Below are 57,671 nucleotides of genomic sequence, written 5' to 3' on the forward strand. Positions count from 1 at the left end.
GCCGTGGTCTACGGCTACTTCCCCTGCGTCTCCAAGGACGACGACCTGATCATCCTGGACGAGCACGGCAACGAGCGCACCCGCTTCACCTTCCCGCGCCAGCGCCGTGGCCGCCGCCTCTGTCTCGCGGACTTCTTCCGTCCGCAGGAGTCCGGCGAGACCGATGTCGTAGGCCTGCAGGTCGTCACCGTCGGGTCCAGGATCGGCGAGGAGACCGCGAAGCTCTTCGAGGCCAACTCCTACCGCGACTACCTGGAACTGCACGGTCTGTCCGTGCAGTTGGCCGAGGCGCTCGCGGAGTACTGGCACGCGCGGGTGCGTTCGGAGCTGGGCTTCTCCGGTGAGGACCCGAGCGACATCGAGGACATGTTCGCCCTGAAGTACCGTGGCGCCCGGTTCTCGCTCGGCTACGGAGCGTGCCCGAACCTGGAGGACCGCGCCAAGATCGCCGACCTGCTCGAACCGGAACGCATCGGCGTCCGCCTGTCCGAGGAGTTCCAGCTGCACCCGGAGCAGTCCACGGACGCCATCGTGATCCACCACCCCGAGGCGAAGTACTTCAACGCCCGCTGAGGGGCCACGCGGGAAAAGCACCCCGAAAGGGGCCGCCTGAGGGCGCATCGGCGCACCTCAGGACGGCCCCCGGCGGTAGTGACGGTGTGCCCCGGGCCACGACGGTTAAACGAGGCGCTTCCGCCGCGAGAGACGTACACTGGTCGGTCCACTGCAGGCCGGTTCCCCGCGCGGGAACCGGCCTGATCGTCCCTCAAGGAGGTGCGCCCGGATGACCAGTACGGTCCCCGCGCTCGGAACCCGTACGGCCGAAGGCTCAGCCCTGCAGGCCGTGCTCCTCGACATGGACGGCACCCTGGTGGACACCGAGGGTTTCTGGTGGGACGTGGAGGTGGAGATCTTCGCGCGCCTCGGCCACGCCCTCGACGACTCCTGGCGCCATGTCGTGGTCGGCGGTCCCATGACCCGCAGCGCGGGGTTCCTGATCGAGGCCACCGGTGCGGACATCGAGCTCGCCGAGCTCACAGTCCTGCTCAACCAGGGCTTCGAGGACCGCATCGACCGCGTCCTGCCGCTGATGCCGGGCGCCGCGAGACTCCTCGCCGAACTCTCCGAGTACGAGATCCCTACCGCCCTGGTCTCCGCCTCCCACCGGCGCATCATCGACCGGGTGCTCACCTCGCTCGGGCCGCAGCACTTCGCGCTGTCGGTGGCCGGCGACGAGGTGCCGCGGACCAAGCCGCACCCCGACCCGTACCTGACCGCAGCGGCCGGGCTCGGCGTGGATCCGGCCAGATGCGCGGTCGTCGAGGACACCGCGACCGGCGTCGCGGCGGCCGAGGCCGCCGGCTGCCATGTCGTGGTGGTGCCCTCCGTGGCACCGATCGCCCCCGCCGTCCGCAGAACCGTCGTGGGCTCCCTGGAAGAGGTCGACTTGGCATTTCTCCGGGGTCTGATCACCGACTCATGACGGAAAAGGAATTCGCCTTCCGACGGATGACCGAATTCCAGTACTGTTGCCGCCCGTTGGGTATGTGAGGTTCCCCACTTGCACGGGGGTCGACAGTCACGGTCGGTTGTGCAGGTTGCCCCTGTTCTCCATGATCAGGCGTGCCTTTGTGTCCCGATTGATGGAAGGCTGCACTAATCCTTCCCCCGAAGGGTTTTCGGTCTGTCCACGCCCGGTTTCACTGCGTGATGGCGTCTCAACTCCGGTGACTGCGGGTCCCCGTCCAGGTGCGGACTAATCTCGTCGCGAGAACCTCGCCCCTACCCCCCGTGTTCCGCCGCGACACCCCTGCATGCCGGGTACACGGACCTGAACAGCTCTGGAGAATCACGAGCATGAACCGCAAGACAATGGTGCTGCCTGCCGTCGTCGGCCTGCTGGCGCCCGTGCTCGCCGCCTGCGGAGGGTCCGGCAGCGGCAGTGGCGGCGGTGACGCCATCGTCGTCGGCACCACGGACCGGTTCACCGTGACCAAGGCCGCGCCTGCGCCGCTGGATCCGGCGTACGCGTACGACGTCGGCACCTGGAACATCCTGCGCCAGACCGTGCAGACGCTGATGATCCAGCCCAAGGGCGAGGGTGACCCGGTGCCCGAGGCGGCCCAGAAGTGCGGCTTCACCGACAGCGGCAACGAGCGCTACGCGTGCACCCTGCGCGACGGCCTCAAGTTCGCCAACGGCGACAAGATCACCGCGGCCGACGTGAAGTACTCCATCGACCGCGCCCGCGCCATCAAGGCCGACTCCGGCGTCTCCGCCCTGCTGAACACCGTCCAGACCGTCGAGACGCAGGGCGACAACGAGGTCATCTTCCACCTCAGGACCGCCGACGCCACCTTCCCGTACAAGCTGTCGACCCCGGTCGCCGGCATCGTCAACCCGGACGACTACGAGAAGAACAAGCTGCGCGACGGCTTCGACGTCGACGGCTCCGGCCCGTACACCCTGTCGGCCGACGTCAAGGACAACGCGATCGTCAAGGCCACGTTCACCAAGAACCCCAACTACAAGGGGACGCTCAAGGTGAACAACTCCAAGGTCGAGATGGTCTCCTACGACGACGCCTCCGCCATGGGCACCGCCCTGGACAAGGGTGACATCGACGTCATGACCCGCACGATGTCCCCCGACCTGATCCAGAAGCTGTCGGCCGGCACCAACAGCAGCGAGGACCTGGTCGAGATGTCCGGCCTGGAGATCCGCTACCTCGCCTTCAACACGAACGCGCCCTCGGTGAAGGACAAGGCCGTCCGCCAGGCGATGGCCCAGCTGATCAACCGCGGCGAGCTGGTCTCCAAGGTCTACGGCACCCAGGCCGACCCCCTGTACTCGCTGGTCGCGGCCGGCGTCACCGGCCACTCCAACTCGTTCTTCAACAAGTACGGCGAGCCGAGCGTCCCCAAGGCCAAGTCCCTGCTGATCAAGGCCGGCATCAACACACCGGTCAAGCTGACGCTGCACTACACGACCGACCACTACGGCTCGGCCACCGCGAAGGAATTCCAGATCCTGCAGAAGCAGCTCAACGACAGCGGTCTGTTCGACGTCAGCATCCAGGGCGCCAAGTGGGACGACTTCGTTCCGGCCGAGCGCAAGGGCAAGTACGACGTCTGGGGCATGGGCTGGTTCCCGGACTTCCCGGACCCCGACAACTACCTGGCGCCGTTCCTCGACACGGACAACTTCCTGAAGCTGCCGTACAAGAACAGCAGGATCATCAACACCCTGATCCCGGACTCCCGCCGCGAGGCCGACCGCATCGCCGCCGGCGATGACCTCGCGACGATCCAGGACATCGTCGCCGACGACGTTCCGATCCTTCCGCTGTGGCAGGGCAAGCAGTACGTCGCCGCCCGCGACGACGTCACGGGAACCGCCTACGCGCTCAACTCCTCCTCCACCCTTCAGCTCTGGGAGCTCGGCCGGGGCACCAGCAACTGACCTCCTGTGCCCGGGGCTCGGGGACGGCGGCCCCGGGCTTCCGACAACCGACGACAAGGCACCCGCTGTGAAGATGCGTAACCAGTGGCCGGTCCTGCCCATAGTGGCGGGGCTGGCCTCCGGCCTTTTGACCGGCTGCGGCACCGAGGACGGTGGCTCCGGGGGAACCGGCTCCTCGGTGGTGATGGGGATGTCCGACGACGTCCTCGCCACCGACCCCGCCTCCGGCTACGATCCCGGCTCCTGGCTGCTGTTCAACAACGTCTTCCAGTCGCTGCTCAGCTTCCCCAACGGCGGCACCGAACCCGAGCCGGAGGCCGCCAAGTCCTGCTCGTTCACCGACACGTCGACCAAGGTCTACCAGTGCACGCTCAGGGACGGCCTGAAGTTCAGCAACGGTGACGAACTCACCTCGCAGGACGTCAAGTTCTCCTTCGACCGCACGCTGAAGATCAACGACGCGGCCGGTCCCGCGATCATGTTCCCCATGCTGGACAAGGTCGAGGCACCGGACGCCAGGACCGTCGTCTTCCGGCTGAAGGTCCCCGACGCCACCTTCCCGAGCAAGATCGCATCCGGCGCGGGCTCCATCGTCGACCACCGGCAGTACGACGGCGACAAGCTGCGCAAGGACGACAAGGCGGTCGGCTCCGGCCCCTACAAGCTGGACTCCTTCGGCGACGACAAGGCCGTCTTCTCGGTCAACGAGAACTACAAGGGCACCGCGAAGGCCAAGAACTCCGGAGTGACCCTGAAGTTCTTCCACGGCGACCAGTCCGCCCTGAAGAAGGCCCTCCAGGACGACGGGATCGACATCGCCTACCGGGGGCTGACCGCGAACGACATCGCCGACCTCCAGAACGCCGGCAACGGCTCCAAGACCGAGGTCGTCGAGGGCAGCAGCGCCGAGGTCCAGCACCTGGTCTTCAACATGAACGACCCGGTCGCCGGGAAGCTCGGCGTCCGCAAGGCCATCGCCTACCTGCTCGACCGCGACGCCCTCATGAAGGACGTCTACCAGGGCACCGCCACCCCGCTGTACTCGATCATCCCGGCGGGCATCGCGGGCCACAACACGGCCTTCTTCGACACCTACGGCGCCAGCCCCTCACGCGCCAAGGCCGCCGCCGCGCTCGCGGCCGACAACATCAGCGGCAAGGTCGAACTGACCCTCTGGTCCACCCCGTCGCGCTACGGCCCGGCCACCGACCAGGAGCTCAAGGAGATAGCCCGGCAGCTCAACGCCAGCGGGCTGTTCGCCGCCACCGTGAAATCCGTCGCCTTCGACCAGTACGAGAAGGACATCGCGGCCGGCAAGTACGGCGTGTACGTGAAGGGCTGGGTCCCCGACTACCCCGACGCCGACAACTTCACCGCGCCCTTCTTCGGCAAGGGCAACGTGCTGGGCAACAACTACAGCAACACCACCATCACCAGCACCCTCATCCCACGCACCGCCGCCGAGAGCGACCGCGCCGCGACCGACGCCGACTACGGCAAGCTGCAGGACATCGTCGCCGACCAGCTCCCGGTCCTCCCGGTCTGGCAGGCCAAGCAGTACGCCGTCACCCGGGAGAACGTCTACGGCCTGGAGTACTGCCTCGACGCGTCCACGGTGTTCCGCTTCTGGGAACTCAGCAAGGGCTGACAGCCGGACACACGAAGGGGGCCCCTCGCGACGGCGAGCGGCCCCCTTCGTCGTACGGCCTTCTACTGCGCGCTTCTACTGCGCGCCGGGGCGCACCAGCCCGCTCTCGTACGCGTACACCGCGGCCTGCACCCGGTCGCGCAGCCCCAGCTTCGTCAGGACGTGGCCGACGTGCGTCTTCACGGTCGTCTCGCTGACGAACAGGTCCGCCGCGATCTCCGCGTTGGACAGCCCGCGCGCCACCAGCTTCAGCACCTCCACCTCGCGCTCGGTGAGCGTGTGCAGCGTGTCCGGAACGGGCTCGTCGCCGGAGGGCAGGTGCGTCGCGTACTTGTCGAGCAGCCGCCGGGTGATGCTCGGCGCCAGCATGGCCTCGCCCGCGGCCACCACCCGGATCGCCTGGACGAGCTCGTTGGCCGGCGCGTCCTTCAGCAGGAAGCCGCTGGCCCCCGCGCGCAGGGCCTCCACCACGTACTCGTCGAGATCGAAGGTGGTCAGCACCAGTACCTTCGCCGGGCCGTCCCGCCCGGGGCCGGTGATCTGCCGGGTCGCCTCCACTCCGTCCATCCGGGGCATCCGGATGTCCATCAGGACCACGTCGGGCTGCAGTGCCCGCACCTGGTCCAGGGCCTGGAGGCCGTCTCCGGCCTCGCCGACGACCGCGAGGTCCTGCTCCGCCTCCAGGATCATCCGGAAGCCGGTACGCAGCAGCGGCTGGTCGTCGACCAGTAGGACGCGGATGGCCACGTAACTCTCCTTCGCTAGTCCGGCCCCATTCTGCCCTGCGCGATGTCGACGGGCCCGACCGCCCTCACCGGCAGCGGATACGGCGGGGGAGTGCCGCCGAACTCCGGACAGTGGGTCTGGTGGTCGCACCAGCCGCACAGCTTGGTGGGACGCGGCCGCCAGTCGCCGGACTCCGTCGCCTGCCGGATCGCCTCCCACAGCGCGAGCAGCTTGCGCTCGACGCGCTCCAGGTCGGCGAGGACGGGGTCGTACGTCAGGACGTCGCCGCTGCCCAGGTACACGAGTTGCAGCCGACGCGGGACGACGCGCTTCAGGCGCCACACCACCAGGGCGTAGAACTTCATCTGGAACAGGGCGCCTTCGGCGTACTCGGGGCGGGGTGCCTTGCCCGTCTTGTAGTCGACGATCCGCACCTCGCCGGTGGGGGCCACGTCCACGCGGTCGATGATCCCGCGCAGCCGCAGCCCCGAGTCCAGCTCCGCCTCGACGAACAACTCCCGCTCGGCGGGCTCCAGCCGGGTCGGGTCCTCCAGCGTGAACCAGCGCTCCACCAGCTGCTCGGCCTCGCCCAGCCAGCGAGCGAGGCGCTCCCCGCCGGGATCGTCCTCGAACAGCTCCACCACCTCGGGCCGGTTCTCCCTCAGCCGGTCCCACTGGCCGGGGATCAGCGCCTTGGCCCGAGGCGCGGTCCGATCCCCGGCGGGCGCGTCGAACAGCCGCTCCAGCACCGCGTGCACGAGCGTTCCGCGCGTCGCCGCCTCACTCGGCTTCTCGGGCAGCCGGTCGATCACCCGGAACCGGTAGAGCAGGGGGCACTGCATGAAGTCACTGGCACGGGACGGGGAGAGGCCGGCGGGGGGTACGGCGACGGGGGCACCGGTCACCGCCGCCTCATCCGGGTCTATCGCCGTCGCTTCCGGTTCGCTTGCGGCTGTCGCATCCGTTCTCGTCGCTTCGGCCTCCTGGGCTGGTGCCGCTGTCGCGCCGACGCCCGAGGAAGCGGTCGGCTCCAGCAGCGTCTCCGCCCCCGCCTCGGCTTCCGGCGCGACGGCTTGCGCCTCGGCCTCCGGCGCGACGGACGCCGTCTCCCCGGCCGCCACCTGCGGATCCGGTTGTGCGGCGGCTTCGCCCCTGGCCTCCGCCGCGCCCTCCGTACTCGTCTCCATGACCCCAGACCATACGGCCCGCCACTGACAGTGACCCAGCCGCCGCCGGGACAGCGGCGACCGGCGGGGAAACACGGGGGGTGCCGGGGCGGAACGTGCCGCGACGGCCGCATACCATCGACCCGAGACCCTTCCGCCGCGCAGGCGCGGAAGACGCTTCTAACGAGGGGACATCGTGGACCAGAGCGGCGGGAGCGGGCCGCGGCCCGGCACCGACGAGCCGGCCGAGCACCACGCAGGGCCTCCGGCCCCGGCCACCCCCTCATCCACCCCGACCGACCGCCCCCCCACGGACCCGCCCCGGTCCACCACGACGAGGAAACCGGCCGAGGGGGACCCGCGGATGGGCAACAGCACGGAGACACCGCCGACCGAGGAACAGGACGGGACCCACGCGGAGAGCCACGCCGCCGACGGCAGCGACGGCAGCGACGGCGGTGAGGATCCGCGTGCGCTTACCGCGGAAGAGGGCAGCGGGTCCTCGGAGAGCGAGCCCGAGGCCGGCGACGCGAAGTCCCCGGCGGGGGACGACGCCGCCGCGAAGCCTCACGCGCGGGACGGCGACGGCGTCCACGGCACCGGCGACCAGCGCGACCCCGAGGCGCCCGGCGACCAGGACCACGCACCCGATCACCGCACCGACAACCCCGAGCACGGCCCCCACGCCGCTCACGACGCGCACCCGGAGCGGCCGGCCGCGCGGACCGACCACACAGACCACGGTCTCGGCACGCGACCCGGCCACGGCCCGGACACCCACCCCGACCGCGCCGTCGCCCACGGCGGTGTCAAGAACCCTCCGCCCCAGCGGCCCGAGTCCCCCCGGGGCGGGCTCCTCATGGGCCGTCCGTTCGGTGTGCCCGTCTACGTCGCCCCCAGCTGGTTCCTCGTGGCCGCGCTGATCACCTGGGTGTTCGGTGGACAGCTCGACCGGGTGCTGCCCGAACTCGGCGCCGCCCGCTACCTCGTCTCCCTCTTCTTCGCCGTCGCCTTCTACGCCTCCGTCCTCGTCCACGAGCTCGCCCACACGGTCGCCGCGCTCCGCTTCAAGCTCCCCGTCCGCCGCATCCAGCTCCAGTTCTTCGGCGGCGTCTCCGAGATCGAGAAGGAGGCGGAGACCCCCGGCAGGGAGTTCGTGCTGGCCTTCGTGGGGCCCCTGCTCTCCCTGGTCCTCGCCGGGATCTTCTACGTCGCCCTGCAACCCGTCGAGCCCGGCACCGTCCCCGGCGTCCTGCTGGCCGGCCTGATGATCTCCAACCTCATCGTGGCCGTCTTCAACCTCCTGCCCGGCCTCCCCCTGGACGGCGGCCGTATGCTCCGCGCCGTCGTCTGGAAGATCACCGGCAAACCCATGAGCGGCACCATCGCCGCCGCCTGGGTCGGCCGCGCGCTCGCCGTCTCCGTACTGATCGGCCTCCCGCTGCTCACCCAGTCCGGCGCGCTCGGCTCCACCGCCGAGGACAGCGTCGGCATGGACACCGTCACCGACGCCCTGCTCGCCGCGATCCTCGCCGCGATCATCTGGACCGGCGCCGGCAACAGCCTCCGTATGGCCCGCCTGCGGGAACACCTCCCGGAGCTGCGCGCCCGCAACCTCACCCGGCGCGCCGTCCCGGTCGAGACCGACACCCCCCTCTCCGAGGCCCTGCGCCGCGCCAACGCCGCCGGCGCCCGCGCCCTGGTCGTCGTCGACTCCGACGGTGCCCCGCTCTCCCTGGTCCGCGAGGCCGCCATCGTGGGCGTGCCGGAACACCGGCGCCCCTGGGTCGCGGTCAGCGGCCTCGCCCAGGAACTCACCGACGGCATGCGCGTTTCGGCGGAACTGGCGGGCGAGGACCTGCTCGACGCCCTGCGCGCGACCCCCGCCACCGAGTACCTGGTCGTGGAGGAGACCGGCGAGATCTACGGAGTGCTCTCGGCGGCGGACGTGGAGCGCGCCTTCGTGAAGGCGATGGCCAGGCCGTCCTAGTGGTCGGCGGCCTCCCCAAACCCCGGTAGGCTGTTCACATGTCCGAACCGACCGGTGCCGCCCGCAGGCGCGGGCCCTTCAAGGTCGGGGACCAGGTACAGCTGACCGACCCCAAGGGCCGCCACTACACGTTCACGCTCGAGGACGGGAAGAACTTCCACACCCACAAGGGTTCCTTCCCGCACGACGAACTGATCGGCGCTCCCGAGGGCAGCGTTGTCCGCACCACCGGTAACGTCGCCTACCTCGCGCTGCGCCCCCTGCTCCCCGACTACGTCCTGTCCATGCCCCGCGGGGCCGCCGTCGTCTACCCCAAGGACGCCGGGCAGATCCTCGCCTTCGCGGACATCTTCCCCGGCGCCCGCGTCGTGGAGGCCGGCGTCGGCTCCGGCTCGCTCAGCAGCTTCCTGCTGCGCGCCATCGGCGACCAGGGCATGCTGCACAGCTACGAGCGCCGCGAGGACTTCGCCGAGATCGCCCAGCAGAACGTCGAGCGCTACTTCGGCGGCCCGCACCCCGCCTGGCAGCTCACCGTCGGCGACCTCCAGGACAACCTCTCCGACACCGACGTCGACCGCGTCATCCTCGACATGCTCGCCCCCTGGGAGTGCCTGGAGGCCGTCTCCAAGGCACTGGTCCCCGGCGGCATCCTGTGCTGCTACGTCGCCACCACCACCCAGCTCGCCCGGACCGTCGAGTCCATCCGCGAGATCGGCTGCTTCAACGAGCCGACCGCCTGGGAGACGATGATCCGCAACTGGCACATCGAGGGCCTGGCCGTCCGCCCCGACCACCGGATGATCGGCCACACCGGCTTCCTGCTCACCGCCCGCCGCCTCGCCGACGGCGTCGAGCCCCCCATGCGCCGCCGCCGGCCCGCCAAGGGCGCCTACGGCGAGGACTACGCCGGACCCAACGCCGAAGGCGGCGGCCGCTGAGGCGACCGCGCACCGCAGTCAACGTGTCGGCGCTGCGGCGGAGTTCCCGTAAACCGTACGGAACTCCGCCGCAGCGCCTTTTGCTTGACACCCCGCCACAAACCGTACGATCCGGGCATCCCCGGTGTTCGTCACCCCGGACCCCGGCGTTCCACCCCACTGTGACGTGTGGCACGATGCAGGCCACTCCCACCGGCACAGCCCTCCCAGGAGACGCTCCTAGTGCAGCAATCCGCCGTTCCGGAACTCGCGCACACCCAGACCCGCCCGATCCACTGGGTCGCCACCGCAGCGGCCGTCGCCGGAGTGATGGCGCTCTCCTCGCTCCTGCAGTCCAACCCGGCCACGGCGGCCCAGCCGGCCGGCCCACGGACCAAGGCCGCGCACACGGCCACCGCGCCCGGCACGGCGGGACTGGCCTTCCCGATCACCTGCGGTCCGGTGAAGGCGGTCGTACGGAAGAAGGCCAGCGGGGACCTGGACGGCGACGGCAACCCCGAGACCGTCGCGGTCGTGCACTGCGACGCCCCCATGGGCACCCCGCCCGACGGGGTCTACGTCATCACACGCGCGTCCGACGGCAAGCCCCGTGTGGTCGCCACCCTCCTCGCCCCCAAGACCGGCGACACGGTGAGTGACTTCGCCGTACGCGACGGAGCCGTCACCGCGACCGTCTTCGGCTACTCCTCCGACGACGTGCCCCGCTGCTGCCCCGACATCACCGACCACGTGAAGTGGCAGTGGAAGAGCGGCGCGTTCGTGCGCTCGACACCCGCCGGTACCCACAGCGTCTGAGACCCGCTATGCGCGTGTGTGAGAAATCAGACAGTCGTAACGGCTCGTGCCCGTTACATCACTCAGCGTCCGGACCGTAGACCTCGACCCTGTCCGAAACGCGGCGGACATGAATGCACTCACCCGGACATTCCTTCGCCGAATCCACGACATCCGTCAGAAGCGGCAACGGCACGGGCGTTGTGGCCCCGGGCACCTGCAACAACTCGTCCCCAGCGCCCTTCACATAGGCCAGACCGTCGATGTCCAGCTCGAACACCTCCGGCGCGTACTGCGCACAGATGCCGTCGCCGGTACACAGGTCCTGGTCGATCCAGACCTCCAGTTCCTCGCCGTCGGCCACGGCCTCCTGCTGCACGCTCATCTCTCCTGCCGTTTACAAGTCGAGCCGACGGGAATCCGGCCAGCTCTGACGGGTGTTGAACACTGTGACCCTACCTCCGGCAGCTTTCCAATCATGTTCGGTGGGTATTCCCCTGGCGTGAGGGAGAGCGCAAGGGTGAAGATCGGACACACCCCTACCGTCTTTGTGATCTAGGGGTTTCAATCGACACCCACCCAGGTAGGGTCTGGAAGCGTCCAGCTCCCCTTGGAGGAGGTGAGGACCGTGGCAGCCCACGACGACGACATGAACCGCGGCATCCGCCCGGGACGCGGGTCCGACGACCCGGCCGGGCAGATTGCCTACCTTGAGCAGGAGATCGCCGTCCTGCGACGCAAGCTCGCCGACTCTCCGCGACACACGAGGATTCTCGAAGAGCGGATCGTCGAGCTGCAGACCAACCTGGCCGGCGTGTCCGCGCAGAACGAGCGACTCGCCAACACGCTCCGTGAGGCCCGCGACCAGATCGTGGCCCTCAAGGAGGAGGTCGACCGGCTCGCACAGCCGCCGGCCGGCTTCGGTGTCTTCCTCGCAGCGAACGAGGACGGCACGGCCGACATCTTCACCGGCGGCCGCAAGCTCCGCGTGAACGTCAGCCCCAGCGTCGACCTCGAAGAGCTCCGACGCGGCCAGGAAGTAATGCTCAACGAAGCGCTCAACGTGGTCGAAGCCATGGAGTTCGAGCGCGTCGGGGACATCGTCACCCTCAAGGAGATCCTCGAGGACGGCGAGCGCGCCCTGGTGCTCGGGCACACCGACGAGGAACGGGTGGTACGGCTCGCCGAGCCGCTGCTGGACGTCACCATCCGCCCCGGCGACGCCCTGCTGCTCGAACCCCGTTCCGGCTATGTCTACGAGATCGTTCCGAAGAGCGAGGTCGAGGAACTCGTCCTCGAAGAAGTACCCGACATCGGCTACGAGCAGATCGGCGGCCTCGGCGGCCAGATCGAGGCCATCCGCGACGCGGTCGAGCTGCCGTACCTCTACCCCGACCTGTTCAAGGAGCACGAACTGCGGCCGCCCAAGGGCGTGCTGCTGTACGGACCGCCCGGATGCGGCAAGACGCTCATCGCCAAGGCCGTCGCCAACTCGCTGGCCAAGAAGGTCGCCGAGGTCACCGGCCAGGCCCAGGGCAAGAGCTTCTTCCTCAACATCAAGGGCCCCGAGCTGCTGAACAAGTACGTCGGCGAGACCGAGCGGCAAATCCGCCTCGTCTTCCAGCGCGCCCGGGAGAAGGCCAGCGAGGGCACCCCCGTCATCGTCTTCTTCGACGAGATGGAATCCCTCTTCCGCACCCGCGGCTCCGGCGTCAGCTCGGACGTGGAGAACACCATCGTCCCCCAGCTGCTCGCCGAGATCGACGGTGTCGAAGGCCTGCAGAACGTGGTCGTCATCGGCGCCTCCAACCGCGAGGACATGATCGACCCCGCCATCCTGCGCCCCGGCCGCCTCGACGTGAAGATCAAGATCGAACGCCCCGACGCCGAAGCCGCCAAGGACATCTTCGGCAAGTACCTCACAGAACGCCTCCCGCTGCACGCCGACGACCTCGGCGAACACGGCGGCAGCAAGACGACCACCGTCGAAAGCATGATCCAGACGGCCGTCGAGCACATGTACGCGGAATCCGAGGAAAACCGCTTCCTGGAGGTCACCTACGCCAACGGTGACAAGGAAGTCCTCTACTTCAAGGACTTCAACTCCGGCGCCATGATCGAGAACATCGTCGGCCGCGCCAAGAAGATGGCGATCAAGGACTTCCTCGACCACAACCAGAAGGGCCTCCGCGTCTCCCACCTCCTCCAGGCATGCGTGGACGAGTTCAAGGAGAACGAGGACCTGCCCAACACCACCAACCCCGACGACTGGGCCAGGATCTCCGGAAAGAAGGGCGAACGGATCGTCTACATCCGTACCCTCATCACCGGAAAGCAGGGCGCAGACACCGGACGCTCCATCGACACGGTGGCGAACACCGGTCAGTACCTGTAAACACAGGGCGGCTGCGGGTGCCCTCCACGGGGTACCCGCAGCCGACTGTTTTTCAGGCAACTAACCGGAACAAAGGCGAGCAAGGCAATGACGCAAATGATCTCCCCACCAGCGCAAAGCCGTTCTAGGCTCTTCGGTACCGCCGAGTCGCGCAGTGCGGGGACGGGCACCGCACACGCACCGGAGCGCCAGCGGTACTTGAGCGGCGTCCCCGACCGAGGGCGCCGCCGGGCAAGGAGGGCCGCATGACCGTACGGCGAGTAATGGGCATCGAGACGGAGTACGGCATCTCCGTCCCCGGCCACCCGAACGCCAATGCCATGCTCACCTCGTCCCAGATCGTCAACGCCTACGCGGCGGCGATGCACCGGGCCCGCCGGGCTCGCTGGGACTTCGAGGAGGAGAACCCGCTGCGCGACGCACGGGGCTTCGACCTCGCACGCGAGGCCGCCGACGCCAGCCAGCTCACCGACGAGGACATCGGCCTCGCCAACGTCATCCTCACCAACGGCGCACGACTCTACGTCGACCACGCGCACCCCGAGTACAGCGCGCCCGAGGTCACCAACCCCCGCGACGCCGTCCTCTGGGACAAGGCCGGCGAACGGATCATGGCCGAGGCCGCCGAACGCGCGGCCCAGCTCCCCGGCGCACAGCCGATCCACCTCTACAAGAACAACACCGACAACAAGGGCGCCTCCTACGGCACGCACGAGAACTACCTGATGAAACGGGAAACCCCTTTCTCGGACATCGTGCGCCACCTCACGCCCTTCTTCGTCTCCCGCCAGGTCGTCACCGGCGCCGGCCGCGTCGGCATCGGCCAGGACGGCCACGAACACGGCTTCCAGCTCAGCCAGCGCGCCGACTACTTCGAGGTCGAGGTCGGCCTGGAGACCACGCTCAAGCGCCCCATCATCAACACGCGCGACGAGCCCCACGCAGACGCGGAGAAATACCGCCGCCTGCACGTGATCATCGGCGACGCCAACCTCTCCGAGATCTCCACCTACCTGAAGCTGGGCACGACCGCACTGGTCCTGTCCATGATCGAAGACGGCTTCATCGCCGTCGACCTGGCTGTGGACCAGCCCGTCCGCACCCTCCATCAGGTCTCCCACGACCCCACGCTCCAACGCCTGGTCACCCTCCGCAGCGGCCGCACACTCACCGCGGTCCAGCTCCAGATGGAGTACTACGAGCTGTCCCGCAAGTACGTCGAGGAGCGCTTCGGGGCCGACGCGGACGAACAGACCAAGGACGTCCTGGCCCGCTGGGAGGACACCCTCAACCGCCTGGAGAACGACCCGATGAGCCTGGCCGGCGAGCTGGACTGGGTCGCCAAGCGGGAGCTCATGGAGGGCTACCGGCGTCGCGACGACCTCGACTGGGACGCCGCCAAGCTCCACCTCCTCGACCTGCAGTACGCCGACGTAAGGGCCGAGAAGGGCCTCTACAACCGGCTGGCGGCCCGCGGACGCATCAAGCGGCTGCTGACCGAGGACGAGGTCGAGCAGGCCCGTACGAAGCCGCCGGAGGACACCCGCGCCTACTTCCGCGGACGCTGCCTCGAGCAGTACGCGGACGACGTCGCGGCCGCCTCCTGGGACTCGGTGATCTTCGACCTCCCGGGACGGGACTCGCTCCAGCGCGTCCCAACCCTCGAACCGCTTCGCGGAACGCGAAATCACGTCAAGGAGCTCCTGGACCGCTGCCGCACCGCGGAAGACCTGGTCAGGGTGCTGTCGGGCGGCTGACCGGGTACCCGGGCCGTCTCCGCCCGGCAGGGTGGAAAAGTCGGCGTAAGGGAATCATCGAGGTGGTCCCCGTACGTTGAGGGAATGCGGGGCCGATGTCGGACCCTGCTTGTAGGGTCTGATCAAGAACGTCGAACCGAGCGGGGTGAGGGTTATGGCGACCAAGGACACCGGCGGCGGCCAGCAGAAGGCGACGCGCTCCACGGAGGAGGTCGAGGAGCAGGCGACAGAGGCGCAGGGCTCCGAGGACCTGAAGGAGCGCCACGAGAAGCTGAGCGACGACGTGGACTCCGTCCTGGATGAAATCGATGATGTGCTCGAGGAGAACGCCGAGGATTTCGTGAGGTCCTTCGTGCAAAAGGGTGGACAGTAAAGGCTGGCTGGTTTCCTGGCCTTCGAATTGAAGGTTGCGGGGGATGGGATTGGCTGACGAGTCGAGCGCGAAGCGATGCAGGAAATGCAAGCTGGACCTGCCTCTTGCCGCGTTTGCGCGAGACAGAAATCGGCGTGATGGCCTGCAGGCGGACTGCCGGAAGTGCGTGGCGGAGTACAGCGCCGCGCACTACCGGCGTCGTCGGGAAGCCGAGGGGAAGTCGGTCCGGGAGAAGGTCTTCGTCCCGGCTGGGCACAAGCTCTGCCGGACGTGTGGCGAGGTCAAGCCCCACAGCGCATGGCATCGCAACGCCTCGGCATCAGACGGTCTCTCGACGAGGTGCAAGGCGTGTAGGGCTGAGCGCGGGCGGCAGGACCACCTGAAGCGGCAGTACGGCATCACCGAAGCCGAGCGGGACGCGTTGGTTGCCTCTCAAGGGGGCGTCTGCTGCATATGTTTGGCGGCTGTACCGGAGCATGTGGATCACTGCCACAAGACGGGTAGGGTCCGAGGCGTACTGTGCTTCAGCTGCAACGCCGCACTGGGGCAGTTCAAGGATCGGCCCGATGCCATAAGGCGGGCTGCTGCTTATGTGGAAGGAATCGCGTGGAAGCCAACACTCGTAGCACCGGGCGTCTACCAGCTGCCTTCCTGACGCCTGGGTCCTCGTCGTTCATGGACTTCCTGTCCGAGCACCAGCCGGAGATGCTGCCGGGCAACCGGCAACTGCCCCCGACGCAGGGTGTGATCGAGGCGCCGCACGGGACGACCATCGTCGCCGTCACGTTCCCGGGCGGGGTCGTGCTCGCCGGTGACCGCCGGGCCACCATGGGCAATGTGATCGCCCAGCGCGACATCGAGAAGGTTTTCCCCGCCGACGAGTACTCGGCCGTCGGCATCGCCGGCACCGCCGGTCTCGCCGTGGAGATGGTCAAGCTGTTCCAGCTGGAGCTGGAGCACTTCGAGAAGGTCGAGGGTGCGCAGCTGTCGCTGGAGGGCAAGGCGAACCGGCTGTCGACCATGATCCGTTCCAACCTCGGCATGGCCATGCAGGGCCTGGCCGTGGTCCCGCTCTTCGCCGGTTATGACGTGGACCGTGAGAAGGGCCGCATCTTTTCCTACGACGTGACGGGCGGCCGCAGCGAGGAGCACGGCTACGCGGCCACGGGCTCCGGTTCGATCTTCGCGCGCGGTGCCATGAAGAAGCTGTTCCGTGAGGACCTGTCCGAGGGGCAGGCGACCACGCTGGTGGTGCAGGCTCTCTACGACGCGGCAGACGACGACTCGGCGACCGGTGGTCCCGATGTCGCCCGCCGGATCTACCCGATCGTCACCGTGATCACCGAGGGCGGTTTCCGTCGGCTCACCGAGGACGAGTCCTCCGAGATCGCCCGCTCGATCCTGGAGCGGCGCCTCGAGCAGCCCGACGGCCCGCGGGCCGCGCTGCTGTAGCGGCGGCCGGTTTCTTGTGAAGGTGATCCAGTTGACCTCGACAGAAAGGGACGGATAGCCGGTGTCGACGCCGTTCTATGTCTCACCCCAGCAGGCGATGGCCGACCGGGCGGAGTACGCCCGCAAGGGCATCGCCCGTGGTCGCAGCCTGGTCGTGCTGCAGTATGCCGACGGCATCGTGTTCGTCGGCGAGAACCCGTCCCGCGCGCTGCACAAGTTCAGCGAGATCTATGACCGGATCGGCTTCGCGGCCGCCGGCAAGTACAACGAGTACGAGAATCTGCGGATCGGCGGTGTGCGGTATGCCGATCTTCGTGGTTACACCTATGACCGTGACGATGTGACCGCTCGTGGTCTGGCCAACGTGTATGCCCAGACGCTGGGCACGATCTTCTCCTCGGCGGGTGAGAAGCCGTACGAGGTGGAGCTGGTGGTGGCCGAGGTCGGCGAGACCCCGGACGGTGATCAGATCTACCGGCTGCCGCACGACGGTTCGATCGTGGACGAGCACGGCTCGGTCGCGGTCGGCGGCAACGCGGAGTTGATCAGCAACTATCTGGACCAGGAGCACCGGGAAGGCATGTCCCTCGCTGAGGGGCTGAAGCTGGCTGTGAAGGCCCTGTCCCGTGAGTCGAACGGCACGCAGCGGGAGATTCCCGCGGAGCGTCTCGAGGTGGCGGTGCTGGACCGTACGCGTCCGCAGGCGCGTAAGTTCAAGCGCATTGTCGGCCGTCAGCTGTCCCGGCTGCTGGAGGCGGACGGGGCGTCCACCGAGGCGGAGAGCAGCACGGAGGGCTCCGACGAGGAGTAGGCCGTCTCGCTCCGTTTCTCACCTTTGTGTGCCCCGGCCGTCGACACGGCCGGGGCACAGGGCGTTCAGGGGCCGCTGGGTGGCGCTGTGGAGCCTCGAACGACCAGTTCGACGGGGATGTCGCCGGCCTCGGGTTCGCGGCCGTCCAGGACGGCCAGGAGGGCTCGCATGCCGTGCTCGCCGAACAGCTCCGCGTCCAGGCGGACGGTGGTGAGTTCGGGGTCGAGGGCGGTGGCGAGGGCGAGGTCGTCGAGGCCGGTGACCGAGAGGTCGTCGGGGACGCGCAGGCCGAGCCGTCGGGCTGCCTTGTAGGCGCCGGCGGCGAGTTTGTCGTCGTCGCAGACCAGGGCGGTGGGCCGGGGTCCGGGGGCGGAGAGGGCGGTTTCGGCGGCTGTGCGGGCGTCGTCGATGGTGATGGGTGCGCGGGTCGTGCGGAGGGAGGTGCCGGGTACGGCGGCGATGCGGGTGGCGAGTTCGCGCGCGCGTACGTCGAAGGTCCAGGAGGGCACGTCCGCCGCCAGGTGCAGGAAGCGCCGGTGGCCGAGGTGCAGCAGGTGTTCGGCGACCTGGCGTACGCCGTCGGTGATGTCGAGGTTGACGGTGGCCGCGCCCAGGCTGCCCTCGGGGTCGCTGTCGAGCATCACCAGGGGCAGCTGGTCGCCGCGGATGGCGCTGAGGGCGTCGGCGGCCATGGAGGAGGCGATGACGCCGTCGAGGGCTGCCTGGGCGGAGGCGAAGGGGTCCCTGGCCGGGCCGATGCCTTCGGGGGAGGGGTAGAGGACGACGCCGAAGCCGTGGTCGGCGGCCACGCGGGCGGCGCCCGTGTAGACGCCGGCGAAGAACTCGGTGGTGAGGGCGGGGACGACGAGGAGGACGGTGCGGGTGTGGCCGAGGCGCAGGTTGCGGGCGGCGAGGTTCGGCCGGTATCCCAGGTCGCGGGCGGCTTTCCGTACGCGTTCCGCGGTGGCCTCGGACACGCGCCCGCGCCATTTGTCGCCGAGGACGAGTGAGACGGCTGCCTGGGACACTCCGGCCGCTTGTGCGACGTCACGGCTGGTCGGGCGCGTGCCGTTGCGTGCCACCGTGGGTCGCTCCTTCTGTCGGGACGTGCTGTCCGGACGTGCTGTCTGGACGTGTGAACAGCGCACATGGTACGTATGAGAGACGGGGTTATACGTAACACTTGGAGGCGGGCATGGCCGCGGGATACCTGGAGATCCTCAGGGCGAGGCACGCGGCGCGCCTTCTCGTGGGCACGCTGGTGGGCCGGCTGCCCAATGCCACGGCGGCCATCGCGATCGTGCTGTTCGTGCGCGCGGAGGGCGGCACGTATGGCCTGGCGGGCGGGCTCGCGGCCGTGTACGGCGTCGCCAACGCGGCAGGCCAGCCGGTGCTGGGGCGGCTGGTGGACCTGCACGGGCAGCCGCGCGTCCAGCTGCCCGCCGCGCTCGCCTCGGCCCTCGCCATGGCCGGGTTCGCCTTCGCGGGCACCCGTCCCCTTCCGCTCGCCTACGCGTGTGTGGCGGCCGCCGGGCTGCTGACACCGCCCCTGGAGGGCGGTCTGCGGGCCCTGTGGCCCTCGGTGCTGGGCCGGGAGGAGCAGGTGCACACGGCGTACGCCATGGACGCGGTGGCGCAGGAAGTGATGTTCACCGTGGGGCCGTTGCTGGTGACGCTCTGCGTCTCCCTGTGGTCGGCCGAGGCGGCGCTGCTGATCCTGAACGCCGTCGGTGTGCTGGGAGCCCTTTCCGTGGTCGTCTCGCCGCCCTCGCGCGCGTGGCGCTCGGCACCGCGTGAGGCGCACTGGCTCGGCGCCCTGCGCTCGCCGGGACTGCTCGCCCTGCTGGGCGCGCTGCTGTTCGTGGGCATGGCGCTGGGCTCCATCACGGTGGCCTCGGTGCCGTACGCGGACGACCACGGCGGTGACGCCGTGTACGGCTGGCTGATGGCCGCCCTCGGGCTGGGCGCGCTGATCGGCGGCACCGCGTACGGGGCGCGGCGGTGGACCGGTGAGCCGGCCCGGCGACTGCAGGCGCTGGTGGCCCTTCTGGCGGTGTGTTACCTGCCGCTGACGCTCATGCCGGGCGCGGTCGCCATGGTGCTGCTCACCGTGCTGGCGGGGGTGTTCCTGGCGCCCTGCATCGCCTGCGCGTTCGTCCTGGTCGACCGGTACGCGCCGAGTGGGACGGTCACGGAGGCGTTCTCCTGGCTGGTGACGACGTTCACCGTCGGCGCCTCGGTCGGAACGGGCCTCGCGGGGCCGGTCGTCGAGGCCGGAGGGGCCCTGTGGGGCTTCGTCGTGCCCGGTGTCGCGGGGGGTGTGTCGTTGCTGGTTCTGCTGGCCACCGGACGGGTCCTCGCAGCTCCCGCCGGGCGGGCGGTCGTTGCGGCTTCATCGGAAAATGATCCAAACCGTGCGGCCGAACCCCGTTTCAGTTCAGGGGATCGGGCGTAATGTTCACTCATGGACCGCCGCATTTTCGGGCTGGAGAACGAGTACGGCGTCACATGTACGTTCAGGGGACAGCGCCGCCTGTCTCCCGACGAGGTGGCGCGGTACCTCTTCCGCCGTGTCGTGTCATGGGGCCGCAGCAGCAATGTCTTTCTGCGAAACGGCGCCCGCCTCTATCTCGACGTGGGCTCACATCCGGAATACGCGACACCCGAATGTGACAATGTGACCGAACTGGTCACCCACGACAAGGCCGGCGAACGCATTCTGGAAGGACTCCTGGTAGACGCCGAACGACGCCTGCACGAGGAAGGAATCGCGGGCGACGTCTACCTCTTCAAGAACAACACCGACTCGGCCGGCAACTCCTACGGCTGCCACGAGAACTATCTCGTCGCCCGGCACGGGGAGTTCTCCCGGCTGGCGGACATCCTCATCCCGTTCCTGGTCACGCGGCAGCTGCTGTGCGGGGCGGGCAAGGTGCTGCAGACCCCGCGCGGGGCCGTCTACTGCGTCAGCCAGCGCGCGGAGCACATCTGGGAGGGCGTCTCCTCGGCGACGACCCGCTCGAGGCCGATCATCAACACCCGCGACGAACCGCACGCGGACGCCGAGCGCTACCGCCGGCTGCACGTCATCGTGGGCGACTCGAACATGTCCGAGACGACCATGCTGCTCAAGGTCGGCGCCACCGACCTGGTGCTGCGCATGATCGAGGCGGGCACCGTGATGCGCGACCTGACCCTGGAGAACCCGATCCGGGCGATCCGCGAGGTCAGTCACGACATCACCGGCCGGCGCAAGGTGCGCCTGGCCAGCGGCCGCGAGGCCTCCGCCCTGGAGGTGCAGCGGGAGTACTACGAGAAGGCCGTGGACTTCTGCGAGCGCCGCGGCATCCGCACCGGCACCGTGGAGCAGGTCCTGGAGCTGTGGGGCCGCACGCTGGACGCGATCGAGGCCGAGGACCTCGACCGGATCGGCACCGAGATCGACTGGGTCATGAAGTACCAGCTCATCGAGCGGTACCGGGCCAAGCACAACATGACCATGTCGCACCCGCGGGTCGCGCAGATAGACCTCGCCTACCACGACATCCACCGCCGTCGTGGCCTGTACTACCTGCTCGAGAAGAAGGGCCAAGCGGCCCGTATCTGCAACGACTTGAAGATCTTCGAGGGCAAGTCCGTTCCGCCGCAGACCACTCGGGCCCGGCTGCGCGGCGACTTCATCCGCAGGGCCCAGGAACAGCGTCGGGACTTCACCGTCGACTGGGTCCACCTCAAGCTCAACGACCAGGCCCAGCGCACGGTGTTGTGCAAGGACCCGTTCCGGTCGGTGGACGACCGGGTGGAGAAGCTGATCGCCGGGATGTGAGCAACCCGTTCCGGTGAACACCGGAACGCAACACGGGCGCCGCACGTTTTCCGTGCGGCGCCCTTCTCACGCCGTAGAGTTGCGCGCACGCCAATCAACCAAGATCGATCGATACGAGGCCCCCACCGTGCGCCGACGCTCCCTACTCATCGCCGTACCCGCAGGACTGGTCACGCTCGCCGGATGCGGCGACGACAACAAGTCCGACTCGAGCAAGGCGAGCGACAGCGCGTCGCCCTCCGCGCAGGCCACCTCCGCCGCGCCATCGCCGAAGATCGTCGACGGTCCGCTGCCGGCCATCACGGCGGGCACGGCGTTCGGTACGAAGCCGACCGTCGCCAAGGGCAGCGGCGAGCCCTCGAAGCAGCTCGCGGTGAAGACGGTCATCGCGGGCAGCGGCAAGACCGTCGCGGAGAACGACTACATCCAGGCCCACTACCTCGGCCAGGTCTGGGACACCGCGAAGGTCTTCGACAACTCCTACGACCGCAAGACCCCGCTGCTCATCCAGCTCGCCCAGGGCAGCATCATCGACGGCTGGCGCTACGCCCTGACCGGCAAGAAGGTCGGCAGCCGCGTCCTGTTCTCGGTGCCTCCCACCTGGGGTTACGGCACGACGGGGAACGCGCAGGCCGGTATCAAGGGGACCGACACGCTGGTCTTCGTCGCCGACATCCAGGGAGCGTTCAACGCGACCAGCTCCGCCAAGGGCGCCGACGTCCCGCAGAGCGACCCCAAGCTGCCGAAGATCGGCACCAACACCGACGGCAAGGCCCCCTCGATCGACATCCCGAAGGCGACCGCGCCGACCGGGCTGGTGGCGAAGTACGTCATCGAGGGTGACGGCGACGTGGTCGGCGCGAAGGACACCGTGCTCGTGCAGTACAAGGGCGTGGTGTGGGACAGCGGCAAGGAGTTCGACTCGACGTACAGCCGCAAGGCGCTGACGTCGTTCTCGCTGCAGCAGGTCGTCAAGGGCTGGGCGCAGGGTCTGACCGGCAAGAAGGTCGGCAGCCGCGTCCTGATCGTCATCCCGCCCAAGCTGGGCTACGGCGACAACCCGCCGGCGGGCAGCGGCCTGAAGAAGGACTCGGTGCTGGTCTTCTCGGTCGACATCCTGGCCAAGATGTGACCCGCCGGTGATGTAAGACTGTGCGTGTTGCCTTTCCGTAGACAAGCAGGAGCTAGAGACGTGAGCATCGAGAAGCCCGAGATCGACTTCCCGGGCGGCGAGCCCCCGGCGGACCTCGAGATCAAGGACATCTGGGAGGGCGACGGCGCGGTGGCGCAGGCGGGCCAGACCGTCACCGTCCACTACGTGGGCGTCGCCTTCAGCACCGGCGAGGAGTTCGACGCGAGCTGGAACCGCGGCACCCCCTTCCGCTTCCCGCTGGGCGGCGGCCGGGTCATCAAGGGCTGGGACCTGGGCGTGCAGGGCATGAAGGTCGGCGGCCGCCGTCAGCTGACCATCCCGGCGCACCTCGCCTACGGCAACCAGAGCCCGACCCCGGCGATCAAGCCGGGCGAGACCCTGATCTTCGTGGTCGACCTGGTCGCCGTCTGACCGTCGGATCCGACCGGACCCGATCACCTGGGGCCCATGCCTGCTCGGGCATGGGCCCTCGGCTTTTGCCACGCCACTTCGGGGCGGTACGGTCATCGTCGTAAAGGACCATAGGGAGGCGAAGGGCGTCGATGGCCATTGCCAAGGCCGAGCGGCTGATGAACCTGGCGCTGTGCCTGCTCGGGACGCGGCGGCCGCTGAGCAAGCGTGAGCTGCGCGAGTCCATCGAGGCCTATCTGGAGGCCAATTCGGAGGACGCCTTCAGCCGCATGTTCGAGCGGGACAAGGACGACCTGCGTGAACTCGGCCTGGTCATCGAGACGGTGGAGAACCTCGACGGCGAGACCGGCTATCTGGCCCGCCGGGACAGCAACCGTCTGCCGCCCATCACGCTCGACGCCGAGGAGGCGGCCGCCCTGGGTCTTGCCGCCAAGGTGTGGCAGCAGGCCCGGCTCGCCGGCGCGGCCAGCGGTGCCCTGCAGAAGCTGCGTGCGGCGGGACTGCCCGAGGACGTCGACCCGTACGAGGCCCACGGCGCCCTGGAGCCGCGCATCCCCGTCCACGAGGCCGCCTTCGAACCGCTGATGCTGGCCTGCCGCGACCGCCGGCCGGTCGTCTTCGACTACCGCAAGGCCAACGCCGCCCATCCCGAACCCCGGCACGTCGAGCCCTGGGCGCTGGAGTGCTGGCGCGGCCACTGGTATCTGGCCGGCTTCGACCGCGACCGGGGCGCCGAGCGGGTCTTCCGGCTGTCGCGGATCACCGGCAAGGTCCGCAGCCGCAGCGGGCGGTTCACCGCCGAGATCCCCGATGTCGTCACCGTCCGCGAGACGGTCGCGAGCTGGGCGGGGGAGACCGCCGACCGCTCCGCGCTGATCCGGCTGCGCGCGGGCGCCGGGTACCCCCTTCGGGCGAAGGCCACCTCGGTGCGGGAACTCGGCGACGGGTGGGACGAGTTGGAGATTCCGTACGGGCACGGGCTGGACGCCTGGCTGGTGGAGTTCGGTCCGGACGTGGTGGTCCTCGAGCCGGCCGAGCTGCGGGCGGACGTCGTGGACCGGCTGCGGGCCGTGGCCAAGGGCTGAGGGGGAGCGGAGCAGGACAGTGGCAGGCAAACCGGTCAGGCCCGTCAACGCCATCGACCAGACCCGGCGGATGCTCTCCCTGGTGACCTACCTGAAGGAGCGCCCCGGGGCCAGGGTCGAGGACGTGGCGCGCGCCTTCGGCATCACCGAGGACGAGCTGGTCTCCGACCTCGACGTGCTGCCCATGTGCGGCACCAGCTTCCGCGGCGGCGATCTCCTCGACATCGACACCGACGGCGAGCGCATCTGGTGGCACAACCCGGCCGCCCTCGGCGAGGAGACCGCGGAGCCGCTGCGTCTCGCCGCCGACGAGGCGACCGCGCTGCTCGTGGCCGCCCGCGCGGTGTCCACGCTGCCGGGCCTGCGCGAGAGCGACCGGCAGGCGCTGCTGCGGGCCACCGCCAAGGTGGAGACCGCGGCGGGCGAGGCGGCGGGCGCCAGCGCCCGCCTGTCGGTGACCTTCGAGTCCGAGGGCGGGGTCTTCGCGGACGTCGACCGGGCCATCTCCGAGCGCCGACGGCTGTGGATCCGCTACTACTCGCCGGCCCGCGACGAGGTCACCGAGCGGGAGATCGACCCCATCCGCCTGGTCAGCGTCGGGCACACCTACGTGGAGGCCTGGTGCCGCCGCTCCGAGGCGCGCCGCACCTTCCGGCTCGACCGGGTCGCCGAGATCAAGATCCTGGACGAGCCGTCCGCGCCGCCCGAGATAGAGCTCAGGGACCTCTCCGAGGGGCTGGTCCAGCCGGCCGCCGAGGACCCGGAGGTCGTCGTCGAGGTCGGTCCGGGCGGCCGCTGGGTCGCCGAGTACTACCCGCACGACAGCGCCGATGAGCTTCCGGACGGCGGGCTGCGTATTACCCTGCGCACCCCCGATCCCGCGTCGCTGCGGCGGCTGGCGCTGCGGCTGGGCCGTGACGGCCGGATCGTCTCCCCGCCCGACCTCGCCGCCAGCGCCCGCCGCGCGGCCCGTGAGGCACTGGCGGCGTACGACGGGGTCGAGGCGCAGAGCACGGATCAGGAGCACTCGGTTCACGACAGGCGGGAGTGAGCCGGACAGGCGCCGGTGCCCGGGGGCGAGTGCCCGAAGGGCGGGGCACGGTCGCCCCTCGGCTTCGGCCGAGGCGCTCCGGACGCGAACGACCAGGGACAAGGGAGCAAGGGCTGTGAGCGAGTCGTCGGTGTCGGGTGTGCGGGGCATGTCGGTGGCGGCCGCCTTCGCCGGGATGAGAAGTGTGGCCCCGGTGGTGTTCAAGGCGGGCTGCCCGGACTGCCGGGGCAGCTTCGAGCTCACCGCCAACGCCCTCAGACTGGCCATCGGCGCCAGCAGCCGCTCCACGTTCTACTCCTTCACCTGCCCGGACTGCGGAGCCGCGGTCCGCAAGCCGGCCGGGGAGCGGATCGTGGAACTGCTCACCGGCGGCGGGGTCAGGACCCTGCGGCTGCACACGCCGTAGAAAGGTCTAGTCTCGGCGTCATGTTCTGGCCGATGTTCGCGGTAGCCGTGGGTTTTATGGGTCTCGCCGTCCTGGGGGTGTTCGCCGTCCGGGTCTTTGTGGAGGCACAGCGGCTGGGCAGGCAGGTCAGCGACTCGGCGCGGCGGATCAACCGGGCCGCCGAGGACCTGGAGCGGGCCGCGGTGAGCACCGCGAGGGCCGTGGATTCCCTGTGAGTCCCGCTGTGCGAGCCATGTGAGTCCTGCGCCGCAGGCGCTTTGGGTCACTTCGACCTGTCACCGCAGCCACAGTGACGGGTACGCTGCTGGTCGCGGCACGGAGAACGAGGCCCGGGTCGCGGACCGGGAGTACGCACGGGGATTGCCTCACGTTTACCCCTGAGCGTTACGATCGCTGGCAACACGGTCGATCGGACAGGTGTCCGACCGGCCGGACAGCACCCCACCCCAGCCGCCTCGGTGAGAAGGTAAAGACTTATGTTCGGAAGGCTCGGCGCCCCCGAGATCATTCTCATCCTCGTCGTCATCGTCCTGCTGTTCGGCGCGAAGAAGCTTCCCGACATGGCGCGCTCGCTCGGCAAGTCCGCCCGCATCCTCAAGAGCGAGGCGAAGGCGATGAAGGAGGAGGGCAACAGCACGGCCACCCCGGCCGGCCCGCCGAACAACGGCGAGCAGCCCCCCGCTCAGCGCACCATCCAGGCCGCCCCCGGCGACGTGACCAGCTCGCGCCCGGTCACCGAGCCGACGGATTCCACCAAGGCCTGATGCAGGGCCGGACACCTCCGGCCTGCCGCACGAGATGAGGACGTGGGTTGCCCAAGTCTGCCCGCAAACAGGAGAAGGATCCCGAGGGGCGGATGCCCCTTGCGGACCACCTTCGTGAGCTCCGCAACCGGCTCGCGAAGGCGATGCTGGCCATCGTCGTGATCACGATCGTCGCTGCCTTCTTCTACAACGACATCATCAACTTCCTCACCAAGCCGGTCCTCGACTCGGTCGGGTGCGGGGAGACCTTCGAGCAGCTGGCCAGGTCCAAGTCCAGCTCTCACCCGTGCGCCCAGATCACGATCAACGGTCTGCTGGCGCCCTTCACGCTGGCCCTGCAGGTGTCCCTCATGGCCGGTGTGGTGTTCGCCTCGCCGATCTGGCTGTACCAGCTGTGGGCCTTCGTCGCGCCCGGTCTGCACAGGCACGAGAAGAAGTACGCCTACGCGTTCGTCGGCACCGGCGTCCCGCTGTTCTTCGGCGGCGCCTTCTTCGCGTACAAGGTCCTGCCGACCACGGCGAAGGTGCTCATCGACTTCACCCCGCACGGCGTGAGCAACCTGCTCCCGCTCGACGACCTGCTCCAGCTCGTCACGCGCATGGTGATCGTCTTCGGGCTCTCCTTCGAGCTCCCCCTGCTGCTGATCATGCTGAACCTCACCGGGGTGCTCAGCGGCACGCGGATGCTCGGCTGGTGGCGGGCCATGATCCTGGGCATCACGGTCTTCGCGGCGGTCGCGACGCCCAGCACGGACCCGCTGTCGATGCTGGCCCTGGCCGGACCGATCTGGGTGCTGTACTTCGGCGCGGTCGTGTTCTCGATCTTCAACGACAAGCGCAAGCGCCGTCGTGAGGAGATGGGTCCCGCCGACGACGAGGCCTCCGACCTGGACCTCACCCCCGAGGACATCGGGGAGGTCGAGACGGTCTCGGCCAGCCGGGCACTGCCCGAGCAGGCCACCACGGACCGGGTCAACGGCTACGACGACGTGACCTGAGCGCCCGCTCGCGAACACGGTCCGAGAGGTGCCCACCGTCCACCGGGACGCGGGCACCTCTCGGTGTTTGACGGCCAAGGTTCCGGATAATGATCGTCCTGTTGTCAGTGGGGCCCGGTACGCTCGAAAGCACGATGACAGAGGACCTCTCACCGGCCGAGCGGTACGCGGCTGCCCGTAGGCGCGCTGCCGAGCAGGCCACCGCGCTCGCCTCCTTCCGCGAGATGTACGACTTCGGTCTGGACCCCTTCCAGATCGAGGCCTGCCAGGCACTCGAAGCGGGCAAGGGCGTGCTGGTCGCCGCGCCCACCGGCTCCGGCAAGACGATCGTGGGCGAGTTCGCCGTCCACCTCGCCCTGCAGCAGGGCAAGAAGTGCTTCTACACGACACCCATCAAGGCACTGTCGAACCAGAAGTACGCCGACCTGTGCCGCCGCTACGGAGCGGACAAGGTCGGCCTGCTCACCGGCGACAACAGCGTCAACTCCGAGGCGCCGGTGGTCGTGATGACCACCGAGGTCCTCCGGAACATGCTGTACGCCGGCTCCCAGACCCTTCTCGGCCTCGGCTACGTGGTCATGGACGAGGTGCACTACCTCTCCGACCGCTTCCGCGGAGCCGTGTGGGAAGAGGTGATCATCCACCTCCCCGAGTCGGTGACCCTGGTCTCGCTGTCCGCGACCGTCTCCAACGCCGAGGAGTTCGGCGACTGGCTGGACACCGTCCGCGGCGACACCGAGGTGATCGTCTCCGAGCACCGGCCCGTGCCGCTGTTCCAGCACGTGCTGGCCGGACGCCGGATGTACGACCTCTTCGAGGAGGGCGAGGGCAGCAAGAAGGCCGTCAACCCCGACCTCACGCGCCTGGCCCGCATGGAGGCGAGCCGGCCGTCGTACCAGGACCGCAGACGCGGCCGCGCCATGCGCGAGGCGGACCGGGAGCGGGAGCGCCGCCAGCGCTCGCGGGTGTGGACACCGGGGCGTCCCGAGGTCATCGAGCGCCTCGACGCCGAGGGCCTGCTGCCCGCCATCACCTTCATCTTCAGCCGCGCGGCCTGCGAGGCGGCCGTACAGCAGTGCCTGTACGCCGGCCTCCGGCTCAACGACGAGGAGGCGCGGGACAAGGTGCGCGCCCTGGTCGAGGAGCGCACCGCGTCCATCCCGACCGAGGATCTGCACGTCCTCGGGTACTACGAGTGGCTGGAGGGCCTGGAGCGGGGCATAGCCGCCCATCACGCGGGCATGCTGCCGACCTTCAAGGAGGTCGTCGAGGAGCTGTTCGTCCGCGGCCTGGTGAAGGCCGTGTTCGCCACGGAGACGCTCGCGCTCGGCATCAACATGCCCGCCCGCTCGGTGGTGCTGGAGAAGCTCGTCAAGTGGAACGGCGAGCAGCATGCCGACATCACGCCCGGCGAGTACACCCAGTTGACGGGCCGGGCCGGCCGCCGGGGCATCGACGTCGAGGGCCACGCCGTTGTCTTGTGGCAGCGCGGGATGAGCCCCGAGCACCTGGCCGGCCTCGCGGGCACGCGCACCTATCCGCTGCGCTCCAGTTTCAAGCCGTCGTACAACATGGCGGTCAACCTGGTGGAGCAGTTCGGGCGGCACCGCTCCCGCGAACTGCTGGAGACGTCGTTCGCGCAGTTCCAGGCCGACAAGTCCGTCGTCGGGATCTCCCGGCAGGTGCAGCGCAACGAGGAGGGCCTGGAGGGCTACAAGGCCTCCATGACCTGCCACCTCGGCGACTTCGAGGAGTACGCCCGCCTGCGGCGCGAACTGAAGGACCGCGAGACCGAGTTGGCCCGGCAGGGAGCCGTGGAGCGGCGCGCCGAGGCCGCGGTGGCGCTGGAGAGGCTGAAGCCGGGAGACGTCATCCATGTGCCGACGGGCAAGTACGCCGGTCTGGCCCTGGTGCTGGACCCCGGACTGCCGGCCGGGCGGTCCAACGGACATCGTGGCTTCGAGCACCACGACGGGCCGCGACCGCTGGTGCTGACTGCCGAGCGGCAGGTCAAGCGACTGGCGTCGATGGACTTCCCGGTGCCGGTCGAGGCGCTGGAGCGGATGCGGATCCCCAAGTCGTTCAACCCGCGCTCGCCCCAGTCGCGCCGCGACCTCGCCTCCGCGCTGCGCACCAAGGCCGGGCACATCCCGCCGGAGCGCGCGAGGAAGAAGCGGTCGCAGGCGGCCGACGACCGGGAGATCGCGCGCCTGCGCACCGCCATCAGGGCGCATCCCTGCCACGGGTGCAGCGAGCGTGAGGACCACGCGCGGTGGGCCGAGCGCTACCACCGGCTGCTGCGGGACACCTCGCAGCTGGAGCGGCGCATCGAAGGCCGTACGAACACGATCGCGCGGACCTTCGACCGCATCGTGGCGCTGCTGACCGAGCTGGACTATCTGCGCGGTGACGAGGTCACCGAGCACGGCAAGCGGCTGGCGCGGCTGTACGGCGAGTTGGACCTGCTGGCCAGCGAGTGCCTGCGGGAGGGCGTCTGGGAAGGGCTCGGTCCCGCGGAACTCGCCGCCTGTGTCTCGGCGCTGGTGTACGAGGCACGGGTCGGGGACGACGCGATGGCGCCGAAGCTGCCGTCGGGCAAGGCCAAGGCCGCGCTCGGCGAGATGGTGCGGATCTGGGGGCGGCTGGACGCGATCGAGGAGGACTTCCGGATCACACAGACCGAGGGCGTCGGGCAGCGGGAGCCGGATCTCGGCTTCGCCTGGGCCGCGTACATGTGGGCCTCCGGGAAGGGGCTGGACGAGGTGCTGCGCGAGGCGGAGATGCCGGCGGGGGACTTCGTGCGGTGGTGCAAGCAGGTGATCGACGTGCTGGGGCAGATCTCGGCGGCGGCGCCTGTCTCTGCCGAGGGCTCGACCGTGGCCAAGACTGCGCGTAAGGCTGTTGATCTGTTGCTGCGGGGGGTTGTGGCCTACTCGTCGGTGGGGTGACGTTTCGTCGGCGGGTGCGCGTGTGATCACCGGTTCAGGTAGTTGCGCCAGCTTCCGTAGCCTGTGATGTCCTCGGCGTTCGCCAGTGCCGCTGGTTCGCACAGAAAACCGGGGACTCGGGTTCCGTCCGAGAGCTCCACGCTTCCCAGCGTCATGGGCCGTGGAAGTGTTGTCAGCAGACGGCCGAGGCCCTCTGCCGGCAGGCGCCACACCTCTGTCTCGATCTCGGCTCCGCCCTCGCCCACATGCACGAGCCCCGGCTTCGGCGGGTCCGTCGCCAGCGCGTGCAGGCGGTAGACCGGGGCCGTCGTGGTCGTTCGGTCCAAGCGGGCGCCCAGGGACAGGAGTTGGGGGTTGAGGGGCTGGCCCGTCAGATGGGCGCCCACCACGGCCAGCCGGGTTTCCGGCTGGAGCGACGCGGCGATCTTCGCCAGGCGTTCGTCCGTGAAGGCCGGGCCGATCAGCATCACGCCGAAGGGGAGGCCGTTGACCGAGCCTGCGGGGACGGCGACCGCGGCCAGGTCGAAGAGGTTCGTCGAGTTGGTGAAGCGGCCCAGGCGGGCGTTGGAGGCGAGGGGGTCGGCGGCGACCTCGGCGAGGGTCGGGTGGCCCGGGGTCGTGGGGAGGAGGAGGGCGTCCGCGTCGGAGAGTTCGGCGAGGGCGCGGAGGCGGAGGGCGGCCAGGCGGTCGAGATCGGCGTAGAGCCGGTGGGCCGGGATGTCCCGGGCGCGGGTGATGATGCCGGCGACCGTGGGGTCGAGGCCCTCGACGCCGTCGGCTGACGCCTTGTCGACAAATTTCCCCACCGCCGTGTAGCGCTCGGCGACGAAGGCGCCCTCGTACAGCATCGCGGCGGCCTCGGTGAAGGGCGTCAGGTCCAGGGTGCGGACGTCGGCGCCCGCGGCGCGCAGTCGCTCCACCGCGGCCTCGTACGCCTGCGCCCAGTCCTCGTCGAGTTCGCCGAGCCGGCCGGGTGCCGGGACGGCGATGCGCCAGGGGCCCGGAGTGCGCTGGGGGAGGGCGGGGAGTTCGCGGGCGGGTGGGGAGGTCATGAAGGACAGGGCCTGTTCGGCCTCCGGGAGGGTGCGGGCGAAGACCGTCACGCAGTCGATGGAGGCGCAGGCGGGGACCACCCCCTCCGTGGGGACCAGGCCGCGGGTCGGCTTGAGGCCGACGATGCCGTTGAAGGCGGCCGGGACCCGGCCCGAGCCCGCCGTGTCGGTGCCGAGGGCGAGGTCCACGATGCCGAGGGCCACCGCGACCGCCGAGCCGGAGCTGGAGCCGCCGCTGATGCGGGACGGGTCGTGGGCGTTGCGTACGGCGCCGTAGGGCGAGCGGGTGCCCACCAGGCCGGTAGCGAACTGGTCCAGGTTCGTCGTCCCCAGCACGATGGCGCCGGCCGCGCGGAGCCGGGCGACGACCGGGGAGTCGTTCTCCGGGTGGTAGGCGTACGCCGGGCAGCCCGCGGTGGTGGGCAGGCCGGCCACGTCGATGTTGCCCTTGGCGGCGAACAGACGGCCGGCGAGCGGGAGTCGGGCGCCGGCGGCGGTGCGTGCGTCGATGGCCCGCGCTTCCGCCTCGACCTCGTCCTGCGGGCGCAGATCGATCCAGATCTCGGGGCGGTCCACGGCCTCGATGCGGGCGTAGGCGGCGCGGACTCGGGAGAGAGCGGACATGGTGGGTGCCTCTTTCGGTTCGTCGGCCGGAGCGATCAGTTCGTCGCCGGGGCCAGGACCAGCAGTGCCGTCCCCGCCTCCACCTGGTCGCCGGGTCTGGCCAGGATCTCGGCCACCACACCGGCCATCGGCGCGTGCACCCTGGACTCCATCTTCATCGCCTCCAGAGCGAGGAGCGGCTGTCCGGCCGTCACCTCGTCACCGGCCCGAACGTTCAACTGCCAGACGGAGGCGGCGAATTCGGCCTCCACAAGACGTCCTCCGGCCGGGACCGTCACCTCGGCCGGGGAGGCCGCGGGTGCGGAGGCCGCTTCGGCGCGCGCGAACTCGCCCGCCGCCTCCCACGCGTCCCGCTCCGCCGCGAAGGCCGTCTGCTGCCGGTCCCTGAACTCGCCAATGGACTCAGCGTTGTCGGCGAGGAAGGCCTGGTACTCGGCCAGGGAGAACGTGCCCTCCTCGATGCGCGGAACGAAACGGCCGGAAGTCATGTCGGCACGCAGGTCGAGGAGTTCGTCCGCGTCCACCGGATACCACTTGATCCGGTCGAAGAAGCGCAGCAGCCAGGGCGACCCGGGTTCGAACGCGCCGCGCTGCTGCCACCCCGACCACACCTGGGTCGTACGGCCCACGAACTGGTATCCGCCGGGGCCCTCCATGCCGTAGATGCACAAGTAGGCGCCGCCGATGCCGACCGAGTTCTCGGCGGTCCAGGTGCGGGCCGGGTTGTACTTCGTGGTCACCAGGCGGTGCCGGGGGTCCAGTGGGGTGGCCACGGGGGCGCCCAAGTAGACGTCCCCCAGGCCGAGTACGAGGTATTCGGCGGCGAAGACCGTGTCGTAGACGTCGTTCACCGACTCCAGCCCGTTGACGCGGCGGATGAACTCGATGTTCCAGGGGCACCAGGGGGCGTCGTCGCGGACGCCCGCCATGTAGCGGGCGATCGCCTCGCGGGTCGCGGGGTCGTCCCAGGAGAGGGGGAGGTGGACGGTGCGGGAGGGGACGACGAGTTCGTCGGTGGGCGGGAGAGTGGCCGTGATCTCCCGTACGGCGGCGAGGAGTTCGTGCTGGGGCAGGCGGGTCGGGTCCGTCTGGATCTGGAGGGAGCGGATGCCGGGGGTGAGGTCCGTGATGCCCTCGGGGCCGTCGGAGGCCACGGCCTCCATGAGGGCGTGCACCCGCATGCGCAGGGCCAGGTCCAACTGCATGGGGCCGAACTCGACGAGCAGGTTGTCGTCGCCGCTGCGGCGGTACGTCACGTCTGCGTCGCGGGCGAGGATGCCGCCGTCCACGATCTCCGGGCGGGCCGAGCCGTCCACGGTCACCGGCATGAAGCGCACCGTGTCGCCCGGCCGCAGTTGGCCCAGCTTCCAGCGCTCGCCGCTCAGCACGGTCGCCGGGCACACGAACCCGCCCAGGGACGGGCCGTCCGGGCCCAGCAGCACCGGCATGTCGCCGGTGTAGTCGACGGCGCCGACCGAGTACGGGGTGTCGTGGATGTTGGACGGGTGCAGGCCCGCCTCCCCGCCGTCGGTGCGGGCCCAGCGGGGCTTGGGGCCGACCAGACGGACGCCGGTGCGGGCGGAGTTGAAGTGGACCTTCCAGTCGGCGGCGTAGAAGTCGCGGATGTCGTCCTCGGTGAAGAACTCCGGTGCCGCGTGCGGCCCTTCGACGGCGCCGATGTGCCAGAGGGCCGTGAAGTCCGGGCGTTCGGTGACCGGGGCCCCCTCGGTGACCGTCCCTCCGTGCAGGACGTCGCCCGTCCTGAGAGCCCTGCCGCCGTGTCCGCCGAAGCGGCCCAGGGTGAAGGTGCTCGCGCTGCCCAGGAAGGCCGGGACGTCGAGGCCGCCGGCGAACAGGACGTAGGTCCGCAGGCCGTGCCGCGCGGGTGCGCCGACCTCCAGTACGGCGCCCGCGGGAACGGTCACCGGCTCCCACTGCGCGATGGGCGTGCCGTCGACCGTGACGGGGGCCGGGGCGCCGGTCACGCAGAGGGTCGTCGGGTGCGTGAACCGCAACGACGGTCCCTGCAAGGTGCATTCGAGGCCGGGGGCGCCCTCCTCGTTGCCCAGCGCGCGGTTGCCGAGACGGAAGGAACGGTCGTCCATGGGGCCGCTCGGCGGCACGCCGACCTGCCAGTAGCCGGTGCGGCCCGGCCAGTCCTGCACGGTGGTGAGGGTGCCGGCGGAGACCACCTCGATGCGCGGGGTCGGGTCGCTCACCGAGGCGAGCGTGGCCGTGGAGTGCCGGGCCGCCTTGAAGCCCTCGTCCTCCAGGGCCGCGCGGACCAGTCCCAGGTTGGTCTCGATGCCGTCGACGCGGGTGCGGGCCAGTGCCTGGTCCAGGCGGCGCAGGGCGTGGGCGCGATCGGGGCCGTACGCGATCACCTTGGCGAGCATCGGGTCGTACGACGTAGTCACCTCGGTACCGGTCTCCACCCAGCCGTCGACGCGTACCCCCGAAGGGAACTCGACCCTGGTCAACAGGCCCGCGCTGGGACGGTGTTCGCGCGAGGGGTCCTCGGCGTAGAGGCGGGCCTCGACGGCGTGGCCGCGGGGCGGGCCGGGGTCGCGCACGACGTCGCGTTCGCCGCGGGCCAGGCGCAGCATCCAGGCGACCAGGTCGACGCCGTAGATCTCCTCGGTGACCGGATGCTCCACCTGGAGGCGGGTGTTGACCTCGAGGAAATAGGCCTCCTCGCGCGTGGCGTCGTACACGAACTCGACGGTTCCGGCGGAGCGGTAGCCGACGGAGGCGCACAGATCGCGGGCGGAGGAGGTGAGTTGCGCGCGGACGTGTGGGGGCAGGCCGGGGGCGGGTGCCTCTTCCAGGACCTTCTGGTTGCGGCGCTGGAGTGAGCAGTCGCGGTCGCCGAAGGTGACCACTCTGCCGTCGCCGTCGCCGAAGACCTGCACCTCGACATGGCGGGCGTGCTCCACCAGGCGCTCCAGGAAGACGCCGGCCGAGGAGAAGGAGGCGGTGGCCACGCGCTGCACCCGGTCCCAGGCGTCGGTCAGTTCCGCTGCTGATCGACATGCCGACATACCGATGCCGCCACCGCCGCCGGTCGCCTTGAGCATGACCGGGTAGCCGATGGCGGTCGCCTCGCTCAGCGCCTCCTCCAGAGAGCCCAGCAGTCCTGTACCCGGTGCCAGCGCCACTCCCGCCGCTTCGGCGGCCGCTCGGGCGGTGTGCTTGGCGCCGAACAGCTCCAGTTGCTCCGCCGTCGGGCCGACGAAGACGATCCCGGCCTCCTCGCACCGCCGCGCGAAGAGGGCGTCCTCGGAGAGGAAGCCGTAGCCGGGGTGGATGGCGCCCGCGCCGGTGTCCTTGGCCGCCTTGAGCACCAGGTCGGCGTCGAGGTAGGACTCCTTCGCGGGCGCCGGGCCGAGCCGCACCGCCTGGTGGGCGAGACGGACGTGGGGTGCCGAGCGGTCCGGGTCGGAGTACACGGCGACGGTGCGCAGGCCGAGTTCGCGGGCGGTGCGGATGATCCGGACCGCGATCTCGCCGCGGTTGGCGACCAGCAGCGTGTCGAAGGTCATCGGACGGCTCCGGCGATCGTCATCTCCACCGCGGTCGGCTCGAAGCCGTTGCAGGGGTTGTTGATCTGGGGGCAGTTGGAGACGAGGACCAGGACGTCGCGTTCGGCGCGCAGGGTCAGCTTCAGGCCCGGTGCCGAGATGCCGTCGACGATGCCGAGGGTGCCGTCCTTCTCGACCGGCACGTTCATGTACCAGTTGATGTTGGAGACCAGGTCCCGCTTGCCGAGCCCGTGCTTGGCCCCCTCGGCGAGGAAGTTGTCCACGCACGCGTGCTGCGACCAGGTGTGGTGGCCGTAGCGGAGGGTGTTGGACTCCTTGGAGCAGGCGCCGCCGACCGTGTCGTGCCGGCCCACCTCGTCCTCGACGACCGTCATCAGCGGGGTGTACTCGTTGCTCATCAGCACGCTGCCCGTGGTCAGGAAGATGCCGCCCTGCGCCTGGACGGTGTCGGGGGCGCTGTAGCGGACCGAGGTGTCGTGGGCGTCGTACGCCAGGAAGTCGACGGCCTGGTTGCCGTGCAGATCGGTGATGGTCAGCGACTGGCCGGCGCGGATCACGGACGACCAGGCCGCCCGGGCCGCAACGACGGTCGTGTGTACGGGTGCTGGCGTGCCGGTGCCGGTGCCGGTGCCGGTGCCGGTGGTCGTGTTCGCGCTCATGCGAGCCCCCTCGCGGCGAGGATTTCGGCGGTGTTCAGGAAGGCGCGGCGGCCCTCGGGAGTCGCCTCCCACAGGGGGTCGCCCGGCGCGGTCGGTGCCGCGCGCCAGGCCAGGACCTCCAGGGGGGTGCTGACGTACTCCTCCCGGGGGTCGGCGGGGTGCGGCGCGTTGGCGATCAGCACGGTGAGGTCCTGCTCGGCGCGCAGGGTGACGCTGCCGCCGGGGCCGGTCGAGCCGGTGAAGTCGAGGGTGCCGTCGTCGCGGATCTCCACGCCCTGGAAGAAGGAGAGGGACGGGGGGAGATCACGGGGCTCGAGGCCGTTCTTCGCGGCCGCCAGTTTGAACAACTCGCGGCCGGCGGGGGAGTCCGACTGCGGGGTGCCGTCGCCGTAGCGGTCGGTGTTGCGGGCGAGGGTGGAGGTTCCGCACAGGGCGTCGTGGCGGTGGGAGGTGTCGGCGATCACCGACGCGAGCACCCGGCCCTGGTCGGACAGCAGCAGCCGGCCCTCGCCGAGGTAGGCGTTCCACTGCACTTTCACCGTGTCGGCCACGTTCAGCCGCTCCCAGGGGCGGTCCGCGACGTACAGCAGCAGATGCGCGCAGGCGTCGCCGCGCAGGTCGGTCAGGCGCAGCTCGGTGCCCCGGGCCAGTACCCGGTGCGTGTAGTTGCCGCCCGCCACCGTCTCGGCCCACACCAGATGGCCGGCCTCGCAGGGCGGGTTGGGCCAGTCGGCGGCCGGGACGACGGGCATGGTCTCGGCACGGGTGCCCTCCTGGGCGCGCGCGTGGTCGCGGGCTCCGTATGTGGTCGCTGTCGCCATCGCGGGACCTCCGGCTCCGGGATCGTCTCTTCCGGGTAGTGCTGCTCCGGTCATTTCTGTCGCTCGACAGAAATTAGGAGGCGCTCGGGTCGCCGGGATTGCCCGTGCGTTGCCGGTCGGTTACCGAGCCCTCACCAAGATCGCCCCGGGGGCCGTCGTGCCAGGTGGTGTGCGAGGATCGAACGCATGGGAACGACGGGTGGGCGCCGGGTCGGCAGGCCCCGGGCCGCGCAGCGGCCGGACAGCGGGCTCTCGCCGCGCGACGAACTGCTCGCGGCGGCCGCCGAGTTGTTCACCACCCAGGGCTACGCGGCCACCACCACCCGCGCGGTGGCCGAGCGCGCGGGCATGCGGCAGGCCTCGATGTACCACTACGTCTCGGGCAAGGAGGAACTCCTCGCCGACCTGCTGGAGTCCACGGTCACGCCCTCGCTGACGTACGCCCGCCGCCTCCTCGCCGATGACGACAGGCCCGCCGGGCAGCGGCTGTGGGACCTGTGCCGCACCGACGTCGAGCTGTTGTGCGGCGGCCCGCACAACCTCGGCGGCCTGTATCTGCTGCCCGAGGTGCGCGCCGAGCGGTTCGCCGGGTTCCATGCCGTGCGCGCCGAACTCAAGGACGCCTACCGGCAGTTGCTCGCCGCCACCCCGGCCGGCGGCACACTCTCCAAGAGCGAGCTCGATCTCCGTACGGACCTGTTGTTCGGGTTGATCGAGGGCGTGATCCTGGTGCACCGCTCCGAGCCCGATCGGCCGGTGTCGGTGTTCGCGGAGGCGACGGCGGACGCGGCGTTGCGCATCGCCGGGGTCTGAACGGCCGCCCCGGAAGGGGATCTTCACCCGTCACGGTGAGTGAACATCGCATGCCCGTACGTCGTCACGCACCGTGTGCGACCGGAGGCTCAGCGTGCAAATGGGGCCGAGGGTACTCCGATCCCGTGCCCGGTTTCAGGTGCTTGCTGAATATGACACGGCGATGATCCGGTCGGACTAAGCTCGCCCGCAGCGCACCGAGTTGAACCATATTCGTGCGCTTGTTCCCCATATGCGCGACTTCCAGTCGATTCGTTTCAGAGGGCCTACATGGTGAGTGTTCAGTCCCCGCCCGGGCGCCGAGAACTTCCCTACGCGCGCGTGTTGTTGCTCCCCGCGATAGCGATGGCCGCGGCGACCGGCGCCGCCGTCGCCGCGGTGACCGAGCCCGCCAGGGCCGCCGTCGGCTGGTGCGGCGCCCTCGCCACCCTCCTGGTGATCGCGACGGCGGCCGAAGCGGTACGACGCGGCCGCGGTCTGCGGGCCCTGCGCGAGGAGAGCACCCGTCACATCGCTTACCTGGAACAGCGCGTGGCCGCACACGACCGCGAGCTGGTGCGCCTGGGCCGGGACATCACGCCCGCCGCGATCCAGCAGCTGCGCATCGGCGTTTCACCCAGGGAGGTGATTCGTAGCCTGGGCGACGTCGACCCGTCGTACCGCGACCTCACCCCGGCGCAGGCGGCCCTGGTCCAGCGGATGGTCGACATCGTCGACCACGAGGAAGCCCTGCGCGACTCGGCGGCCCGCTCCTTCGTGAGCGTCGCCCGGCGTGTCCAGGCCATCGTGCACCAGCAGGCCAGCGAACTCCGCGAGATGGAGGAGGACCACGGCCGCAACCCCGAGGTCTTCGACGACCTGCTGCGCATCGACCACGGCACCATGCTGATCGGCCGTCTCGCCGACTCCATCTCCGTGCTCGGCGGCGGCCGTCCCGGCCGTCAGTGGCCCGACCCCGTCCCGCTGTACAGCGTGCTGCGCGGCGCCATGTCCCGCATCCTGGAGTACCGCCGGATCAGCCTGGACTCCATCGCCAAGGTCAACATCAACGGCGTCTCCGTCGAGCCGGTCATCCACGCGGCGGCCGAACTCCTCGACAACGCCACCCGTTACTCGCCGCCGCAGACCAAGGTGCACGTCACCGCCAGTGAGGTGCAGACCGGGGTAGCGATCGAGATCGAGGACGCCGGCGTCAGCCTCAGCGAGGAGGCCCGTGCCCGGGCCGAGGGCATGCTCGAACGCGCCAAGCAGGGCACCGACCTCCAGGTCCTCGGCGAGTCGCCGCGCCTCGGCCTCGCCGTCGTCGGCCGTCTGTGCACGGCGTACAACATGCAGGTCTCGCTGCGCTCCTCCGCCTACGGCGGCGTCCGCGCCGTCCTCATCGTGCCGCGCGACATGATGACCGAGGACCCCGCGCCCGGACTCGCCCACGGCATCGGCGCCGCCGCGGCGCCCAAGGCCGACGACGCGCTCGAAGGCCCCCAGCGCCCGCCCAAGAAGCGGCGTCCCACCAGCCCGAAGTACCCGGCCGCGGTCTCCATGGAGGACGACGTCCCCGTGGTCACCGAGTGGACCGCGGGCGGGCTGCCGCAGCGCCGCAGCCGCGTCAAGACCCCGCTCAGCCAGCGGATCGCCGAGCAGGAGGCCATCGAACGGGCCGAACGGGAGGGCCGGCCGACCGTCTGGTCGACGCCGAAGCCCGAGCCCGAGCCCGAACCGGTCAAGGACGAGCCCGCACCCGGTGCCTGGGTCGAGGCGTTCTGGAACGGCCTCAAGGACAAGCCCGACCCGCTCACACTCCAGCCACGAACCCGACCGGCCCGCGCCGACGCCCGCGCCGAGGCCGATGACGAGGGAGACCTCAAGTGATCCAGCAGCGCGCGAACTTCGACTGGCTGCTCAAGGACCTGCACGACGGCGTACCGGGCATCGAGATGATCGTGGTGCTCTCCGCCGACGGACTGCGCATCGCCCGCTATGGCGGCGACCCGGACACCGCCGACCGCGTGGCCGCGGCCTGCGCGGGCCTGCAGAGCCTGGCGAGCGCCGTCGCCCAGGAGATCCCCAACAGCGACGGCAAGATGAAGATGGTCCTCATCGAGATCAACGGCGGCTACTTCTACCTGATGGCCGCGGGCGCCAACGCCTACCTCGCCGTGCTCTCCGACACGTTCGCCGAACCCGGCCTGATGAGCAACCGGATGTCCGACCTCGTCGCCCGTATCGGTGCCCATCTGACCAGTCCGCCCCGACGCAACGGGCAGGCCGTATGACTCCTCCGCAACGCCGGCGGCGCCGCTTCAAGGAACAACCGTCGCCACCGCCGGCGTCACCCGGCACCCCGAAACAACCAGAGCGGCTCTTCGTGGTGGCCGGGCCGGACGGCGACGGCGAGCGCGACGCGGACCTCGACCTCGTCACGTTGATCGTGGCGCGCGCCGACCCCCCGCCGTCCGCCACGCCCGAGCAGTCGGCGCTGCTCCGGCTCTGCACCACCCCCCTGTCCGTGGCCGAGCTCTCGGCGTATCTCAACCTGCCGTTCAGCGTGATGACGGTCCTGCTCACCGACATGCTGGCGGCCGGCCTGGTGACGGCGCGCGCACCGATCGTGCGCCAGTCCGTCGCCGACCGTTCCCTCCTCGAAGCGGTGATGCATGGACTTCAAAGGCTCTGACACCATCCCCGGCCCACGGACCGAGGACCAACTGCCGCACACGGCCGCGGCAGCGGTCAAGATCGTGATCGTGGGCGGCTTCGGCGTCGGCAAGACCACCATGGTCGGTGCCGTCAGCGAGATCAGGCCGCTGACCACCGAAGAGACCATGACCCAGGCCGGCATCGGCGTCGACGACAACTTCGGCTCGGAGACCAAGACGGCCACCACCGTCGCCATGGACTTCGGCCGCATCAGCATCACCGACGAACTGGTGCTGTACCTCTTCGGCACCCCCGGCCAGGAACGCTTCTGGTTCCTGTGGAACGGCCTGTTCGACGGCGCGCTGGGCGCGGTGGTGCTGGTCGACACCCGCCGCCTGGAGGTGAGCTTCGACGTCATAGGGCGGCTGGAGGAACGCGGGGTGCCCTTCGTCGTCGCCGTCAACACCTTCCCCGACGCGCCCCGTTACCCCATCGACGAACTCCGTACGGCACTCGACCTGCCGGACGAGATCCCCATCATCGAGTGCGACGCCCGCCGCCGGGCCTCCAGCAGGGACGTCCTGATGACCCTGCTGCGCTTCCTGCACGCCCTGGCGATGGCCAAGGCCCCGGCGTGAGCCCTCACCCTCTTGTACCCCGGATCACTTCCCTCTCGAACGTATCCCGGATCACTTCCCTCTCGGAGCAACCATCGTGACCCCAGACCCCCTCTTCCCCCCGACCACGGACACCCCCACCACGGCCGCCCCACCTCCCGGCTGCCCGGCGCACGGCATCGGGCCGGGCGGGTTGCGGCGGCTTTATGGGCCTGAGGCGGAGGATCTGGGGGCCCTGTACGAGAAGCTGCGCAGCGAGCACGGCCCGGTGGCACCCACGCTGCTGCACGAGGACGTTCCGATCTGGGTCGTCCTGGGCCACACCGAGAACATGCACATGGTGCGTTCGCCGTCGCAGTTCTGCCGTAACACCCGGCTGTGGACCGCCCTGCAGGACGGCACGGTCAAGCCCGACCATCCGCTCATGCCGCACTTCGCCTGGCAGCCCATCTGCGTCCACGCCGAGGGCGAGGAGCACCAGCGGCTGCGTGGTGCCGTGACCGGCGCCATGTCGACCATCGACCACCGCGGTATCCGTCGCCACATCAACCGCGCGACCCAGCTACTCGTCAATCAGTTCTGCGAGACGGGCAGGGCCGACCTGGTCAGCCAGTTCGCCGAGCATCTGCCGATGATGGTGATGTGCGAGATCCTCGGCATGCCCGAGGAGTACAACGACCGCATCGTGCAGGCGGCGCGCGACATGCCCAAGGGCACCGAGACCGCGATCGCCAGCAACGCGTATCTGATGGACGTCCTGATGCGGCTCACCGCCCGCCGCCGAGCCGATCCCCAGGACGACTTCACCAGCCATCTGATCAACCACCCGGCGGGGCTCACCGACGACGAGGTCGGCCAGCACCTGCGCATCATCCTGGTCGCGTCGTACGAGGCCACCGCCAACCTGCTCGCCAACGTACTGCGGGTGGTGCTCACCGACCCCGGGTTCCGCGCCCGGCTCAGCGGCGGCCAGATGACGGTGCCCCAGGCGGTCGAGCAGTCGCTGTGGGACGAGCCGCCGTTCAGCACCGTCCTTCCCTACGTCGCCAAACAGGACACCGATTTGGGCGGGCAGCGCATTCGCAAGGGAGACGCCCTCATCCTCGGCATCGCGCCGGGCAACGTCGACCCGCGGGTCCGGCCCGACCTCACGGCGAACATGCGGGGCAACCGCTCCCACCTCGCCTTCGGCGGCGGCCCCCACGAGTGCCCGGGCCAGGACATCGGCCGCGCCATCGCCGACGTCGGCGTCGACGCGCTGCTGACGCGTCTGCCGGATGTCCAACTCGCCTGCGACGAAGACGAGTTGAGTTGGCGGGAGACCATCTCGAACCGGCATCTGGTGGAACTGCCGGTGAAGTTCGCGCCCAAGCCCCAGCAGGACGTCATGGCGCGCCCCGCGCATCCGCTGGCGTCGCAACAGCGCCCCAGCGACTGGCAGGTCGGCACACCCCTGCCCCGGGTGACGGTCCCGGAGCCTTCCGTCCCGGCCATGCCGCCCACGCCGGTCTCCATGCCCGAACCGGCCCGTCGGCCGAGCTTGTTCCAGCGTTTCCTGCGCTGGTGGCGCGGCGAGTGACCGACCGGACTGCGAAGGTCACTCGGCCCACTCGTCGTACGACGACCAGGCCCGCAGCACCCGCGGGCTGACGAACCGGTGCTCGCACCCCGTGATCGGGTCGGTGAACTCCAGCACCCGCGCCAGTAGTTGGAGCGGGCGCCGGAAGTCACCGGCCGCCACGGGGCCGGCCACCACCGGATAGAGGGGATCGCCCAGGATCGGCACCCCCAAGGCGCTCATGTGGACGCGCAGTTGGTGCGTCTGCCCGGTGCTCGGCAGCAGCCGGTACCGGGCCAGTCCGTGACGGTGCTCCAGCAACTCGATCCGGCTGACGGCGTTGGGCTCGCCCTCGACCTCACGAGCGGCCAGAATCCCGCGCTCCTTGACGATCCTGCTGCGCACGGTGCGCGGCAGGTCCAGCCCGGGGTCGTACGCAGCCACTGCCTCGTACTCCTTGCCCACCCTGCGGTCACGGAACAGGGACTGGTACGCGCCGCGCTCCTCGGGCCGTACCGTGAACAGCACCAAGCCGGCCGTCAGCCGGTCCAGCCGGTGGGCGGCGCCCAGCGTCGGCACACCCAGCTCCCGTCGCAGCCGCGCCAGGGCCGTCTCGGCGACATGGCTGCCACGTGGGGTGGTGGCCAGGAAGTGCGGCTTGTCGGCAACCACCACGTGCTCGTCCTGGAAAACGACATCGATCGCGAACGGCACCCGCTCCTCGGCGGGCAGCTCGCGGTGGAACCACACGTACATCCCCGGCACATACGCCGTCTCGCGCGACACCGGGCGACCGGCGGCATCGACGATCCGTCCCGCGTCCAGCATCTCGTCGATCACACCGGCCCCAGCCGCCAGTCGCGCCACGAGATGATCCCGAACGGTCGCCCAGGTTCCCTCGGCCGGCAGTCGCACCCGCACCGGGTCCAGCCCGTCGCGTTGCGGCAGGGGAGAGGGCGGGGGCGGGGTACGGCGTCTCATCATGATCAAGCGTACGAGGTGGCACCGGACGACGATGCGACCAGAATGGCGGAAACCAGCTGTACCCCGTCCGACGAACACCTGGGCGCATTCGAATACCGGCTCAGTGATCCGTCGTGGCCGGGATTCGCGGATTTTTTCGTTGCGACAGAAACATGTGTGTGAATCGAAACAGTTGCGAACCGAAACAGTTGAAGGCATTCGAGTCAACGGCGAAGCCCGGACGGCCCGTCGCGTGAAAGCGAACCCCTGGGGGCGCACCGGGGGTGCGAGGTGTGTGACGTGGGCTTCCCTTGGTAGCGCGTACTGAGTGCGGTGTTGTTCGGGGGCGCACAGCGTAGGTCGGGTACGCATCAACACGTAGACGCGCACGCCTTCCCGAGTCGGCATGCGGCTGGCACAGTTGTGTGGCTCGTCCATGTCGTACAAGCGGACTCGGAGTGGCCCGCTCCTTCTGTGGACTGGGCGCGTGGGGTGATGTACGTGGACCAGAGACGGACTGTGGGACGGGCGCTGTCGGCACGGCGTGGTGCAGCAGCCCCTGAAGGCACGGCCCGGGGAGGGGCTTGGCGCCGGCGTCCGCTGACCTGACGCCCGACCGCAGGGCGCCAACCGGCGCCCGTTCTCCGCGGCGACCAACTCGCCCTCGCCGCTTGGTAGATACATCTGTTACTCTGCCGCGAAATCGCCAACAGGCTGAGACTGCTCCATCCAAGCACTTGGGCGAGGTCGTCGACTCCGCATACTCAGCTCAGCCTGGATCCGTGCGCCCGCGACAGCGATCGGAGAAGGCCATGACCGGATATCCTGTCCGATTTCCGGACGATTTCTTGGATCCTCCGTCGTCTTGGCGCTCACTCGAATGAGGTTGACACGCATCCCTCGGCCGCGCATTCAGCGTTGTGATCTGGCCACGGAGAAAAAGCACCTTGAGCAGAAACTGGGAGAGATTCATGCCCCAGAACGTCACCATCGAGTTGCCCATACCTTTCCGGCTGAACTCCGGTCTGGCGGCCGCAAGGGAACGTAATCTGCAATGGATGCGCCGCCAGGAACTGGTACTGGGGGAAAAGGCCGCCCAACGCTATGTGTTCTCCGCAGTGGCGGACCTGGCCGCCTACAGCTACCCGGACGTCGAGGGTGACGACCTGGATCTGGCCTTCGACACCATGGGCTGGTTCTTCCTGTTCGACGACCTCTTCGACGTCCCCGCGGGACACAGGGCCGAGGAGGCCGTCGACGTGTGCCACCGGCTCATCGCCCTCCTCCGCGACCCCGTGCCGCAGGCGGGCAGGTACGACGCACCACTCGTGAGGGCTTTCGCGGACATCTGGTGCCGAGCCGGGATCGGCATGTCCGAGGAATGGCGGGAGCGGGCCGCGCACAACTGGGTGGACTACCTCACGGGAAATCTCACCGAGGAAATCGACCGGCGCACCTGGGTTCCGCAGGACTTCGACACCCGGATGAGGATCGGCCATCGCACTCTCGGACTGGTGCCGTCGCTGGATCTGGCCGAAAGGGTGGGGCACTTCGAGATCCCACAGCTCATCTGGCACAGCAGCCACCTGGAATCCATGCGACAAGCGGCCGTCGACGCGGTCAAACTCATCAACGAAGTGATGTCCCTGGAGAACGACGACGCCCGGGGCGATCCGAATCTGGTGCACTGCCTTGTACGAGAACGCGACTGCTCCCGGCCTGAAGCCATAGAAATGGCCGTCGCCCTCGTCCAGTCGGCGGTCGCCAGGCTTTTCGCGCAAGCGAAACGGATTCCCGTGTTCTGCACCCGTCTCGGGCTCACGAGCGATGAGACCGACAAGATCCGGCGCTATGCGAGGTCCATGATCACGTGGATACGCGGCAGTTATGACTGGAGCCGAATCAACGGCCGGTATTCCCCGTACACGGCCAGCGCCCTGGGCTCGGGTGTGACCGGCCAGCTCCATCCCGCGAACCTCACATCGGTGTCTCCGTAGAAAAACCGTTGGGCCCCCGCACCCCCCGGTTGGCAGGATGCCGTGCATGCCGTTCACTGCCGATGTCGTGTTGTCCGAGGGGGCCCTCGCTCGGGGGGCGCAGCCCGTGCTTGCCACCGGTGACGGGCTGGTGCTGCGGCCCTGGCGGGGGGAGGACGCGGGGGCCGTGCATGAGGCGTTTCAGGATCCGCTCATGCATCAGTGGCACATCCGGCGCAGTGACTCCGAGGAGGAGGCCGCCGGGTGGATCCGGGAGTGGCAGAAGGAGTGGGAGGGCGAGCGCAACGCCCAGTGGGCCGTGGTCGACGCGGAGACCGACCGGCTGACGGGGCGGGTCGCTCTGCGGGACATCCGGCTCGTCGAGGGACTGGGCAAGGTCGCGTACTGGACCACCGCGGCGGCCCGCGGGCAGGGCGTCGCCGTCCGCGCGACCAACACCCTGACCCGGTGGGCCTTCGACGAGATCGGCTTCCACCGCCTCGAGCTCCTGCACGCCACCGCCAACCGGGCCTCCTGCCGCGTCGCCGCCAAGACCGGCTTCGTCCTGGAGGGCACCAAGCGCCGTGCCGCCTACCATCAGGACGGCTGGCACGACATGCACCTGCACGCCCGCCTGCGCGAGGACAGCGCCTGACCGACCGGCGGTTCCCGGTGCGCGGCACTGCCTCGTGAGGCGGGCGCGAGGCCTGCGTGCTAGGCGGCCGCTTCCTGAACCGCCGGCTCCGGTACGGCACTTCCCGCCTCCGACGTCCTGCGGTACGCCCGGTAGGCGGCGCCCGTCAGCAGCGTGGCGGCGAGGAACAGGACCGTGAACCACTGGAAGTACCAGTGGCCGCCCGCCGGGTCGTACACCGCGGCCCGGGGCCAGGCCAGGTTGACGGTCATGGCGAGGCCGTAGAGCAGGGCCAGCGCGTTGACCGGGATGCCCCAGCGGCCGAGGGAGAAGAGCTTCGCGCCCGTCTCGTCGGTGCCCCGCGAGCTGAACTCGCCGCGCAGGCGGCGGATCAGCAGCGGGCCGGTGACCATCGCGTACGCCAGGTACAGCATCACGATGCAGGTGGTGCCGATGGCCAGGAAGGCGTCCGGGGAGGCGAAGTTGAGCAGGAGCAGGGCCGCCGCGAGGACGCCGACCACCACCGCGGGAGCGTTGGGCATCCCGGTGCGCGGGTTGACGTGCGCCAGGCGGCGGGAGAAGGGGAGCTGTCCGTCGCGTGCCATGGAGAAGAGCATGCGGCAGGCCGCCGTCTGGATGGCCAGGGTCGCCACCGCGATGGCCACGACCACGTCGGCGAGCAGCACCTTGCCGACACCGTCGCCCAGGCGGCTGGTCAGAACGTAGCTGAGGCCGTCGACGCCCAGGTGCCCGTCGGTCAGGCTGGGGGCGGCGAGCAGTCCGCCGAGGATGACCAGACCGCCCAGCAGGCCCGCGGCGCCGAGCGCGGTGAGGATCGTACGGGGAGCGGTACGGCGAGGGTTGTGCGTCTCCTCGCTCATCTCACCGGCGCTGTCGAAGCCGATCATCACGTAGGCCGCCGTGAACGAGCCCACCAGCAGCGCGCCCAGCAGGCCGGAGCTCGCCGCGTTCCCGGTGTGGAAGGTGATGCCGGGGGAGCGCTTGGAGTGGGTGAGCAACAGGACGACGATCAGGACCGCGCCGATGATCTCGGCGGTCACGCCGACCCGGTTGATCACGGACATCACGCGGTTGTCCACGATGTTCACCAGCGTGGTCAGCACGAGCAGGAGCACGCCGAGCACCGCCGCGTTCGCCGCGCCGTCCGTCGACGTCACCGCCGGGTCGCTGCCGACAAGTTGGAAGCCGGACCAGATCGCCGGGAGCACCATCTGCAGGGCCAGAGCCGCCGCCGCGACCACCACGATCTGCCCGATCACCATGATCCAGCCGGCGAACCAGCCGAAGGTGACGTTCGACAGGCGTGAGGACCACTGGTAGATCGCGCCCGAGATGGGGTAGCGCGCCGCGAGTTCGGCGAAGCAGGCGGCCACCAGGAGCTGGCCGACCAGCACCGCCGGCCAGGCCCAGAAGAAGACGGGGCCGCCGAAGGCGTACCCGAAGGCGAAGAACTGGAAGACCGTCGTCAGGACGGAGATGAAGGAGAACCCGGCCGCGAAGGAGGCGTACCGGCCCAGGCTGCGGTGCAGTTCCTGGCGGTAGCCGAACTCGGCTAGGGAATGGTCGGTTGACGGCACGGCGGCACCTGCCTTCGGCGCGGTTCCTGCGAGCTGATTCCTGTCAGGCGACAGAAATTAGGGACGGCCTGTTTCGCCCGCGTCACGTCGTCGTGTCGGGGGCGGGCCCAAGTCCTCACGTCCTTGCTATGCACCCGCCGAACGCGATACATCGTGTGTATTGACGACCGTCGGCCATCGCGATATGTTCGTGCACGGATATTCGGTGACGAGGGGACTAGGTGATGGTCATGGCGATGCAGCGCCGAAAGCTCAGCAACCCGCTGGCACTCGCCGTGCTGGTCACCCTCTGGCAGAAGCCGATGCACCCGTACGAGATCGCCCAGACCCTGCGCAGTCAGGGCAAGGACGCCACCACGAAGATCAAGTACGGCTCGCTGTACACGGTCGTGCAGAACCTGGAGAAACACGGCTTCGTCGAGGTCGCCGACGTCGAGCGAGCGGGCAACCGGCCCGAGCGCACGGTCTATGGGCTGACCGACGCGGGCCGGCAGGAGGCGTCGGAGTGGCTGTCGGACCTGCTGGCCGTCCCGGCCAAGGAGTTCCCGATCTTCGAGACCGCACTGTCCTTCCTCGCGGTGCTGCCCCCCGACGAGGTGGTGCGGCTCCTCAAGGAGCGGCTGAAGAACCTCGAGGTGGAGGCGGTGAGCGGGCGGGCGGCACTGGCGAAGCTCTACGAGACGCTCCCCAGGCTCTTCCTCGTCGAGGTCGAGTACCAGGTGCACATGGTCGAGGCGCAGACGGAATGGGTCCGCGGTTTCCTGGAGGAGATCGAGAAGGGCTCGCTGCCGGGCGTCGACGGGTGGCGCCGCTTCCATGAAACGGGGGAACTGCCACCGGAGTTCACATAGGTAAGCGCAAGGAGACATCAAGGACCCCGGCAGGGCTGTTGCAGCAGCTCCGCCGGGGTCGCGAACCCCGAACTGACTCCGCCGTGCGGCAGGCCAGGCGATCGAGGTGCGGCACACCCAGGATAGCCCGGCGCTGCTCACGCGGATCAGTTGTCATCCGCTCACTCAGGAGAGCAGTCGTCATGAGCACTACCCGTGCGCCCGCGGTAGCGGCGCGTCAGCTGATCAAGACCTATTCCAGCGAGGTCACCGCCCTCAACGGCATGGAGATCACCGTCGAACCCGGCACCGTCTTCGGGCTCCTCGGCCCGAACGGCGCCGGCAAGTCCACCACCGTCAAGATCCTCACCACCCTGGCCAGGCCCGACTCCGGCTCCGCCACCGTCGCCGGGCACGATGTGCTGCGCCACCCCGACCGGGTGCGCCGCGCGATCGGCGTGGTCGCCCAGGGCTCCGGCTCCGACCCGGTCGCCACCGGCCGGGAGAACCTCCAACTGCAGGGCAGGCTCTACGGGTTGAGGGGCGCCGCCCTCAACGAGCGGGTGGACGAGCTGCTGGAGCGCTTCAGCCTGACCGACGCCGCGCGGCGCCCGGTCAAGGGCTACTCCGGCGGTATGCGGCGCCGCCTGGACGTCGCCCTCGGTCTGGTGCACCGGCCCGAGGTGCTCTTCCTGGACGAGCCCACCACCGGCCTCGACCCCGAGGCCCGCACCGCGATGTGGGACGAGATCGACCGGCTGGCGGGGGAGGAGGGGCTGACGATCCTGCTCACCACGCACTACCTGGACGAGGCCGACCGGCTCGCCGAGCGGGTCGCGATCGTCGACCGCGGCCGGGTCGTGGTCGAGGGCACCCCGGACTCCCTGAAGGGCGAACTGCGCGGCGACGCCGTCCACCTGGAGCTGCGCGAGACGGTCAGAGAAGCCGGCCGCACGCTCCTCGACGGCGCCCTGGGCGGACTGCCCGGCATGCACGAGGTCCTCGTCGACGGCCGCCGCATCAGCGTCCGCGCCGACGACGGGGCGGCCGCCGTACCCGCCCTGCTCGCCGCCCTGGAGCGGGCCGGTGTGGGAGTCGCCGCCGCCACCGTCGCCCGGCCTTCCCTCGACGACGTCTATCTCCGTTACGCCGGCCGCCGTTACTCCGAGGCCGACGCCGAAGCCACCGACCGCCTCGTCCTCGCCGGAGGTGCCCGATGAGCACGGCCCTCTCCCAGACCTGGTACATGACGCAGCGTCAGCTCATGGTGTTCACCAGGCAGCCCGCCTACGCGATCATCACGCTCATCCAGCCGGTCATCTGGCTGTTCCTGTTCGGCAGCCTCTTCAAGAAGGTCGTCGAGCTGGGCGGCTTCGGCACCACCACCTACCTCGACTACCTGGTCCCGGGTGTGGTCGTGATGAGTGCCCTCAGCTCCAACATGTGGGCCGGCATGGGCACGTTGGAGGAGATCCAGCGCGGCACGCTCAACCGGTTCCTGACCACGCCGGTCAGCCGGGCCGCGCTGATGAACGGCAACGTCGTCAACAACGGCCTGGTCACCGCGTTCCAGTCGGTCGTCATCGTGCTGCTCGCCCTGGCCGGCGGCGCCGACTGCCCCGGCGGCGTGGCCGGGGTGGCGGTTCTGGTCCTCGCCTCCGTGCTGCTCGGCACGATCTTCGGGGCGCTGTCCAACGCGCTCGGCATGCTGGTGCGGGAGCGGGAGTCGATCATCGGCATCAACACCTTCCTGCTGCTGCCGCTGACGTTCCTGTCGAGCGCCTTCATGGCACCCTCGCAGATGCCCGCCTGGATGCGGCACATCGCCGACTTCAACCCGCTCAACTGGGCCATGGTCGCGGGCCGTTCCGCCCTGTCGGAGCACCCGGACCGGGGTGACGTGCTCAGTCGCGGCGGGGGACTGCTGGCGCTCGCCGTGGTGGCCGTGTGGCTGTCGATCCGGACGTTCCGGTCCTACCAGCGATCGGTGTGAGCACGGCGAAGGGGCGGCACCCGGGCCGGGTGCCGCCCCTTCGGACGTCTTCACGCGGCCGGCGCCGCGCCCTCCTGCTCCGCCTCGATGCGCGCGTTCCACTCCCGCTTGGAAGCCTGCCAGCCGTCCTCGTTGTGGCCGAGACGCCAGTAACCGGAGATCGACAGGTCCTCGCGCGGGATCTGCAGCTCGACCCGCAGCAGTTGACGCAGCTCCTTCACGAAGTGGGCCTCTCCGTGCACGAACGCGTGCGGCCGGCCCTCGGGGAACTCCAGCGCCTGTACGGTCTCGCACAGCAGCTCGCCGACCGGCCGGTCGCCGCGGTGCAGCCAGACGACGTCCACGTCGGAGTCGATCTTCTGCTCCTCCTCCGGACCGGAGACCTCGACGAAGGCGTGGGCGGTGACGCCGCCGGGCAGCGACTCCAGGGCACGGGCGATCGCCGGCAGGGCGCTCTCGTCGCCCACCAGCAGATGCCAGTCGGCGCTCACGTCGGGGGCGTAGGCGCCGCCGGGGCCCATGAAGCGCACGGTCTCGCCCGGCTGGACCCGCATCGCCCAGGGGCCGGCCAGGCCCTCGTCGCCGTGGATGACGAAGTCCAGGGTCAGCTCGAGGGATTCGGGGTCGAAGGCGCGCACGGTGTACGTCCGGGTCACCGGCCACTGCTCGCGCGGCAGTTCCTCGCGGATGCGCTCCATGTCGAAGGGCTCGGGATAGGAGATGCCCTCGGCCGGCGGGAACAGCAGCTTCACATAATGGTCGGTGCAGGTGTCGGCCGCGAAACCGGCGAGAGACTCGCCGCCGAGGACCACGCGCTGCATGTGCGGGGTCAGCCGTTCCGTACGGACGACCTGCGCGGAGTGCGGCTTGCGCGGCCTGCGGGCCGGACGTTCTGCCATGACGGCCTCCCATGCTTCTTGCTTAGGCTTACCTAAGTTAGCACCTCTCCCCTGGGCAACGCCTCGATGAGGGCGAGCATTACCAAAACAAGAAGGTCGCTCACGCGCCCAGGGTCGTCAGCAGCCGCTGCAACGAGCCGCCCAGCCCCCAGCGGACCGCCAGCTCCCGCAGTGCCGCCGCGTCGCGCGGAGCGTGCGGCAGGGCCGTGTCGACGTCCGGCAGCGGAACGTCGTCGGCGACCTTGACGACCTTCGGCGCGACAGCGACGTAGGGCCGTGCCTCGTCGAGCCGCTTGCGCTGCGACGGCGTGAGCCTGGCCCGGGGATCGTCGACCGCGGCCATGATCCCGGCCACGTCCCCGAACTCGGCGAGCAGCTTCGCGGCCGTCTTCTCGCCGATACCGGGCACGCCCGGCAGACCGTCGCTCGGGTCACCGCGCAGCAGCGCCAGATCCGCGTACCCCGGACCGTCCACCCCATACTTCTCGCGCAGCCACGCCTCGTCCGTCAGCTGCAGCGTGCCCACGCCCTTGAGCGGGTAGAGCACCCGCACCCCGCGCGCGTCGGAGACGAGCTGGTACAGGTCGCGGTCGCCGGTGACGATGTCGACCGGACCCTTCGCCCGCGCCGTGAAAGTGCCGATGACGTCGTCGGCCTCGTACGGCTCCACGCCCACGCGCGCGATGCCGAGCGCGTCCAGGACCGCCTCGATGACGGGCACCTGCGGCGACAGCGTGTCCGGCACCTCCTCCTCGTCCGGGCCCGCCTCGTGCTCCTCGGCCACGCGGTGCGCCTTGTAGGAGGGGATGAGGTCGACCCGCCACTGCGGGCGCCAGTCGGCGTCCATGCAGGCCACCAGATGGTCGGGACGGTGGTCCTTGACCAGGCGGTCGATGAACTCCAGCAGGCCGCGCACGGCGTTCACCGGCGTGCCGTCCGGGGCCTTCACGGACTCCGGGACGCCGAAGTAGGCGCGGAAGTAGAGCGAGGCGGTGTCGAGAAGCATCAGTCGTCCGGTCACGCTCGCATCATGCCGCACGGGACCGACAGTCACCCGCCGGCGAGCGGCCGACTCCGGCGGGGTCGCTCGGTGACGAGACGGCCGGCAGGCCGACCGGCAGCACGTGCCCTCCGGGGTCCCCATCGCGGTCCCCGGTACGAAAAGAATCCGGCCAACCACATAGCGCTACGTCCTCACCCAAGCCTGAACGCGAGGCCGGGAGTCACCGGCGGCACAGCCGGTCCCGCCGACCCGCCCCCGGGGTGCGGCAGCGCTGTCGAAACAGCCGTCCGACACCCGTTGAATCGCCAACTGCGCACCCTGTCAAGGAACTTCGCCCCTCCACCCGCAAGGCCTGATCACAGCCTTGATCGCGGTGTGAACGCCCGGCCACGAACGGGAACACAGGGAGGCCGTCGCGCATTGTAAGAAGAGGAGCGACCTCGATGCCGGGCGGGGAGCGGCGGTGGCCGTCGTACCCGCGCGGAGGGCGCTCCCGCGAGCCGTCGGCGCGCGCCTCGCCCCGGCGCCCGGCCCGGACGGCCGTGCGCCCCCGCCGGCCAGCGTCTTCGTCCCGACGAAGGAATCCCCGTCCGGTGAAGGCGGGGAACTGGTCTACTGGCGAGAGTTGGCGGATTGACGGCATGCGTTGTTTACCAGTGTGTGACGGGCGCATGAAACGGTTTGCCGAACCTGCGTAAGGTGCAGAGAACGCATCAGGAGTACGGCACACCGGCGGACGAGCGAAGGAGGGAGCCGGAGCGATGGGCGACCACAAAGAGCAGCCCCTGCGCGTGGGCGCGGCCGTGCGGCGCCGCCGTCGCACGCTCGAGCTCACCCTCGCCGTCGTGGCCGAGCGCAGCGGCCTGTCCGTCCCCTTCCTGAGCCAGATCGAGAACGACAGGGCGCGGCCCAGCCGGGCGTCCCTGGAGAAGGTCGCCGACGCCCTGCGCACGACGGCCGTGGAGCTCCTCGCGGCGGCCGACCCGGCGTGCAGCGTCGACGTCGTCCGCGCCGAGGGGACCGAGCCCCTGCTCGAGCCCGCGGTGCGCTCGCTGGTGCGCGGTCACCACCAGATGCATGCCTCGGAGTTCGTCGGCGACCATGACGCCGGCCGTGAATTCCAGTACCGCAACGACCAGTTGATGTATGTCGCCGACGGCGCCGTGGAGATCGAGGCGGAGGGGCGGGCCTACCGGCTCGGCCGCGGCGACACCCTGTACCTGACGGGCGGTGTGCGGCACCGCTGGCGGGCGACCGTGTCGGACACGCGCGTGATCGTCGTCGCGGTGGCCGAGCACATCGAGGCGGTCCGGGACCGCTCGCGCCAGTGACACCCCGTGTCGTCTCGCTCGTGCCCTCGCTGACCGAGGCGGTGGCGGTGTCCGTCCCCGGTGCCCTCGTCGGCGTCACGGACTGGTGCACCCACCCCGCGCACCTCGACGTCCCCCGCGTCGGCGGCACCAAGAACCCCAAGCTGGAACCCATCCTCGCGCTCGCGCCCGACCTGGTGATCGCCAACGAGGAGGAGAACCGCGAGCCCGACCTGACCGCCCTGCGCGAGGCGGGTGTCGAGGTCCTGGTGACCGAGGTGCGGGACGTGCCGCAGGCCTTCCGGGAACTGGCGAGGGTGCTGCAGGCCTGCGGCGCCGGATCCCGGCCGCGATGGCTGGAGGAGGCGGAGGAGACGTGGTCGTCGCTGCCGGTGCCCGACGCCCGTACGACGGCCGTCGTGCCGATCTGGCGCCGTCCCTGGATGGTGCTGGGCCGGGACACCTTCGCCGGTGACGTCCTGGCCCGCCTCGGCGTCGACCACCTCTACGCGGACCACCCCGGCCGTTACCCCCGCGTCCCGCTCGACGAGCTGCGGGCCGCCGCCCCCGACCTGGTCGTGCTCCCCGACGAGCCCTACCGCTTCACCGCCGAGGACGGGCCCGAGGCCTTCCCCGGGGTGCCCTGCGCCCTGGTCAGCGGACGGCATCTGACGTGGTACGGCCCGTCGTTGGCCGAGGCGCCGGGGGCGCTGGCCGAGGCGCTGCGAGCAGCTCGCCGCTGAACAGACCGCGCGCGGTGTGCAGGGCGGCCGTCGCCCAGGCGGCCACGAGCCCGGCGTACAGCCCGAGCGCGAGCCAGTCGTACACGACCAGCCCGCTACGCCCGGCCAGCGCCTCGGCGCCCGTCACACACGTGCCGACCGGGAAGGTGAGCGCCCACCACGTCATCGCGAACCCCATGCCCTGCCGACGGGCCCGCACCACCTGGGCGCCGGCGAACACCAGCCACAGCAGCGCGAACCCCATGACCGGCACGCCGTACAGCACGGCGAGGAGCCCGAACCCCGCGCTCAACGAGTCCGGAACGACGCCGGGTGCGAAGTCCGCGAACCTGCCGGCGGCGGTGGTGGACTGCCCGAGGGGGCCCAGCACCAGGAACAGGGAGGGCGTGAGCGCGAGCGGCAGCGGGCCGCCGGTGATCAGCCTGGCGAACACCAGCGGCAGCATCACCAGGGTCGCGAGCAGACTCAGCCCGAACATCGCGAGACAGCCGAGCAGCAGGGTCTCCCGTGGCTGTCCGGGCGGCAGATGCGGCACGAGCATCGGACCCAGCGCGGCGGACACCATCGGCGCCACGACGGGCAGCAGCCACACGGGCGAGGCCTGCCCCGGCTCCACCTTGTGCCGTACGGCCATGAGGTACGGCACCACGACGGCGGCCGCGAGCCCGGTGACCGTACCGGCGGTGAACAGCACGGCGTCCAGTGCCAGGGCGGCCCGCGGGCCGATCCAGTCCTGGCCGACGGTCAGGGCACCGCCGCCGACGGCCGACAACGCCATGGCCAGGCAGCCGTAGAAGGGCGCCGTGGCGGGGTCGAGGAGGTGGGCGCGCGCCTTCTCGCCGTGGTGGGTCCAGTGCAGGGCACGGGCGGCGAGGAGGGAGATGAGCAGGCCGAGGGAGAGGGCCCAGACGCCCGCGCAGACGGTGCGCAGACCGGGGAGGTCGAGGGGGAGTCCGGCGCCGGCGGTCGCGACGATCGCGGTGCCCATGACGGTGGCGTACCAGTTCGGTCCGAGGTGACGGACGGCCCTGGCACGCGGGAGGGCCCGGGGGAGTGGCTGGGCTGCGGTGACCATGGGTCCACGGTGGCGCGGGCACGGGCCGCGGACCAGGGACCGTGCCTCTATGAGGGCATAAGCTGGTCTTATGAGCGAGGTGGAGGGGCGGTCGGGGGGCGGGGGCCCGTTGGCGCATCGGGTGCCGGATCTCGGGGCGCTGGAGCTGCTGCTGGCGGTGGCGAGGCTCGGGAGTCTCGGTGGGGCGGCGCGGGAGATGGGGATCACCCAGCCCGCGGCGAGCAGCCGGATCCGGTCGATGGAACGGCAGCTGGGCGTGGCGCTGGTGGACCGGTCCCCCCGCGGGTCGCGGCTGACCGACGCCGGGGCGCTGGTGACGGACTGGGCGCGGCGGATCGTGGAGGCGGCGGAGGCCTTCGACGCGGGGGCGCAGGCCCTGCGCGACCGGCGGGACTCGCGGCTGCGGGTGGCGGCGAGCATGACGATCGCGGAGTACCTGCTGCCGGGGTGGCTGCTGGCCCTTCGGGCGGAGCGGCCGGACACCGCGGTGTCCCTGCTCGCCGGGAACTCCGCCGCCGTGGCGGAGCGGCTGTTGGCGGGGGAGGTGGATCTGGGGTTCGTGGAGGGGCTGAGCGTGCCGGCGGGGCTGGACTCCGCGGTCATCGCACACGATCGGCTGATCGTGGTGACGGCGCCGGGGCACGCGTGGGCGCGGCGGGGCCGGGCGGTGGGGGCGGCCGAACTGGCGCGGACTCCTCTGATCCTCCGGGAGAAGGGGTCGGGGACACGGCAGGTGCTGGACGCCGCGCTGGGGGGACTGGCGCGGCCGTTGATCGAGTTGTCGTCGACGACCGCGGTGAAGGCGGCGGCGGTGGGTGGGGCGGGGCCGGCGGTGCTGAGTGAGCTGGCCGTGGGGGAGGAGCTGGGGATGCGGAGGCTGGTGCGGGTGCCGGTGGAGGGGGTCGCGCTGGCCCGGGACCTGCGGGCGGTGTGGCCCACGGGGCATCGGCCCACGGGGCCGGCGCGGGATCTGCTGTCGCTGACGCGGGGGTAGGTCGCCCTCAGCCGCCGGACGGGCCGGAGGGCACGGACCGCCGTTGGCCGAACCACCTGGCCAGGTGCTTGTTCAGGTCCTCCTGGTCGTCGCCGGTCCAGGCCACGTGGCCGTCGGGGCGCAGCAGGATCGCCGGGGCCGTCAGGCGATCGCTCGTGTCATGGACGTGGTCGACGCGGTCTTCCCAGCCCGCCGTCGACAGGCTGCCCGCCTGGTCCAGGAGGAGGCCCTTGCCGGTGTGGAAGAGGTCGTACAGGCGGCCTTTCTTCAGGGGGACGTCCCGCAGACGGCGGCCCAGCAGGTCGTCGCCCTCGCCGAAGTCGTAGCGGACCGCGATCGCGGTGATCTTCTCGGTCAGGTAGCGGTTCACCTCGTCGAAGTCCATCAGCCGTGAGAAGAGCCGCCGCACCGCTTGCGGACCCGGCTCGGTGGACATCAGTTCCATCTGCGCGCGGGTGTTGTCGAGGACCTCGGTGGCCACCGGGTGCCGTTCGGTCTCGTAGGTGTCGAGAAGGCCCTCCGGCGCCCGGCCGGCCACCTCCGCCGCCAGCTTCCAGCCCAGGTTGAACGCGTCCTGGATACCGAGATTGAGCCCCTGCCCACCCGTCGGCGGGTGGATGTGCGCCGCGTCGCCCGCCAGCAGCACCCGTCCGACCCGATAGCGCTCGGCCTGCCGGGTGGCGTCGCCGAAGCGGGAGAGCCAGCGCGGTGAGTGCACGCCGAAGTCGGTGCCGGCGACCGTCCGCAGGCGCTCCTTGACCTCCTCCAGCGTCGGGGGGACCGCGCGGTCCTCGGTCAGGCCCTCGGCGGGGACGACCACGCGGTACGCCCCGTTCCCCATGGGGCCGATGCCGAACCGCTTCTGGGTCGCGCGGACCCGGGCCATCACCGCGGCGATGGTCTCCGGCGGCGCGGCCACCTCCATCTCGCCCAGCAGCGTCTCGACCGTGGCCGGGTCGCCGGGGAAGCCGACGCCGAGCAGTTTGCGCACCGTGCTGCGGCCGCCGTCGCAGCCGACGAGGTAGCGCGAGCGCAGCCGTGTGCCGTCGGTCAGGTCGACCGTCACCCCGTCCTCGTCCTGGCTCAGTCCGGTCACCTCGCAGCCGCGCCGGATCTCGGTGCCGAGCTCGACGGCGTGCTCGGTCAGCAGCCGCTCCACGACCGGCTGCGGGATGCCGAGGACGTACGCGTGCGCG

General features: G+C 70.1%; 52 protein-coding genes (1 of these 52 running past the window's edge). 38 read left to right on the top strand and 14 right to left on the bottom strand.

Going from position 1 to position 57,671, the window contains the following annotated elements:
• From ABZ453_RS41410 to ABZ453_RS41425, 4 genes are all read left to right on the top strand, one after another.
• Positions 1-573 (top strand): vitamin B12 dependent-methionine synthase activation domain-containing protein (locus ABZ453_RS41410; protein ID WP_359023666.1); only part of this gene is annotated, 573 nt, incomplete at its 5' end.
• A 211-nt stretch (positions 574-784) separates the two neighbouring features.
• A complete protein-coding gene (locus tag ABZ453_RS41415) occupies positions 785-1,483 on the top strand; it encodes an HAD family phosphatase (protein ID WP_359023668.1) in 699 nt (232 codons plus the stop codon).
• A gap of 374 nt (positions 1,484-1,857) precedes the next feature.
• The gene (locus ABZ453_RS41420) at positions 1,858-3,462 is read left to right on the top strand and encodes an ABC transporter substrate-binding protein (RefSeq protein WP_359023670.1); all 1,605 of its coding nucleotides are present in this window, start codon (positions 1,858-1,860) and stop codon (positions 3,460-3,462) included.
• Positions 3,463-3,529: 67 nt separating this feature from the next.
• Positions 3,530-5,110, top strand: coding sequence for an ABC transporter substrate-binding protein (locus ABZ453_RS41425; RefSeq protein ID WP_359023672.1), 1,581 nt, complete (start codon positions 3,530-3,532; stop codon positions 5,108-5,110).
• Positions 5,111-5,185: 75 nt separating this feature from the next.
• Here the strand turns inward: ABZ453_RS41425 and ABZ453_RS41430 are convergent, their stop codons facing one another.
• Both ABZ453_RS41430 and ABZ453_RS41435 read right to left on the bottom strand, forming a co-directional pair.
• Positions 5,186-5,857 carry a response regulator transcription factor gene (locus ABZ453_RS41430; protein WP_058926326.1) on the bottom strand — a complete coding sequence of 224 codons (672 nt, stop codon included), beginning with the start codon at positions 5,855-5,857 and terminating at the stop codon, positions 5,186-5,188.
• A 14-nt stretch (positions 5,858-5,871) separates the two neighbouring features.
• Entirely contained in the window at positions 5,872-7,023 is a 1,152-nt protein-coding gene (locus ABZ453_RS41435; RefSeq protein ID WP_359023674.1) for a PD-(D/E)XK nuclease family protein, read from the bottom strand.
• Positions 7,024-7,198: 175 nt separating this feature from the next.
• Here ABZ453_RS41435 and ABZ453_RS41440 point away from each other — a divergent pair, with 175 nt between their 5' ends.
• The 3 genes from ABZ453_RS41440 (at position 7,199) to ABZ453_RS41450 (ending at position 10,725) form a co-directional block, all read left to right on the top strand.
• Entirely contained in the window at positions 7,199-8,992 is a 1,794-nt protein-coding gene (locus ABZ453_RS41440) for a site-2 protease family protein (RefSeq protein ID WP_359023676.1), read from the top strand.
• A gap of 38 nt (positions 8,993-9,030) precedes the next feature.
• Positions 9,031-9,930, top strand: coding sequence for a tRNA (adenine-N1)-methyltransferase (locus ABZ453_RS41445; protein WP_208781314.1), 900 nt, complete (start codon positions 9,031-9,033; stop codon positions 9,928-9,930).
• 222 nt (positions 9,931-10,152) lie between these two features.
• Positions 10,153-10,725, top strand: coding sequence for a hypothetical protein (locus ABZ453_RS41450; protein ID WP_359023678.1), 573 nt, complete (start codon positions 10,153-10,155; stop codon positions 10,723-10,725).
• Between the two features lie 58 nt (positions 10,726-10,783).
• On the opposite strand, the gene ABZ453_RS41455 is transcribed toward ABZ453_RS41450, so the two are convergent.
• Positions 10,784-11,089: a ferredoxin gene (locus ABZ453_RS41455; RefSeq protein WP_359023680.1), complete on the bottom strand. Its 306-nt coding sequence runs from the start codon at positions 11,087-11,089 to the stop codon at positions 10,784-10,786.
• Between the two features lie 243 nt (positions 11,090-11,332).
• On the opposite strand from ABZ453_RS41455, the gene arc reads away from it, so the two are divergent.
• The 6 genes from arc (at position 11,333) to prcA (ending at position 17,492) form a co-directional block, all read left to right on the top strand.
• On the top strand, positions 11,333-13,099 hold the full coding sequence (gene arc, locus ABZ453_RS41460) for a proteasome ATPase (RefSeq protein ID WP_133045027.1): 1,767 nt from the start codon (positions 11,333-11,335) through the stop codon (positions 13,097-13,099).
• A 245-nt stretch (positions 13,100-13,344) separates the two neighbouring features.
• Positions 13,345-14,856, top strand: coding sequence for a depupylase/deamidase Dop (gene dop, locus ABZ453_RS41465; RefSeq protein WP_359023682.1), 1,512 nt, complete (start codon positions 13,345-13,347; stop codon positions 14,854-14,856).
• A gap of 154 nt (positions 14,857-15,010) precedes the next feature.
• Positions 15,011-15,229, top strand: coding sequence for a ubiquitin-like protein Pup (locus tag ABZ453_RS41470; protein ID WP_133045026.1), 219 nt, complete (start codon positions 15,011-15,013; stop codon positions 15,227-15,229).
• A gap of 43 nt (positions 15,230-15,272) precedes the next feature.
• Positions 15,273-15,884 carry an endonuclease VII domain-containing protein gene (locus ABZ453_RS41475; RefSeq protein ID WP_359023683.1) on the top strand — a complete coding sequence of 204 codons (612 nt, stop codon included), beginning with the start codon at positions 15,273-15,275 and terminating at the stop codon, positions 15,882-15,884.
• Positions 15,836-16,681, top strand: a complete 846-nt coding sequence (gene prcB / locus ABZ453_RS41480) for a proteasome subunit beta (protein WP_359023685.1) — start codon at positions 15,836-15,838, stop codon at positions 16,679-16,681. Before ABZ453_RS41475 ends, prcB begins: the two co-directional genes overlap by 49 nt.
• A 61-nt stretch (positions 16,682-16,742) precedes the next feature.
• On the top strand, positions 16,743-17,492 hold the full coding sequence (gene prcA, locus ABZ453_RS41485) for a proteasome subunit alpha (protein WP_208781309.1): 750 nt from the start codon (positions 16,743-16,745) through the stop codon (positions 17,490-17,492).
• Between the two features lie 65 nt (positions 17,493-17,557).
• Here the strand turns inward: prcA and ABZ453_RS41490 are convergent, their stop codons facing one another.
• On the bottom strand, positions 17,558-18,574 hold the full coding sequence (locus tag ABZ453_RS41490) for a LacI family DNA-binding transcriptional regulator (protein ID WP_359023687.1): 1,017 nt from the start codon (positions 18,572-18,574) through the stop codon (positions 17,558-17,560).
• A gap of 113 nt (positions 18,575-18,687) precedes the next feature.
• On the opposite strand from ABZ453_RS41490, the gene ABZ453_RS41495 reads away from it, so the two are divergent.
• The 11 genes from ABZ453_RS41495 to ABZ453_RS41545 all read left to right on the top strand — a co-directional run bounded on the left by ABZ453_RS41495 (position 18,688) and on the right by ABZ453_RS41545 (position 30,134).
• Entirely contained in the window at positions 18,688-19,947 is a 1,260-nt protein-coding gene (locus ABZ453_RS41495; RefSeq protein ID WP_359023689.1) for an MFS transporter, read from the top strand.
• Between the two features lie 9 nt (positions 19,948-19,956).
• A complete protein-coding gene (gene pafA / locus ABZ453_RS41500; RefSeq protein WP_067429457.1) occupies positions 19,957-21,318 on the top strand; it encodes a Pup--protein ligase in 1,362 nt (453 codons plus the stop codon).
• Between the two features lie 127 nt (positions 21,319-21,445).
• Complete coding sequence (locus ABZ453_RS41505) at positions 21,446-22,450, top strand: FKBP-type peptidyl-prolyl cis-trans isomerase (protein ID WP_359023691.1); 1,005 nt, start codon at positions 21,446-21,448, stop codon at positions 22,448-22,450.
• A gap of 60 nt (positions 22,451-22,510) precedes the next feature.
• Positions 22,511-22,882 carry an FKBP-type peptidyl-prolyl cis-trans isomerase gene (locus tag ABZ453_RS41510; protein WP_030945962.1) on the top strand — a complete coding sequence of 124 codons (372 nt, stop codon included), beginning with the start codon at positions 22,511-22,513 and terminating at the stop codon, positions 22,880-22,882.
• Positions 22,883-23,013: 131 nt separating this feature from the next.
• On the top strand, positions 23,014-23,967 hold the full coding sequence (locus ABZ453_RS41515) for a WYL domain-containing protein (protein ID WP_359023693.1): 954 nt from the start codon (positions 23,014-23,016) through the stop codon (positions 23,965-23,967).
• 19 nt (positions 23,968-23,986) lie between these two features.
• Positions 23,987-25,018 (top strand): WYL domain-containing protein, encoded by a 1,032-nt coding sequence (locus ABZ453_RS41520; RefSeq protein WP_356764210.1) that lies wholly within the window; start codon positions 23,987-23,989, stop codon positions 25,016-25,018.
• Positions 25,019-25,133: 115 nt separating this feature from the next.
• A complete protein-coding gene (locus ABZ453_RS41525; RefSeq protein WP_356764212.1) occupies positions 25,134-25,424 on the top strand; it encodes a hypothetical protein in 291 nt (96 codons plus the stop codon).
• A gap of 20 nt (positions 25,425-25,444) precedes the next feature.
• Positions 25,445-25,639: a hypothetical protein gene (locus ABZ453_RS41530; RefSeq protein WP_359023695.1), complete on the top strand. Its 195-nt coding sequence runs from the start codon at positions 25,445-25,447 to the stop codon at positions 25,637-25,639.
• A gap of 261 nt (positions 25,640-25,900) precedes the next feature.
• Complete coding sequence (tatA, locus tag ABZ453_RS41535; RefSeq protein WP_133045015.1) at positions 25,901-26,188, top strand: Sec-independent protein translocase subunit TatA; 288 nt, start codon at positions 25,901-25,903, stop codon at positions 26,186-26,188.
• 47 nt (positions 26,189-26,235) lie between these two features.
• On the top strand, positions 26,236-27,186 hold the full coding sequence (gene tatC / locus ABZ453_RS41540) for a twin-arginine translocase subunit TatC (RefSeq protein ID WP_359023697.1): 951 nt from the start codon (positions 26,236-26,238) through the stop codon (positions 27,184-27,186).
• Positions 27,187-27,275: 89 nt separating this feature from the next.
• On the top strand, positions 27,276-30,134 hold the full coding sequence (locus ABZ453_RS41545) for a DEAD/DEAH box helicase (protein WP_359023699.1): 2,859 nt from the start codon (positions 27,276-27,278) through the stop codon (positions 30,132-30,134).
• Between the two features lie 26 nt (positions 30,135-30,160).
• On the opposite strand, the gene atzF is transcribed toward ABZ453_RS41545, so the two are convergent.
• Genes atzF through ABZ453_RS41565 form a run of 4 tightly spaced genes read right to left on the bottom strand, consistent with a single transcriptional unit; the run spans position 30,161 to position 36,832 of the window.
• Positions 30,161-31,810 (bottom strand): allophanate hydrolase, encoded by a 1,650-nt coding sequence (gene atzF / locus ABZ453_RS41550; RefSeq protein WP_359023701.1) that lies wholly within the window; start codon positions 31,808-31,810, stop codon positions 30,161-30,163.
• Between the two features lie 35 nt (positions 31,811-31,845).
• Positions 31,846-35,352, bottom strand: a complete 3,507-nt coding sequence (locus ABZ453_RS41555; protein ID WP_359023703.1) for a 5-oxoprolinase/urea amidolyase family protein — start codon at positions 35,350-35,352, stop codon at positions 31,846-31,848.
• A complete protein-coding gene (locus ABZ453_RS41560) occupies positions 35,349-36,011 on the bottom strand; it encodes an urea amidolyase associated protein UAAP2 (RefSeq protein ID WP_359023705.1) in 663 nt (220 codons plus the stop codon). Before ABZ453_RS41560 ends, ABZ453_RS41555 begins: the two co-directional genes overlap by 4 nt.
• Positions 36,008-36,832, bottom strand: a complete 825-nt coding sequence (locus ABZ453_RS41565) for an urea amidolyase associated protein UAAP1 (RefSeq protein WP_359023707.1) — start codon at positions 36,830-36,832, stop codon at positions 36,008-36,010. The genes ABZ453_RS41560 and ABZ453_RS41565 overlap by 4 nt, the downstream gene beginning before the upstream one ends.
• A 186-nt stretch (positions 36,833-37,018) precedes the next feature.
• On the opposite strand from ABZ453_RS41565, the gene ABZ453_RS41570 reads away from it, so the two are divergent.
• From ABZ453_RS41570 to ABZ453_RS41595, 6 genes are all read left to right on the top strand, one after another.
• Entirely contained in the window at positions 37,019-37,645 is a 627-nt protein-coding gene (locus ABZ453_RS41570) for a TetR/AcrR family transcriptional regulator (protein ID WP_359023709.1), read from the top strand.
• Positions 37,646-37,915: 270 nt separating this feature from the next.
• Positions 37,916-39,514: an ATP-binding protein gene (locus tag ABZ453_RS41575; RefSeq protein WP_359023711.1), complete on the top strand. Its 1,599-nt coding sequence runs from the start codon at positions 37,916-37,918 to the stop codon at positions 39,512-39,514.
• Positions 39,511-39,918, top strand: coding sequence for a roadblock/LC7 domain-containing protein (locus ABZ453_RS41580; RefSeq protein WP_359023713.1), 408 nt, complete (start codon positions 39,511-39,513; stop codon positions 39,916-39,918). Before ABZ453_RS41575 ends, ABZ453_RS41580 begins: the two co-directional genes overlap by 4 nt.
• Positions 39,915-40,319: a DUF742 domain-containing protein gene (locus ABZ453_RS41585; protein ID WP_359023715.1), complete on the top strand. Its 405-nt coding sequence runs from the start codon at positions 39,915-39,917 to the stop codon at positions 40,317-40,319. The genes ABZ453_RS41580 and ABZ453_RS41585 overlap by 4 nt, the downstream gene beginning before the upstream one ends.
• A complete protein-coding gene (locus tag ABZ453_RS41590) occupies positions 40,300-40,920 on the top strand; it encodes an ATP/GTP-binding protein (RefSeq protein WP_359023717.1) in 621 nt (206 codons plus the stop codon). The genes ABZ453_RS41585 and ABZ453_RS41590 overlap by 20 nt, the downstream gene beginning before the upstream one ends.
• 76 nt (positions 40,921-40,996) lie before the next feature.
• Positions 40,997-42,478 carry a cytochrome P450 gene (locus tag ABZ453_RS41595; RefSeq protein WP_359023719.1) on the top strand — a complete coding sequence of 494 codons (1,482 nt, stop codon included), beginning with the start codon at positions 40,997-40,999 and terminating at the stop codon, positions 42,476-42,478.
• Between the two features lie 18 nt (positions 42,479-42,496).
• Here ABZ453_RS41595 and ABZ453_RS41600 read toward each other — a convergent pair whose 3' ends face one another.
• A complete protein-coding gene (locus ABZ453_RS41600) occupies positions 42,497-43,438 on the bottom strand; it encodes an RluA family pseudouridine synthase (RefSeq protein WP_359023720.1) in 942 nt (313 codons plus the stop codon).
• Positions 43,439-44,340: 902 nt separating this feature from the next.
• On the opposite strand from ABZ453_RS41600, the gene ABZ453_RS41605 reads away from it, so the two are divergent.
• The gene (locus ABZ453_RS41605) at positions 44,341-45,417 is read left to right on the top strand and encodes a pentalenene synthase (RefSeq protein WP_359023722.1); all 1,077 of its coding nucleotides are present in this window, start codon (positions 44,341-44,343) and stop codon (positions 45,415-45,417) included.
• A 46-nt stretch (positions 45,418-45,463) separates the two neighbouring features.
• Positions 45,464-46,051 (top strand): GNAT family N-acetyltransferase, encoded by a 588-nt coding sequence (locus ABZ453_RS41610; protein WP_359023724.1) that lies wholly within the window; start codon positions 45,464-45,466, stop codon positions 46,049-46,051.
• Between the two features lie 59 nt (positions 46,052-46,110).
• On the opposite strand, the gene ABZ453_RS41615 is transcribed toward ABZ453_RS41610, so the two are convergent.
• Positions 46,111-47,628 carry an amino acid permease gene (locus ABZ453_RS41615; protein ID WP_359023726.1) on the bottom strand — a complete coding sequence of 506 codons (1,518 nt, stop codon included), beginning with the start codon at positions 47,626-47,628 and terminating at the stop codon, positions 46,111-46,113.
• Between the two features lie 230 nt (positions 47,629-47,858).
• On the opposite strand from ABZ453_RS41615, the gene ABZ453_RS41620 reads away from it, so the two are divergent.
• The 3 genes from ABZ453_RS41620 to ABZ453_RS41630 all read left to right on the top strand — a co-directional run bounded on the left by ABZ453_RS41620 (position 47,859) and on the right by ABZ453_RS41630 (position 50,451).
• The gene (locus tag ABZ453_RS41620) at positions 47,859-48,479 is read left to right on the top strand and encodes a PadR family transcriptional regulator (protein ID WP_133044999.1); all 621 of its coding nucleotides are present in this window, start codon (positions 47,859-47,861) and stop codon (positions 48,477-48,479) included.
• A gap of 182 nt (positions 48,480-48,661) precedes the next feature.
• On the top strand, positions 48,662-49,678 hold the full coding sequence (locus ABZ453_RS41625; protein ID WP_359023728.1) for an ATP-binding cassette domain-containing protein: 1,017 nt from the start codon (positions 48,662-48,664) through the stop codon (positions 49,676-49,678).
• Entirely contained in the window at positions 49,675-50,451 is a 777-nt protein-coding gene (locus tag ABZ453_RS41630) for an ABC transporter permease (protein ID WP_359023730.1), read from the top strand. Before ABZ453_RS41625 ends, ABZ453_RS41630 begins: the two co-directional genes overlap by 4 nt.
• A gap of 50 nt (positions 50,452-50,501) precedes the next feature.
• Here the strand turns inward: ABZ453_RS41630 and ABZ453_RS41635 are convergent, their stop codons facing one another.
• Positions 50,502-51,350: a siderophore-interacting protein gene (locus tag ABZ453_RS41635; RefSeq protein WP_359023731.1), complete on the bottom strand. Its 849-nt coding sequence runs from the start codon at positions 51,348-51,350 to the stop codon at positions 50,502-50,504.
• A gap of 100 nt (positions 51,351-51,450) precedes the next feature.
• On the bottom strand, positions 51,451-52,356 hold the full coding sequence (locus ABZ453_RS41640) for a 5'-3' exonuclease (protein ID WP_359023754.1): 906 nt from the start codon (positions 52,354-52,356) through the stop codon (positions 51,451-51,453).
• 758 nt (positions 52,357-53,114) lie between these two features.
• Between ABZ453_RS41640 and ABZ453_RS41645 the strand changes: the two genes are divergently transcribed.
• Entirely contained in the window at positions 53,115-53,684 is a 570-nt protein-coding gene (locus tag ABZ453_RS41645) for an XRE family transcriptional regulator (protein WP_359023733.1), read from the top strand.
• A 20-nt stretch (positions 53,685-53,704) separates the two neighbouring features.
• On the top strand, positions 53,705-54,406 hold the full coding sequence (locus ABZ453_RS41650) for a helical backbone metal receptor (RefSeq protein WP_359023735.1): 702 nt from the start codon (positions 53,705-53,707) through the stop codon (positions 54,404-54,406).
• Here the strand turns inward: ABZ453_RS41650 and ABZ453_RS41655 are convergent.
• Positions 54,318-55,481: a TDT family transporter gene (locus tag ABZ453_RS41655; RefSeq protein WP_359023737.1), complete on the bottom strand. Its 1,164-nt coding sequence runs from the start codon at positions 55,479-55,481 to the stop codon at positions 54,318-54,320. The two genes, ABZ453_RS41650 and ABZ453_RS41655, sit on opposite strands and share 89 nt — an antisense overlap.
• Before the next feature lie 70 nt (positions 55,482-55,551).
• On the opposite strand from ABZ453_RS41655, the gene ABZ453_RS41660 reads away from it, so the two are divergent.
• Positions 55,552-56,475 (top strand): LysR family transcriptional regulator, encoded by a 924-nt coding sequence (locus ABZ453_RS41660; protein ID WP_359023739.1) that lies wholly within the window; start codon positions 55,552-55,554, stop codon positions 56,473-56,475.
• A gap of 7 nt (positions 56,476-56,482) precedes the next feature.
• Here ABZ453_RS41660 and rox read toward each other — a convergent pair whose 3' ends face one another.
• Positions 56,483-57,671, bottom strand: the 3' portion of a protein-coding gene (rox, locus tag ABZ453_RS41665) for a rifampin monooxygenase (protein ID WP_359023741.1). Its footprint extends 263 nt past the window's final position; 1,189 of the gene's 1,452 nt are visible here — the last part of the coding sequence; the start codon falls outside the window, past its right edge; the stop codon is at positions 56,483-56,485.

The sequence above is a fragment of the Streptomyces sp. NPDC005799 genome (assembly GCF_040630525.1).
GTDB classification, from domain to species: domain Bacteria; phylum Actinomycetota; class Actinomycetes; order Streptomycetales; family Streptomycetaceae; genus Streptomyces; species Streptomyces griseorubiginosus_B.

Bases quoted from the DNA above. Each gene is read 5' to 3' on its own strand.
- ABZ453_RS41660 (WP_359023739.1), top strand. From the start codon at position 55,552: ATGAGCGAGGTGGAGGGGCGGTCGGGGGGCGGGGGCCCGTTGGCGCAT.
- ABZ453_RS41445 (WP_208781314.1), top strand. From the start codon at position 9,031: ATGTCCGAACCGACCGGTGCCGCCCGCAGGCGCGGGCCCTTCAAGGTC.
- ABZ453_RS41455 (WP_359023680.1), bottom strand. From the start codon at position 11,089: ATGAGCGTGCAGCAGGAGGCCGTGGCCGACGGCGAGGAACTGGAGGTC.
- ABZ453_RS41435 (WP_359023674.1), bottom strand. From the start codon at position 7,023: ATGGAGACGAGTACGGAGGGCGCGGCGGAGGCCAGGGGCGAAGCCGCC.
- pafA (WP_067429457.1), top strand. From the start codon at position 19,957: ATGGACCGCCGCATTTTCGGGCTGGAGAACGAGTACGGCGTCACATGT.
- ABZ453_RS41575 (WP_359023711.1), top strand. From the start codon at position 37,916: ATGGTGAGTGTTCAGTCCCCGCCCGGGCGCCGAGAACTTCCCTACGCG.
- ABZ453_RS41655 (WP_359023737.1), bottom strand. From the start codon at position 55,481: ATGGTCACCGCAGCCCAGCCACTCCCCCGGGCCCTCCCGCGTGCCAGG.
- ABZ453_RS41610 (WP_359023724.1), top strand. From the start codon at position 45,464: ATGCCGTTCACTGCCGATGTCGTGTTGTCCGAGGGGGCCCTCGCTCGG.
- tatA (WP_133045015.1), top strand. From the start codon at position 25,901: ATGTTCGGAAGGCTCGGCGCCCCCGAGATCATTCTCATCCTCGTCGTC.
- ABZ453_RS41475 (WP_359023683.1), top strand. From the start codon at position 15,273: ATGGGATTGGCTGACGAGTCGAGCGCGAAGCGATGCAGGAAATGCAAG.
- ABZ453_RS41560 (WP_359023705.1), bottom strand. From the start codon at position 36,011: ATGAGCGCGAACACGACCACCGGCACCGGCACCGGCACCGGCACCGGC.
- ABZ453_RS41640 (WP_359023754.1), bottom strand. From the start codon at position 52,356: ATGCTTCTCGACACCGCCTCGCTCTACTTCCGCGCCTACTTCGGCGTC.
- ABZ453_RS41470 (WP_133045026.1), top strand. From the start codon at position 15,011: ATGGCGACCAAGGACACCGGCGGCGGCCAGCAGAAGGCGACGCGCTCC.
- ABZ453_RS41565 (WP_359023707.1), bottom strand. From the start codon at position 36,832: ATGGCGACAGCGACCACATACGGAGCCCGCGACCACGCGCGCGCCCAG.
- ABZ453_RS41545 (WP_359023699.1), top strand. From the start codon at position 27,276: ATGATCGTCCTGTTGTCAGTGGGGCCCGGTACGCTCGAAAGCACGATG.
- dop (WP_359023682.1), top strand. From the start codon at position 13,345: ATGACCGTACGGCGAGTAATGGGCATCGAGACGGAGTACGGCATCTCC.
- ABZ453_RS41415 (WP_359023668.1), top strand. From the start codon at position 785: ATGACCAGTACGGTCCCCGCGCTCGGAACCCGTACGGCCGAAGGCTCA.
- ABZ453_RS41515 (WP_359023693.1), top strand. From the start codon at position 23,014: ATGGCCATTGCCAAGGCCGAGCGGCTGATGAACCTGGCGCTGTGCCTG.
- ABZ453_RS41555 (WP_359023703.1), bottom strand. From the start codon at position 35,352: ATGACCTTCGACACGCTGCTGGTCGCCAACCGCGGCGAGATCGCGGTC.
- ABZ453_RS41585 (WP_359023715.1), top strand. From the start codon at position 39,915: ATGACTCCTCCGCAACGCCGGCGGCGCCGCTTCAAGGAACAACCGTCG.
- ABZ453_RS41590 (WP_359023717.1), top strand. From the start codon at position 40,300: ATGGACTTCAAAGGCTCTGACACCATCCCCGGCCCACGGACCGAGGAC.
- ABZ453_RS41570 (WP_359023709.1), top strand. From the start codon at position 37,019: ATGGGAACGACGGGTGGGCGCCGGGTCGGCAGGCCCCGGGCCGCGCAG.
- ABZ453_RS41600 (WP_359023720.1), bottom strand. From the start codon at position 43,438: ATGAGACGCCGTACCCCGCCCCCGCCCTCTCCCCTGCCGCAACGCGAC.
- ABZ453_RS41530 (WP_359023695.1), top strand. From the start codon at position 25,445: ATGTTCTGGCCGATGTTCGCGGTAGCCGTGGGTTTTATGGGTCTCGCC.
- ABZ453_RS41495 (WP_359023689.1), top strand. From the start codon at position 18,688: ATGGCCGCGGGATACCTGGAGATCCTCAGGGCGAGGCACGCGGCGCGC.
- ABZ453_RS41635 (WP_359023731.1), bottom strand. From the start codon at position 51,350: ATGGCAGAACGTCCGGCCCGCAGGCCGCGCAAGCCGCACTCCGCGCAG.
- ABZ453_RS41420 (WP_359023670.1), top strand. From the start codon at position 1,858: ATGAACCGCAAGACAATGGTGCTGCCTGCCGTCGTCGGCCTGCTGGCG.
- ABZ453_RS41630 (WP_359023730.1), top strand. From the start codon at position 49,675: ATGAGCACGGCCCTCTCCCAGACCTGGTACATGACGCAGCGTCAGCTC.
- ABZ453_RS41645 (WP_359023733.1), top strand. From the start codon at position 53,115: ATGGGCGACCACAAAGAGCAGCCCCTGCGCGTGGGCGCGGCCGTGCGG.
- ABZ453_RS41625 (WP_359023728.1), top strand. From the start codon at position 48,662: ATGAGCACTACCCGTGCGCCCGCGGTAGCGGCGCGTCAGCTGATCAAG.
- atzF (WP_359023701.1), bottom strand. From the start codon at position 31,810: ATGTCCGCTCTCTCCCGAGTCCGCGCCGCCTACGCCCGCATCGAGGCC.
- ABZ453_RS41620 (WP_133044999.1), top strand. From the start codon at position 47,859: ATGGCGATGCAGCGCCGAAAGCTCAGCAACCCGCTGGCACTCGCCGTG.